The sequence below is a fragment of the Caproicibacterium argilliputei genome, assembly GCF_029211325.2.
Taxonomy (GTDB): Bacteria; Bacillota; Clostridia; order Oscillospirales; family Acutalibacteraceae; genus Caproicibacterium; species Caproicibacterium argilliputei.
The window spans coordinates 57,672-115,342 of the sequence record NZ_CP135996.1 but is presented as its reverse complement, the minus strand read 5'-3'; the positions used below and the strand labels follow the sequence as shown (position 1 = coordinate 115,342).

At 48.9% G+C, this 57,671-nt stretch carries 53 protein-coding genes and 1 tRNA gene (1 of these 54 only partly in view); 44 read left to right on the top strand and 10 right to left on the bottom strand.

What is annotated here, in order from left to right; genetic code table 11:
* The first annotated feature begins 454 nt into the window (after positions 1–454).
* From PXC00_RS00525 to PXC00_RS00370, 32 genes are all read left to right on the top strand, one after another.
* Entirely contained in the window at positions 455–658 is a 204-nt protein-coding gene (locus tag PXC00_RS00525) for a hypothetical protein (protein WP_275844909.1), read from the top strand.
* Positions 659–743: 85 nt separating this feature from the next.
* Entirely contained in the window at positions 744–1,538 is a 795-nt protein-coding gene (locus tag PXC00_RS00520) for a ParA family protein (protein ID WP_275844910.1), read from the top strand.
* Positions 1,535–2,680, top strand: a complete 1,146-nt coding sequence (locus tag PXC00_RS00515) for a ParB/RepB/Spo0J family partition protein (RefSeq protein ID WP_275844911.1) — start codon at positions 1,535–1,537, stop codon at positions 2,678–2,680. The genes PXC00_RS00520 and PXC00_RS00515 overlap by 4 nt, the downstream gene beginning before the upstream one ends.
* 153 nt (positions 2,681–2,833) lie before the next feature.
* Positions 2,834–3,094, top strand: coding sequence for a damage-inducible protein J (locus PXC00_RS00510; RefSeq protein ID WP_275844912.1), 261 nt, complete (start codon positions 2,834–2,836; stop codon positions 3,092–3,094).
* A gap of 1 nt (position 3,095) precedes the next feature.
* Entirely contained in the window at positions 3,096–3,365 is a 270-nt protein-coding gene (locus PXC00_RS00505) for a Txe/YoeB family addiction module toxin (protein ID WP_275844913.1), read from the top strand.
* 648 nt (positions 3,366–4,013) lie between these two features.
* Positions 4,014–4,313, top strand: a complete 300-nt coding sequence (locus tag PXC00_RS00500) for a GntR family transcriptional regulator (protein ID WP_275844914.1) — start codon at positions 4,014–4,016, stop codon at positions 4,311–4,313.
* Positions 4,303–4,677 carry a replication initiator protein A gene (locus PXC00_RS00495; RefSeq protein WP_275844915.1) on the top strand — a complete coding sequence of 125 codons (375 nt, stop codon included), beginning with the start codon at positions 4,303–4,305 and terminating at the stop codon, positions 4,675–4,677. Before PXC00_RS00500 ends, PXC00_RS00495 begins: the two co-directional genes overlap by 11 nt.
* The gene (locus tag PXC00_RS00490) at positions 4,667–5,776 is read left to right on the top strand and encodes a replication initiator protein A (protein WP_275844916.1); all 1,110 of its coding nucleotides are present in this window, start codon (positions 4,667–4,669) and stop codon (positions 5,774–5,776) included. Before PXC00_RS00495 ends, PXC00_RS00490 begins: the two co-directional genes overlap by 11 nt.
* Positions 5,773–6,048 (top strand): hypothetical protein, encoded by a 276-nt coding sequence (locus PXC00_RS00485; protein WP_275844917.1) that lies wholly within the window; start codon positions 5,773–5,775, stop codon positions 6,046–6,048. Before PXC00_RS00490 ends, PXC00_RS00485 begins: the two co-directional genes overlap by 4 nt.
* A gap of 96 nt (positions 6,049–6,144) precedes the next feature.
* Positions 6,145–11,349 (top strand): carboxypeptidase regulatory-like domain-containing protein, encoded by a 5,205-nt coding sequence (locus PXC00_RS00480; protein ID WP_316935029.1) that lies wholly within the window; start codon positions 6,145–6,147, stop codon positions 11,347–11,349.
* A complete protein-coding gene (gene srtB / locus PXC00_RS00475) occupies positions 11,339–12,076 on the top strand; it encodes a class B sortase (protein ID WP_275844920.1) in 738 nt (245 codons plus the stop codon). Before PXC00_RS00480 ends, srtB begins: the two co-directional genes overlap by 11 nt.
* Before the next feature lie 130 nt (positions 12,077–12,206).
* Positions 12,207–12,422, top strand: a complete 216-nt coding sequence (locus PXC00_RS00470; protein ID WP_275844921.1) for a hypothetical protein — start codon at positions 12,207–12,209, stop codon at positions 12,420–12,422.
* Positions 12,415–16,872 carry a 5' nucleotidase, NT5C type gene (locus PXC00_RS00465; RefSeq protein ID WP_275844922.1) on the top strand — a complete coding sequence of 1,486 codons (4,458 nt, stop codon included), beginning with the start codon at positions 12,415–12,417 and terminating at the stop codon, positions 16,870–16,872. Before PXC00_RS00470 ends, PXC00_RS00465 begins: the two co-directional genes overlap by 8 nt.
* 142 nt (positions 16,873–17,014) lie before the next feature.
* On the top strand, positions 17,015–18,292 hold the full coding sequence (locus PXC00_RS00460) for a DUF3991 domain-containing protein (RefSeq protein ID WP_275844923.1): 1,278 nt from the start codon (positions 17,015–17,017) through the stop codon (positions 18,290–18,292).
* Between the two features lie 16 nt (positions 18,293–18,308).
* Positions 18,309–18,704 (top strand): single-stranded DNA-binding protein, encoded by a 396-nt coding sequence (locus PXC00_RS00455; protein ID WP_275844924.1) that lies wholly within the window; start codon positions 18,309–18,311, stop codon positions 18,702–18,704.
* Positions 18,701–18,934 (top strand): hypothetical protein, encoded by a 234-nt coding sequence (locus PXC00_RS00450; protein WP_275844925.1) that lies wholly within the window; start codon positions 18,701–18,703, stop codon positions 18,932–18,934. The genes PXC00_RS00455 and PXC00_RS00450 overlap by 4 nt, the downstream gene beginning before the upstream one ends.
* 3 nt (positions 18,935–18,937) lie before the next feature.
* Complete coding sequence (locus PXC00_RS00445) at positions 18,938–21,571, top strand: YodL domain-containing protein (RefSeq protein ID WP_275844926.1); 2,634 nt, start codon at positions 18,938–18,940, stop codon at positions 21,569–21,571.
* A gap of 21 nt (positions 21,572–21,592) precedes the next feature.
* Positions 21,593–21,859, top strand: a complete 267-nt coding sequence (locus PXC00_RS00440; RefSeq protein ID WP_275844927.1) for a hypothetical protein — start codon at positions 21,593–21,595, stop codon at positions 21,857–21,859.
* A gap of 52 nt (positions 21,860–21,911) precedes the next feature.
* On the top strand, positions 21,912–22,298 hold the full coding sequence (locus tag PXC00_RS00435; RefSeq protein WP_275844928.1) for a TrbC/VirB2 family protein: 387 nt from the start codon (positions 21,912–21,914) through the stop codon (positions 22,296–22,298).
* Between the two features lie 126 nt (positions 22,299–22,424).
* Positions 22,425–24,767, top strand: a complete 2,343-nt coding sequence (locus tag PXC00_RS00430) for a VirD4-like conjugal transfer protein, CD1115 family (protein WP_316935028.1) — start codon at positions 22,425–22,427, stop codon at positions 24,765–24,767.
* Positions 24,764–27,439, top strand: coding sequence for a pLS20_p028 family conjugation system transmembrane protein (locus tag PXC00_RS00425; protein WP_316935027.1), 2,676 nt, complete (start codon positions 24,764–24,766; stop codon positions 27,437–27,439). Before PXC00_RS00430 ends, PXC00_RS00425 begins: the two co-directional genes overlap by 4 nt.
* Before the next feature lie 3 nt (positions 27,440–27,442).
* Positions 27,443–27,769, top strand: a complete 327-nt coding sequence (locus PXC00_RS00420; RefSeq protein WP_275844931.1) for a DUF5592 family protein — start codon at positions 27,443–27,445, stop codon at positions 27,767–27,769.
* Entirely contained in the window at positions 27,762–28,430 is a 669-nt protein-coding gene (locus PXC00_RS00415) for a hypothetical protein (protein WP_275844932.1), read from the top strand. The genes PXC00_RS00420 and PXC00_RS00415 overlap by 8 nt, the downstream gene beginning before the upstream one ends.
* Before the next feature lie 12 nt (positions 28,431–28,442).
* The gene (locus PXC00_RS00410; protein WP_275844933.1) at positions 28,443–30,419 is read left to right on the top strand and encodes a VirB4 family type IV secretion system protein; all 1,977 of its coding nucleotides are present in this window, start codon (positions 28,443–28,445) and stop codon (positions 30,417–30,419) included.
* A gap of 2 nt (positions 30,420–30,421) precedes the next feature.
* Positions 30,422–31,564 (top strand): hypothetical protein, encoded by a 1,143-nt coding sequence (locus PXC00_RS00405; protein ID WP_275844934.1) that lies wholly within the window; start codon positions 30,422–30,424, stop codon positions 31,562–31,564.
* Positions 31,565–31,754: 190 nt separating this feature from the next.
* Positions 31,755–32,060 carry a hypothetical protein gene (locus PXC00_RS00400; RefSeq protein WP_275844935.1) on the top strand — a complete coding sequence of 102 codons (306 nt, stop codon included), beginning with the start codon at positions 31,755–31,757 and terminating at the stop codon, positions 32,058–32,060.
* Complete coding sequence (locus tag PXC00_RS00395; protein WP_275844936.1) at positions 32,026–32,403, top strand: hypothetical protein; 378 nt, start codon at positions 32,026–32,028, stop codon at positions 32,401–32,403. Before PXC00_RS00400 ends, PXC00_RS00395 begins: the two co-directional genes overlap by 35 nt.
* Before the next feature lie 3 nt (positions 32,404–32,406).
* A complete protein-coding gene (locus tag PXC00_RS00390; RefSeq protein WP_275844937.1) occupies positions 32,407–33,516 on the top strand; it encodes a toll/interleukin-1 receptor domain-containing protein in 1,110 nt (369 codons plus the stop codon).
* 77 nt (positions 33,517–33,593) lie between these two features.
* Positions 33,594–34,847 (top strand): MobP2 family relaxase, encoded by a 1,254-nt coding sequence (mobP2, locus tag PXC00_RS00385; protein WP_275844938.1) that lies wholly within the window; start codon positions 33,594–33,596, stop codon positions 34,845–34,847.
* Between the two features lie 19 nt (positions 34,848–34,866).
* A complete protein-coding gene (locus PXC00_RS00380) occupies positions 34,867–35,922 on the top strand; it encodes a bifunctional lytic transglycosylase/C40 family peptidase (protein WP_275844939.1) in 1,056 nt (351 codons plus the stop codon).
* A gap of 17 nt (positions 35,923–35,939) precedes the next feature.
* Positions 35,940–36,656 carry a hypothetical protein gene (locus tag PXC00_RS00375; protein ID WP_275844940.1) on the top strand — a complete coding sequence of 239 codons (717 nt, stop codon included), beginning with the start codon at positions 35,940–35,942 and terminating at the stop codon, positions 36,654–36,656.
* Positions 36,657–36,732: 76 nt separating this feature from the next.
* The gene (locus PXC00_RS00370) at positions 36,733–36,978 is read left to right on the top strand and encodes a type II toxin-antitoxin system Phd/YefM family antitoxin (RefSeq protein ID WP_275844941.1); all 246 of its coding nucleotides are present in this window, start codon (positions 36,733–36,735) and stop codon (positions 36,976–36,978) included.
* A 79-nt stretch (positions 36,979–37,057) separates the two neighbouring features.
* Here PXC00_RS00370 and PXC00_RS00365 read toward each other — a convergent pair whose 3' ends face one another.
* Positions 37,058–37,411, bottom strand: a complete 354-nt coding sequence (locus PXC00_RS00365) for a type II toxin-antitoxin system HicB family antitoxin (protein WP_275844942.1) — start codon at positions 37,409–37,411, stop codon at positions 37,058–37,060.
* A complete protein-coding gene (locus PXC00_RS14095) occupies positions 37,408–37,593 on the bottom strand; it encodes a type II toxin-antitoxin system HicA family toxin (protein ID WP_407654341.1) in 186 nt (61 codons plus the stop codon). Before PXC00_RS14095 ends, PXC00_RS00365 begins: the two co-directional genes overlap by 4 nt.
* A 210-nt stretch (positions 37,594–37,803) precedes the next feature.
* On the opposite strand from PXC00_RS14095, the gene PXC00_RS00360 reads away from it, so the two are divergent.
* From PXC00_RS00360 to PXC00_RS00325, 8 genes are all read left to right on the top strand, one after another.
* Positions 37,804–38,010 carry a hypothetical protein gene (locus tag PXC00_RS00360; RefSeq protein WP_275844943.1) on the top strand — a complete coding sequence of 69 codons (207 nt, stop codon included), beginning with the start codon at positions 37,804–37,806 and terminating at the stop codon, positions 38,008–38,010.
* A gap of 105 nt (positions 38,011–38,115) precedes the next feature.
* A complete protein-coding gene (locus tag PXC00_RS00355; RefSeq protein ID WP_275844944.1) occupies positions 38,116–40,260 on the top strand; it encodes a type IA DNA topoisomerase in 2,145 nt (714 codons plus the stop codon).
* A gap of 106 nt (positions 40,261–40,366) precedes the next feature.
* A complete protein-coding gene (locus tag PXC00_RS00350) occupies positions 40,367–41,428 on the top strand; it encodes a GNAT family N-acetyltransferase (RefSeq protein ID WP_275844945.1) in 1,062 nt (353 codons plus the stop codon).
* Positions 41,403–41,771: a hypothetical protein gene (locus PXC00_RS00345; RefSeq protein WP_316935026.1), complete on the top strand. Its 369-nt coding sequence runs from the start codon at positions 41,403–41,405 to the stop codon at positions 41,769–41,771. The genes PXC00_RS00350 and PXC00_RS00345 overlap by 26 nt, the downstream gene beginning before the upstream one ends.
* Before the next feature lie 158 nt (positions 41,772–41,929).
* Entirely contained in the window at positions 41,930–42,490 is a 561-nt protein-coding gene (locus tag PXC00_RS00340; protein ID WP_275844947.1) for a hypothetical protein, read from the top strand.
* A gap of 131 nt (positions 42,491–42,621) precedes the next feature.
* Positions 42,622–42,816 (top strand): hypothetical protein, encoded by a 195-nt coding sequence (locus PXC00_RS00335; RefSeq protein ID WP_275844948.1) that lies wholly within the window; start codon positions 42,622–42,624, stop codon positions 42,814–42,816.
* A 245-nt stretch (positions 42,817–43,061) separates the two neighbouring features.
* Positions 43,062–44,027 carry a tyrosine-type recombinase/integrase gene (locus PXC00_RS00330; protein ID WP_275844949.1) on the top strand — a complete coding sequence of 322 codons (966 nt, stop codon included), beginning with the start codon at positions 43,062–43,064 and terminating at the stop codon, positions 44,025–44,027.
* Positions 44,028–44,127: 100 nt separating this feature from the next.
* A complete protein-coding gene (locus PXC00_RS00325) occupies positions 44,128–44,823 on the top strand; it encodes a DUF2726 domain-containing protein (RefSeq protein ID WP_275844950.1) in 696 nt (231 codons plus the stop codon).
* Positions 44,824–44,880: 57 nt separating this feature from the next.
* On the opposite strand, the gene PXC00_RS00320 is transcribed toward PXC00_RS00325, so the two are convergent.
* The 8 genes from PXC00_RS00320 to PXC00_RS00285 all read right to left on the bottom strand — a co-directional run bounded on the left by PXC00_RS00320 (position 44,881) and on the right by PXC00_RS00285 (position 52,984).
* Complete coding sequence (locus tag PXC00_RS00320) at positions 44,881–45,330, bottom strand: hypothetical protein (RefSeq protein WP_316935025.1); 450 nt, start codon at positions 45,328–45,330, stop codon at positions 44,881–44,883.
* Positions 45,331–45,515: 185 nt separating this feature from the next.
* On the bottom strand, positions 45,516–45,965 hold the full coding sequence (locus PXC00_RS00315) for a hypothetical protein (RefSeq protein ID WP_316935024.1): 450 nt from the start codon (positions 45,963–45,965) through the stop codon (positions 45,516–45,518).
* Between the two features lie 176 nt (positions 45,966–46,141).
* Positions 46,142–46,591 (bottom strand): hypothetical protein, encoded by a 450-nt coding sequence (locus PXC00_RS00310; protein WP_316935023.1) that lies wholly within the window; start codon positions 46,589–46,591, stop codon positions 46,142–46,144.
* 192 nt (positions 46,592–46,783) lie between these two features.
* Complete coding sequence (locus tag PXC00_RS00305; protein WP_275847002.1) at positions 46,784–47,233, bottom strand: hypothetical protein; 450 nt, start codon at positions 47,231–47,233, stop codon at positions 46,784–46,786.
* Between the two features lie 716 nt (positions 47,234–47,949).
* A tRNA-Arg gene (locus PXC00_RS00300) sits at positions 47,950–48,026 on the bottom strand.
* A gap of 69 nt (positions 48,027–48,095) precedes the next feature.
* Positions 48,096–50,099, bottom strand: coding sequence for a glycoside hydrolase family 13 protein (locus tag PXC00_RS00295; RefSeq protein ID WP_275847004.1), 2,004 nt, complete (start codon positions 50,097–50,099; stop codon positions 48,096–48,098).
* A 91-nt stretch (positions 50,100–50,190) separates the two neighbouring features.
* Positions 50,191–52,611 (bottom strand): glycogen/starch/alpha-glucan phosphorylase, encoded by a 2,421-nt coding sequence (locus tag PXC00_RS00290; RefSeq protein ID WP_275847006.1) that lies wholly within the window; start codon positions 52,609–52,611, stop codon positions 50,191–50,193.
* Positions 52,550–52,984, bottom strand: coding sequence for a hypothetical protein (locus PXC00_RS00285; protein WP_275847008.1), 435 nt, complete (start codon positions 52,982–52,984; stop codon positions 52,550–52,552). Before PXC00_RS00285 ends, PXC00_RS00290 begins: the two co-directional genes overlap by 62 nt.
* Here PXC00_RS00285 and zapA point away from each other — a divergent pair.
* The 4 genes from zapA to mreB form a co-directional block, all read left to right on the top strand.
* Positions 52,984–53,493 carry a cell division protein ZapA gene (zapA, locus tag PXC00_RS00280; RefSeq protein ID WP_275847010.1) on the top strand — a complete coding sequence of 170 codons (510 nt, stop codon included), beginning with the start codon at positions 52,984–52,986 and terminating at the stop codon, positions 53,491–53,493. The genes PXC00_RS00285 and zapA overlap by 1 nt on opposite strands.
* Positions 53,486–55,543, top strand: coding sequence for a U32 family peptidase (locus PXC00_RS00275; protein ID WP_275847012.1), 2,058 nt, complete (start codon positions 53,486–53,488; stop codon positions 55,541–55,543). Before zapA ends, PXC00_RS00275 begins: the two co-directional genes overlap by 8 nt.
* Complete coding sequence (dut, locus tag PXC00_RS00270; protein ID WP_275847015.1) at positions 55,540–55,980, top strand: dUTP diphosphatase; 441 nt, start codon at positions 55,540–55,542, stop codon at positions 55,978–55,980. Before PXC00_RS00275 ends, dut begins: the two co-directional genes overlap by 4 nt.
* A 793-nt stretch (positions 55,981–56,773) precedes the next feature.
* On the top strand, positions 56,774–57,671 hold the 5' portion of the coding sequence (mreB, locus tag PXC00_RS00265) for a rod shape-determining protein (RefSeq protein WP_275845854.1). 116 nt of this gene lie beyond the right edge of the window; the window shows 898 of its 1,014 coding nt (coding positions 1–898); its start codon is at positions 56,774–56,776; its stop codon lies off the right edge, out of view.

Sequence of the window (57,671 nt, the reverse complement as noted above, 5' to 3'; positions counted from 1 at the left end):
AAATCTCTTATTTTTCGTAGTCCTGTCCCTCTTTCGGTTCCCTTAATAATCCATTTTAGAAAAATAGAGATAAAAAAAAGTCCACCTTTTCAAGGCGGACTCAAAATTCCTACTTGCATATCCTCTCATAATGTGGTGCCATGGAGTTGTTGTCATAACATTTTGGTGCGCCCGCGGGGATTCGAACCCAGGACCTTTTGATTTGTAGTCAATTTTCCACATAAAATTAGCATTTGTGAGAAATTTTCAACAATTTATAAGATGCTTTTATAACAAAAGTTTACCCACACTTGACGTAACTGTCAAGTGTTTTATTTTACCAATTTATATTTTTATCTGCGACATAATGTTGCACTCATGAAGGAGATGAACCAATGACACTAGATGAAGATTTTGGCGCTCGGTTGACGCAAGAAACGATGGATAAAAAATTGTATGCGGAGGGAAATCTGTAATGATCAAGATTCGCCTAACGGGCTTGCCATCGGAAATTAGGGCCATGCGTGACAAGCTGCGCACCGGCTCCGTAACTATCAGTAAAACAGAAAATGACGCCAATTACCAAGTCAGTAATTGTTCCACCCCGACCCGAAATCGTGGCAGTAAGTACGTCCGTATGTATGCAGACGTGGAAAAGACCGAAAACGGCCGATCTTAATCGACTGGCCGTGCAATGTAAATAAGACAAACAAAATCGTCTGCGGCTGCGCTAAACGCAGCCCCCATTGTAAAGGAGAAAAATCATGAGTAAAATTATCGCAGTAGCAATCGAAAAAGGCGGTGTCGGCAAGACAACAACAGCGTTGAATGTTGGTGCAGGTTTGCGTCTACTCGGCAAGAATGTCCTCCTAGTTGACCTCGATCAGCAGGGACACCTGTCACGTTGGCTCGGCTATCAGCCGGACGGCAAACCCACTGTGTCGGAGCTGATCTACCAGGAGGTATCCGGGATCTGCTCCAATGATGATATGCAGTTTATCCGACACAGCGACCGGGAGCAACTGGACTATATCCCCGCAAATAAGATGCTCGGCGGTATTTACGCTGTTTTGGGCAATGATGGTCAGAGCAACACCGTGCTTGACCGGGTTTTCCATCGTGATTTTTTCGCCCAGTATGACTACATCTTATTTGACTGCCCGACTGCCGTTGATAATCTGTTGGTTTCCAATGCACTGAAATGCAGTGACAAATTGTTGTTGCCGGTTCAAGCTGAAAAATTCGCTTATGACTGCATTCCGCAAATGCTGCAACGATACATGGCAATCAAGCAGACGAAAGATGTTAAACCGTTCCTCGCCGGGATGCTTGTTACCATGTACAGCCGCCAAACAAAAATGAGCAACGAGGTTTTCACAGCTTTAAAAGAAAGCTATGGGAGCCTCGTTTTTGCAGCTCCGGTTCCAATGCTACAAGAAGCGCGCAACAGCACGGATGATGACAACACTTTGTGCGGCAGTCTGGTACACCGTAAAAGTAGCCGCGTTGGGCAGGCTTACCTTGCCGCTGCAAAGAGAATTGCAGGTGATGCGGAATGAAAAAGCAGTCCTTGCCGACACTGGAAGAAGCTTTCACCGGGACACTCTACGGCGTCGCTGTAAACGGCGACCAGATTACCGAAATTGAACCTGCGGAACTGCAAGAAATCACCGACCAACCGTTTCGGGCATACTCACAGGAGCAGTTGCAGCAGCTGGCTGACAGTATCCGGGAAAACGGACAGCAGCAGCCCTGCATTGTTCGCGAGATAGACAATAAGTACATTATCTTGGCAGGTCGTAACCGTAAACGTGCGTGCGAATTGGCCGGGTGCAAGGTGAAATGCATTGTTCGGGAATGCACAGACGCAGAAGCAGACTTAATTCTGACGGAAACTAATCTGTGCCAGCGACATGAGCTGCTTCCGTCAGAGCTGGCGCGCGGTTATGCGATGCAAAAGGCTGCTTATGAAGCGAAAGGTGAACGCAAAAGCACCGCAGCTATCGCGGAGCAAACCGGCGACACCGTAAAAACCATTCAGCGATACATTAAAATATCAACGTTGTGTGATGATTTGCTGGCACTTGTTGATGAAGGACGTGTTCCGGTCACTGCTGCTGTTCTGTTTGCTGATGTACAATTCGCAAATAATCAGCAGCAGTTAGCTGATTACTTGAATAACTATGCCAACACGAAAATTTCTTATAAGCAGGCAGAAGATTTAATGGCGCTGGAAAAGGTGCATAACTGGTACAGCGATATTTTGAACGATTTTTTTGCTGGAAAAATTGATTTGTCAGAATCTGACGAAACACCGGATGAATTGGAAACTCCAGAAGAAGCACCTGCTGCGGAACTGCAGCAGCCTATCGGTAATAGTGAAATTCAGCCCTATGCCGGAACGGAGCAGGACAAGCGTCCTGCTGCCAAACCGCAACCTCCGGTGCATGAATGCAAGCCGGTTGAAAAGCACATCCGTGACAGCAGCGGAAATCTGCCCCTGCCGAATCAGGAAACGGTCTTTACGGAAGAAGATATTGCTGACACTGAACCTGCGGCTTCGGTAAGCTACCAGCGTCTGACGCATGAGCGCGTCAATGGCATTAAGACAGGCTATTGGAGCGATGCCAACAAAGAGGATCTAGTTCAGCGTCTGGCGGAGTTTGAGAATGCCTATCCAGATGGGCCAAAAGGAGTATAATTGTAATGATGAAAAAAGAAGTACAAACCATATCTATTGAATTAGCTATTTAGTTATGATCAGAGTAATTATTGCAAAAGCACATTAAAAGCACACATATTTTCTTGACTTTCTGCATAAAATAACGTATGATATAAAAAACGGAGGTGCTTTATGATGAGCGAGAAAACGAATCTGACGATTAAAATCGACAAGTCCGAACGAGACAGTTTCAGTTCTTTATGTGACGAGTTGGGCATTTCCATGGCATCGGTATTAAATGCTTTCATTAAGCAGACAATCCGGCAGCGGGAAGTCAAGTTTTCTGTAAAGGATGCAAACGGTTTTACGCCAGAGGAATCTGCAGAATTGAAACGCAGGATTGCGGAACTGCACCGAGGAAAAGCCGAAATTCACAGTTTGATTGAGGATTAAAATGCTGCTACTAAAATGGGTTCCCGAAGCGTGGTCTGAATATGTGCTTCTGCAGGATACTGACCGCAAGCTTTTGAAGAAGACCAATAAGCTTATAAATGAACTATTAAGAAATGGTTATCACTGTGAAATCAGCACGTTTGAATTTCTTAAGCATGACTTTTCAGGATACGCCAGTGTCCGCATTGATAGGAAGAATCGGATTGTATTTACTGTTGCGGACAATACTCTGGTGATCATCCAGTGCGGCGGTCATTACCACGATAAATAATGCACACAAACAGAAATTTGAAAAACGGTGAAAATGCTCGAAAATCGAAGAAGACAGAAAAGGAGCCAGAACACAAGATATTGTGGTCTGGCTGTTTTTGTGTCTGCAGATAAAAAACTGCGTAATCTGCGATAACCGCCGAAAATAGAAGTTGACATTTTGAGTGCTGTAGAGCGGTGCCTGATTATACAAAATACTAATTTAGGCTAATTAGATTTGGAGTGATTTTATGACACTGAACGTCATAACAAAAGTTAAAATTAAACGAATTGTAGGTTTGAGTGTTTTGACTTTAGCATGTCTGCTATTTTATTTGTTTGTCTTGAGTAAGAATTGCAAAACCAAAATAGACTGTTTAACATTTCTGGTTGGAGGAGGGATAGCGCTTACTCTGTTCCTAATTTTAAGCATATTCAAAGTTTTATCGGTAAAGTATGGGGTTCAACGAGTAAACTCAGTACGTGTTGATTGCATGATGCTGTATCTCGTATTACTATTTCAAATGATAAACGCACCAATTTTTACAGTAATCATATTCATTGTCACGATGATTACTACAGTGATATGTCAAAAGTAACACTCAGATTATATCGTGTAAGCTCCCCTACTGGGAGCTATTTTTATGCCAATTTTTAAGGAGGTACGGACATGGACTGTATGCGAATTCTCACGAACAGGCAGCTCAACAGCAGCGCAAAACTGGTCTATCTTGCGCTGTGCGAACGTACTCGGCGGGAGGCCAAGCAAGGTGCTGCCGGTGCATTCATTATCTATCCGGAATTGGAGTTGGGACAAGCACTGTCCCTTTCCAGGAATACCGTTGTAAACGCCATGCAGCAGCTGAAAAAGGCCGGGTTTGTGAAACAGGTAAAGGGCTGCGGCACACCTGCCCAGCTGTATTTGAATGATTATATGAATACTTTTGGAGGTTATCAAAATGAGTTTTAATTTTTATTATGGCAACGATGGAGAACAGCACAACTTCCTCTATATCCCCAAAGCACTGTTTGAATACGACACATTCAAACAACTTTCCAGTGAAAGCAAGATCCTCTATAGCCTGATGCTCGACCGCATGCGCTTATCCCGTGAAAATGGTTGGGTTGACGACCAAAACCGCGTGTACGTTGAATACCGTTCAAGCGAAATCCGGAAAGCACTCAACAGCAGCAAAAATACCGTCACAAAGATTTTAAACGAATTAGTCGATTTCGGCTTAATCCAGCGCAGACAGAACGGCTATTATGTGATGAACTTTGCCAGTGGCCTTACAAAATCCGAACTTATGGGGGAAAACGAGAATGAACTTTGAGTTTTATTATGGAAACGATGGAGAACAGTTTCGATTCCTTCGCCTGCCAAAAGCGCTTTTTGAAGATAGTGTCTTCCAGCAACTTACCACGGAGGGCAAAGTTCTCTATAGCCTGATGCTCGACCGCATGAGCCTTTCCCGCAAAAGCGGCTGGATTGACGATCAAAACCGTGTATACATAGAATACCGCGTGGACACAATCATGCTGGCACTCAATAGCAGCAAAAACACTGTCACAAAGGTGCTGAATGAACTAGTTGAATTTGGCTTAATTCAGCGTCAGCGGCGTGGACAGGGCAAGCCGGTCGTTTACTATGTGATGAATTTTGCCAGTGGGTTATCACCGGCTGTATCGGACTCTGGTAACAGCAGACCAAAAGAGAAAAAGAAAAAACCGTCTGCTCTCCCAAAAAAGAAGAACCAAGAAGCACAGAAAACAGACTTCCAAACCAATGCACAAGCCGCTTCCCCGGCAGAATGTGCCAATAAAACGACTGAAACCGGCGTTCCGGAACCTCCGAATGCAGAGAATCCAGAAGCGCAAAATTTGGGAGTCTTGAATCCCAAAGTGAGGGAGTCTAGACTCCCAAAACAGGAGGCTCTAGAGTCCCAAAGTATGGGTGCCATCTCTTCTTATACTATTACCGAGACTGAATATACCGAGACTGAGGGAGTGAGACTGTGCGAAACACCCCCCACACAAACTGCAGAAACTGAATTTTTTGAAGCCATCCGCAATGCCTTTGTAGCAGGCTGTCCTTCCCTGAATGCACCAGTGCCTGTTTGGCAGTGGGGTGTCAACCGCAAGCAGCTAATCTTGGACAAACACCTGTCCGCAGAAACTTTTCAGTCGGTTTGCCGGGATGTGGAAGCCAGCGACTTTTTGACCGGCCGCAAGCCCGGCCGGGACGGTACCCTGTTCCGCGCGTCCTTTGACTGGCTGCTCCAGCATTGGGAACGTGTTGCAGAGGGCAGTTATGCGAATTACCAGAAGCCAGATGTTACGCCTGCTGACTGTCCGTCCTTTGATTTGGAAGCTTATGAGCGTGACAGCCTGTATGATATATTTGTCGATTACGAAAGGAGTGTTCCGGCATGAGCTATCTTGTGAAAAATATTCACATGGACGGTGCAGGACATACCTTACTGCAATTACAAAACCGAAAAACACAGGAGTGTGTTGCTGCCTGCGATACGGAAATCGAAGCCCGTAGAACCGCTGGAAAGATGGAATATATCCTAAAAGCCATCACACTGGAGGATCACCGTGTTTGGCTTTGGCAAACAGACGACTTGTCTGCCGCGTACCGGAGAAAAGACCAACTGGACGCACTCTTGCTTTCCCCTGCCAAATGGATCGATACCAGCTAGGCAGTTTCCTATTCACACAAGCACTGCACTCTGCGGAGCGCAGTTTTTTATTATCAAAAAAGGATTTGAAACAAAATGAAAGGATGAAAAAAACACATGAAGACAGGTTTATTCAGGCGTGCGCTGTCGGGCGCGTTGGCGGCAGCGTTTCTCATAAGCGCTTTTCCGCTTCCCGCTTCGGCAGCTTCCGGCGGTACGACGAACGTCAGCACTTCGGCCGCCAGCTTCACGCCGGGTATCGAAACGGTACCAAGCGACGCAAAGACGATTGTCACATCCGACGCAGAAGTTACCGGCACTGCGGTAAGCAGTTACTGCTCGGTGGACAGCTCAAAAAATATCACAATTATCAAATCAGGGAATTACTTGATTTCCAATTTAGGCACATCAACATACAGCAAAACCATTACGATTTCCAGCAGCATTGCCGCAAAGTTATATTACACTGCGAAAGTGACTATTGGAAATATCGTCGTCAGCGATAATGCAACGCTGGAATTGCACGGTGCCGGAGGAAATTTGACCGCATGCGCCATTCGGACCGGCGGTCAAATTAAAGTAGTTGGCGGCACTGTTGAACTGACTGGGAATATCACTGCTGGCAACGGTGCATCCGGTTCAACTGGTACACGTGGCACTGATGGTGTGAACGGTTCATCCACAGGTGGGCGCGGCGGCAACGGAGAAAGTGGAAGCAGTGGTCAATCCGTTTTTTTGGATGTATCCAACGCAAAATTCACCGCACTGAATATCACCGGCGGTACTGGAGGGAGTGGTGGTACAGGCGGTACAGGCGGTGATGGACGCAATGCGCTTTCTAATGATACCATTCCAAGTGGTGAAGGCGGCCAAGGCGGAAACGGTGGATCTGGCGGATTCGGAGGTCTGATAGTATTGACTTCAAATAACTCCGATTTATCCTTTACTAACATTTCCAGTGGTTCTGGAGGAACAGGTGGCACAGGCGGCCAAGGCGGAAAAGGCGGAAACAGCGGATATTTGAATTCAGGTAATATCGGAGGATATTGTTCTGGCAGTGTCGGTGGCATAGGCGGTCAGGGTGGCACAGGCGGTTCCAGCGGACGTATAGAGATTGATATTACAAATTCAGCCTTGAAAGTACAAAATGTAGGAATCGGAAATAGTGGGAAAGGCGGTCAAGGTGGCCGCGGAGGTACCGGTGGTGGAAACTCAAATATCAGTGTCGATAATCCTGGGACTGGCGGAAAAGGAGGAGTTGGTGGTATAGGTGGCACGTTTGTGGGCTCAATTGTCATAAATGCATCAAAAGCGCAATTGACAATGAACACAATCAGTATGACAGGAGTTTCAGGAAGTTCTGGTTCCGGTGGTTCTGGCGGAGCTGGCGGTTACAATGGTGGTTCAAGTGTCCATGGTTCGACCGGAGATTCGGGCAGCAGCGGAACCAGCGGTGGAAGCACCTCCGGTTCTGTTAGTCTTTCATTTACCGACGACAGCACCGCAACCGTGCAAAGCGATATTGCAGGTTCTTGCAACGGATCGCTGATTGCTGCAAATTCTACGGTCAACATGAAAAACTACACCAGCGCCGGATCAATGTCCGTGACCTGCTCCGGTACAGCAAATGTCGTGACCGGAAGCCTTTCGGGTACATCCAGCCAGAGTAGCATCAACGTAAGCGACTTTGCAAATCTGCGGGCAACTTCTCTATCCAGCACCTGCACATCCTCAAAAATCAACACAGATGGCATTGTGGAGGCTGGCAACTTGCCAAGTAACGTTGTCAAGGCAAAAGGCATTATTTTCATTGGCAGCAGCGGGCAAGTATACGGTTCTCCCACGGTAAATCGTGATCTGGCTTATAGCAAGGATTTGTCGCTGACTGTGCCGAAAGATTCTACGCTAACCGTCAACAAATCCATTAAGGGCCTGAACGGTGCCAAGTTGGTCATTACCAATAACGGTACCATTCAAAACCATGGGCAGATTGATTACAAGACCGGTACAAACAACGGCACTGTAATTTCAGATTATACCCTGCATGATATGGACGATTCCAGCTATGTACTCGACCGTGGCTGGCATTTTACGGCGAACAAAGATACTTACGGCACAATGACAACCAACATTAAAACCATTAACGATCTGACACCCATCCGGATGCGCAAAATGCCGACTGCTTTTTATGTCATGCAGCCGGATGGCAGCACGACCGCATTGGACGAGAAAGCGACGGTTGCAACTTGGAATCCGGTCGAGATTTACGCGGATTGGGCACCAGCAACCGGCATTGTTGTCACCGTTCAGGACCAGGCGCGTCAGCCGGTTGCCGGTGCTACGCTAAATTTCGCGCAGAATGGCAAGACCATTCAGGAAAACGGCAAAGCGAAGGCACGGCAGACGGATGCAAATGGCCAGTATATGCTGCTTTGCAGTGACACAACCGCCAAATATACGGTTTCCGTTGTTGCTGCCGAAGCGGGAATTGATATTACCAAAAACAATGTATCACCCGACCTCACGGTCAAAGACAAGGTACCCACTGACTGCACTGTCACGCTGCAGGCCGACCTTGGCAACTTGCGGATTAAGCGCGTTAGCTACCCGGACAACAAGCCGCTGATTATCAAAGCCTCCGATATTCAATTGAGGCTGAACACTGCCACTGGTGAAACGCGTGCTATTTCTTCTTTTCCAGATTTCACGGAAGAAGCAGACGGCAGTATAATTATCCGCAATCTGCGTACCCATATGGGGACTATTCGCGCAGAGGATTTGATTGCGCCGGATGGCTACCAAAAAGGGACCAGCGGCGACTTCGTATCTTTGAAAAAGGGTACGGAAGTATCTACCACAATTTTTAACTATGGTATGAACGCAACGGTAAGCGGCAGAGCCTTCGCTGGGTCAGATACTACAACTGGATTGAAAGGACTGGCCATTTCCCTGACTTCTGTTTCGAACACAAAATTCAGCCAGGATGCGGAAACCCGCACCGGCGGCAACTATTCTTTCTCGCCAGTTTACGGCGGCACTTACAACTTGGCTGCCTATTTAGACGGGTACTACAAGTACGCTGCGTCCACACCTATCAACATCACAACAGCAAATCAAAAGCTAACCCTGCCGAACGTCAGCATGACGGAGTACAGCAAGGATTTGTATATCGTTAAAAAAGACGTCGTCACCGGCGCGAATTTAACATTAAAGCCGGAAAACGTCAAAGTCACTTACACTTCTGGCGGCGCTACGAAAACGCTTGACTCAAGCCGGATTACAACTGATCCCTCCATCCCGGGCAAATTGATTATTAAAAGTCTGCGCGCCTTGGATGCGGACAACTGCACCTTTACGATCACCGAAGTAGGTGACTCTATTGAGAGCGGTCGCACTCCAGCAAAACTTGTGTATCAGCACATTGACCGCGGAGAAAGCACGACCCCCACAGTGGAACTGTTAGCAGCTCCGCCGTCACGCAATGTTGCGCTGACAGTCACAAATGCCGACACAAAAAAATCCGTAGGAAATGCCAGCATTGTCATTTCTAAAACTTCCGGCGGTGAGATTTATCACGATGCCAAATATGCCGAATATACGACAGACGCTGCCGGGAAAGCAACACTGATGTATGTACCGGAAAATGACAGTGATAGCTACACGGTATCTGTATCCGCAGATGGATATATCAAAGCATCCAGTCCCATCAGCATTACAGCCAAATCGGACACAAATCCCACACTTGATATCGAATTGAAACCAGACACGAAAAAGGTGAATGTACAAGCAATCGGCACCGACGTAAATCAGCCCCTGCCAATCGCCACCAAAAACTATGCGCTGAAATATGCCGCAGGCAGCGACAAAGCAGGCGACATTGTCGGTGCTGCGTCTGCCACAATTTCTGCAGACAAGAAAACCGTCACTTTTGCAAATGTGCGGCCGGATGATGGCCCGTACTATGTCGACGAATTGATTCCGCCGACCGGTTATGCGAAAGCAAAGCCGTATCAAGCGGTACTTTCCGACAGTAAGCTTGAAACCAGCGCCCTTAAAGTGGAATTTTCGCATGATGCGGTACTCGGAAATCTGACGATTACCGCGCAGTATGATGGCAAACCGCTGCCGACCGGTACCGTACTCAACGTAATCCCGACTGACAGCAATTCCTCTACCTCCACAGATACCGGCAGCAGCTCAGCAAGCAGTGCGGTCAGTTCAGAGAGCAGTGTTCCAGCAAGTTCGTCTAGTATTCCTGAAACAGTAACAGGAAAATTGGTGTTGCGAACTGCAGCTGCTCCAACTGGATCTTCCTCCGCATCTTCTTCTGCTTCATCAAAAGGAAGTCAAGGGAAAGTTACCGGTATGCATGAGGCACACTACGCACTTGCTGATACAGATAAAAATGGCCAACATACCTTTCAAAATCTGTATACCGGCAAGTATGTAATCTCTGCAGACGGATATGACGGTTCGACAACTGTCGAGTTGACGAAAGAAGGCACCACAACGCGGTTTACTGCTTTGAAAAAAGCAGCTCCTCCCTCGTCCAGCAGCAGCTCCACGCCGGGCAGTAGTTCTAAGCCGGGCAATAGCTCCACGCCGGGCAATAGTTCTAAACCAGGCAGCAGCTCCACGCCGGACAATAGCTCCACGCCGGGCAGCAGCTCCACGCCGGACAATAGCTCCACGCCGGGCAGTAGTTCTAAGCCGGGCAATAGCTCCACGCCGGGCAGCAGCTCCACGCCGGGCAGTAGTTCTAAGCCGGGCAATAGCTCCACGCCGGGCAGCAGCTCCACGCCGGGCAGCAGCTCCACGCCGGGCAGTAGTTCTAAGCCTGGAGAGAATAAATTGAAAGGTACCGTCACGATTTCTGGCAATTATCTGCTTTTCAAGGACGGTTCCGGCAATCCGATTGCCAATATGAGTGTGACTGTACGCAAAGATGGACCGACAGGCCAGATCGTCCTGCTTGGCAAGACGGACAATCAGGGCCGTTTGTCCGTTGCCAGCCTGCAACCCGGAAAGTATTACTTACAGCTCAATGGTAATACAGAAGGAAATGACATCACGATTCCTGACACAAGCAGCGGTTCCGGCACTGGTACAGGCACCGTGACGCAGAATCTTTCCGGTGGCAGCGGGGATGATGTAACCGGCAGCGTACCGCGCACCGGTGACAATCCGGTTTTGCCGATTATTTTAGCCGTTGTTGGCGCTGGCGCAGCGTCTGCAGTTATTTTCTTGTGTTATCGCCGTATGCGCACCGCTGGATTGCAGGATTTTGAGGACGACGAGCAAAACAAAGACGATGACCAGTAAAGTACAAACCATTTTCATAGTTCTGTGTGCAGGCGTTGTAGTTGCAACGTCTTTATTTTTTGTCAACAAATTTGTGGTGCAGCCTGCGCAGATTGATGCCGATATTCAGCAGGTGCAGGAGCTTTATGCCTCTGCCCCTGCTGAAAAAGCTGCAAAGAAAAGTTCATCAGCACCGGATAAGTTTGCAACACTGAAAAAGATCAACCCGGATATCCGAGGGTGGCTTACCGTCCCCGGCACAAAAATCAACTATCCCGTGCTGCAGTCCGCAAAATCTGACCCGGAGCATTACTTGAAATACGATTTCAAGAATCGAAAGGACGACCACGGTTCAGTGTTTATGCAGGCAGGCTGTCAACCGGCCAGCAGCCGCAACACCGTGTTGTATGGCCACAATATGCTGGACGGTACCATGTTTCGGGACTTGCTTAAATATGACAGCGCGACTTTCTGCAAACAGAATCCGCGCTTTTCTTATGAGGACAGTTCCGGTAAAAAAACGTACCAGATTTTTGCGGTTATTAAGGAGCAGAATGGCTTCACCCGCACAGACTTTCAAAGTGATATTGATTTCGCTATGTTCGTGCAGGAATTGCAGAAAAAATCCATTTACGACACCGGCGTGTCCGCGGATGGCTGGGATCACATCATGCTACTGTGTACCTGCAGCTATGAGACCAAAAACAACCGCACGGTGGTTGCCGGAAAGCTTCTAAGTGCGACATAATGTCGCACTTCTCCAAAATTCAGTCAGAAAGAGGATGGTTCCCATGGACTGATTCAGTCCGAACTCAAAAAAACGAGTGCGACATTATGTCGCACTCAGGAATACAGACAAGTTTGAAAGGAGAATTCTAATGGAGCACGATGATTTACCGTTTGGTCCGCCAACAAAGGTAGCAGAATCAACGCCGAGCCTTGCTTTTGCAGTCGCCTACACGGAAAACGGCGTACAGTTTGAAGATGATACCGGCAATGCGTATTTTTTAGAAGCGGAACAGGATTGCTACCCCATTGGCAGCGCGGAATTGATTGAAAATCTTGAACAGTTAGGGAGTGAAAAGGATGGATAATGAGAAAAGAGCGAAAATTGCAGCGCTGACCGGACAGACAAAAAATCTGCTGTCAGACGCCGCTGCTGTACTGCAGGAGAAACCGGCTGAAATTGCGCAGACATTGGCGTTTGCCTCGCGGTTTCCGACGCAGTCTTTTAACAATGCGGTGCTGCTTCACAGCCAAATGCCCACCGCACAGTACGTTGCCAGCTTTGCGCAGTGGAAACAACTCGGCTATGCCGTAAAACGCGGACAAAAGGGTCTGCACGTTATCCGTCCTCATACGGAACGAGTATTTGTCGTCCAAGAGAACGGCATGGATGTGATTCATTCCGCCGCCGATGCCTCTCCAGAGGAAAAAGCAGCAATGCAGGCTGGCACCCTGCAGACAAAAGTCAGAACCAGCTACGCTGCCGCTACTGTGTTCGATGTGTCACAGACGGTCCGGACCGCAGCTGCTAAGTCCCTGCCTTCCGAAGTGCGTTACAGCCCGGCACAATTGCTTTCTGCCTTTTCCGAATATGCAGAACAACTCGGCTGCTCTATAACGGACATTGCTGAACTTTCGCAGACAGAAAAGCTTGCCACTCTCGCAGATAGGTTGGGAAACGAAATTGCCGGGAATGCACAGTTTCAGTCCGTTTCTGTCCGCGACTTTTCTGCGGATGCTCTTTCTCTTATGTTCCGAACACGGGCAGGACTACCGTTGACAGATACGCGGATGCAGCAGTTTACGCAGTATTACAACGATTGCCAGTCCTCACGCTTTAATCTCAATCATACTTTGCGTGCTGTCAGCGATTTGTATGCCTCTTCCATGGCAGAACTTGCCCTTCTTCTCGAACAAGTGCGGCAATCACCCGAAGCAATTCAGGCGGCAAAACTGGAGGAAGAACGCCGCCGCATCCCGGAGCAGATCAGCGAACAACAGCAGAAAGCAGAAAAAGCAGAAATCAAGCAGGAACGTGCTGCGGCAATTACAGCCACTGCAGAGGCTGCAGCAAGCGAAACCGTCGTCTGCCAGCGCATCTTTGTAAACCTGACCGGTACGCTGTGTCAGTTCCGGCCGAATGCCACCCCACACCAACTGCAGCAACCCGGATTTTTTCGTGGATTATCCCCTTATCCGAATGTAGTAGACGCCGTCCACAAACTTGCGGCAGATCCATCAAAGGAAGTTTTCATTCTTTCCTCCGCGCTGCATCCGGCATCCATTCTGGAAAAGAATCAGTGGCTCAATACCTATCTGCCGCAGATTGATAATACCCACCGTCTTTTCCCCACCCACGGCACCGAACTTTCCACCGCTGTTCCCGGTGGTGTGCAAAACTCGGATGTTCTGTTGGACGATTATACGCGCAACCTCCAGCAGTGGCCTGGCCAGGCGATTAAACTAATCAGCGACATCAATCAGCAGCATGGCAGTTGGACATCCTCCGCAAAGGAATCAGAGGGCGCAGCCGTCCGCTATGACCGCCCCGCAGATGGTCTTGTTCAAGACATTGATTCCTTGATTCAGCAGCGGGAACACCTTCCGGATATGACTTTGGCAGAGCGACAAACTTACTTACACACGGTGAGGGAATCCGTCAAAGAAACAGTTTCTGTCAATTCAAACAGCAGTCCGGCTGCGCGGAAAGCCATGGATACTCTGCTTCGCGGCCGTAACCAGTTCCCCTGCAATCTTACTGATGGTACACTTTCCTATTTCCCATTTGCAAACCAGGAACAGTACGAAACCTTACTAACGCCGACGGAACGCAGCCGTTTTGACGCTCTGATTTACGATTCCGAAGCGCCGCAGCCGCCGGAAAAACAAATTGTGCACTCTCAGGAAGAATTGAACGCCGTTCAACCTGATACGCCTAATCAACTGGTCCTCGGTTTTGGGAACGCTGCCACGCCTGCCGAAATCCGGCAGGCGTTTTTGAACCCAGTCCTGGTTCCGGGCAGTTACAGCGCGAATGTCTATGAGAATGCGCAGGTGGAGGCACACGGTGCGGCGCGGATTCACGCGTTCGGCAACAGCGTTGTTCATGCGTTCGATTCTACATCCGTCGAAGCGAACGAACAAAGTACCGTTATAGCGCGCCAAACATCCAATGTCCGTGCCGGGCAGGAAAGTACCGTTCATGCCCTTGACCGTGCATCGGTACAAGCTTTTGATCACGCAAACGCGATTTTACATGACACCAGCACGGCAGAGCTGCGTGGAGAATCCCACGGCGCGGCCTATGACCGCAGTTCGCTCCGCGCACTGGAACACAGTCACGCAGTCCGTGCGGGAAACAGCCGGGTTGCGATTCAGGATACAGCGACCGTGGAACGGATAGTATCCAATCAGCAGGCGGTGTCCGGGACGCAGTGGATTGTGCGCAGTCAAGCGGAGCTTGATCAGGTGCCGCCGGAGTATCCCGGTGCCGTCCTTGTGAACTTCGGGACACCGGAAACCCCTGCGCAGATTTCGCAGTCTTACATTATGCCGGTTTCTGTAATCGGCAGCCATGTCGCGGAAGCGTTCCACGAAGCGAAAATTGTTGCACGGGATACCGCACAAATTACCGCGCGGGATGCCAGCACCATTTACGCTATGGATCTAAGCCAGGTCAACGCCCTGGACAACAGTCATGTATTTGCAAAAGACGGCAGCAGCGTTTTCCTGCATGATGCCAGTACCGCAGAGCAGGCCGACAGCAGCATTGTGCTGAATCAGCATGGGCACGCGGAAACTGGCAATGAAGTCCGAAAAGTCACCACGCAGGAAGAGCTGAATGCCGTACCGGAGGATTACAATGGTCGTATTGTTGTAAACTTCGGTACGGAGGACGCACCGGCGCAAATTGCACAGAACTACGCACAGCCGGTACTGGTGCCGGATAAATACGTTGCCGCGGCAAGAAATGACAGTCATGTACATGCCGCAGATAACGCCAGCGTGTATGCGTTTGAAAATTCCCGTATTGTTGGGTATGGCAGTAGCTATCTGGAACTCAACGAAAACAGCGTGGCGGAGCTGTACGAACAGGCAGTCGGCAACCTGTACGGCACTGCAACAGCGATTGTGCATGATACCGCATCCCTTGCCGCATATGAAGAATCTACCGTCGAGGCACACGGCAGCAGCACGGTTGATGCCCGTGATCATGCAACGGTAGATGCCTATGAGTTTGCACAAGTCAGCGCGAACAACGCCGCGACCGTACGCACGCACGGTGACGACGTTGTCACAAAGATGCACGGCGGCAGCGTTCTCACCCCGGCAGAATCCGCGTCCACGGTGGTTGCCCATGCAGAGCCAGAAAAAGTCGTGTCTCCGGCAGCATCAATGGCGGTGGAAAAAGAACCGGAAAAGCTGGTGCAGCAGCAAGCCCCGCATGAAACTCCACAACCGCAGAAAAAGACTTATCAAGAGCGCCGGGCTGAATGGGACCGCCAGAAGGCCGAAGAAACCGATTTTATTAAGCACCGCGTGAATATTCTGGACGTTGCGGAGGATCTCGGTTATACCGTGACCCGTCAGGGATTGCACGATTCCCTGCAGGAGCACGATTCCGTTGTGTTTTATCCATCCAACACTTTTTCTCGTTTCTCTCGCACCGGTCCGGACGGCCAGGTAATGGGCGGCAGTACAGTCGATTTCGTGATGCATTTCGATCAGGAGGATGGGCTGGGTCTTGGCATTCACAATGCAGGCGATGCAATTAAGTATTTAAAAGAACGGTACATGGGAATTTCTGCAGAACAAACTTATCATCCACGACAGCAGAAGCCCCGGCAACCAGAGAAAAAGCCGTTCCGTCTGCCAGAAAAAAGCGCAGATATGCGCAAGGCTGTGCAGTACCTGCACCACGACCGCGGCATCAGCAGCAGCGTAATCGAACAATGCACCCAGCGAGGCTTGCTCTATCAGAACAAAGGCATGGCTATTTTTGTCGGCATGAACGCGCAGGGAAAGGCTGTATATGCAGCTCGGCAGGGTACAGAAAAACCGCAGCCTGGCAAGCGGTCGTATAAGTGCGACGTTGCTGGCAGTGATCAGCACGTGGGCTGGTATGTGGATAATCATGCCGACAAGCTGTACGTGACCGAAGCGCCGATTGATGCCATGTCCCTGATGACCTTGCGGGAGCAGGGCGGGCATGATGCAATGAACAGTAATTATCTGGCACTTAACGGCACCAGCAAAGCGTACATCCTTTACGAACGCCTAAAGGCTGATCCATCCATTAAGTCAGTGGTTCTTGCATTGGACAATGACAAGGCCGGGCTAGATGCAGACCAGAAAATACAGGATTATATGCATAAGAATCTGCCCAATGTATCTGTTTCTGCTTGGAAAGTGCCGGAAGGCAAAGATGTAAACGAATATTTGCTTTGTAAGAAAGAGAAAGCCCGGTCTGCCCAGCAGGATCAGCCGACCAGAACAATGCCCCAACCGGCGGCCCCGCAGATGGCGGCAAATATGTAAAAGGAGTGATCCGTTATGGATGAACAGGACAAGCTGGAACAATTGATGCAGCGGTTGGCAGCGGCCCATAAAGCAGCCGGAATCCAGTCGGAAGAAGCAGACCATAAACCCGCAGCCGGAGCAGCCAGAACCGGAACAAGAGGTGCCGAAACCCTCCATCCGCGAACGTCTGGGAAATCTTTGGCAATCGGTGCGTACCCGTGTCCGAAATTTCTTTACCGGCAATCGTCAGACAGCACAGGAGCAGGTTTACCAACCGCCGCTGCAGGCCGTACAAGAAGCTGTTTCTACTGCTGAACCGGAAACTTTAGAGGAACGGCAGCAGGCTGAAACGGTACAGCAAACAGAACGGTCTGCTGAAACGGTTGCGGAAAAAAATTCGGAAGGTCATCAAGAAAAACTCCGGCAGTTGATTCAGGCGGAAGCCGCCGCTTTTCGGGATGCCGGAATTTCCTATGAAGCAAGCCGTCAGATTGTCGAGGATTCTGCAAAGCTTTATATAGAAACCTACGCCATTGCCGATACATTGGCGGACAACCTTCTGAAAGACTCCAAGACTCTCTATCAAGAAGAGATGCAAGGCAAAGAGAACAACGCCGTTTCGGAAGCACAACAGGTCGAGCAGGAAAAAGCTGCCGCAACGCCATTCGCTGCAATCGACCAGCCAGAAGAACAGCCAAAAGAACAACCGGTACAGACAGTCACAGAGAAAGCGATTGATTCCCCTACGCCCTCAAATGACAAAATGGAATCCATGCCCGCCAAGCTAGAACTGCCGCAAAAAACTGCTGAACTGCAGAAACACGTTTTCGCATTTCTGAATATCGAAAATCACATCGACAAAGAGATTATTAAAGATGTGGAAAAACGTGGGCTGCTGTATCAGGACAATGACCGCAACGCTGTTTTTGTCAGCCAGAGTAAGGACGGGAAACCGGTTGCTGCTGTACAGCATACTACCCTGCCGAAGAGCCAGTTTACAGCTGAGGTGTCCGGGAGTAATCCTACTGCAGGATGGCTTGTAAATAACCATGCAAATAAACTTTTCGTCACAGAAACGCCAGTAGACGCTATGGCGCTCATGACACTGCGCAAGGCACGCGGTGAAAATCTCACAGACGCGAATTACCTGGCCGTTGGCAAGGAAGCAGCGGCCTCCATTACCCACTGTCTGAAAGAAAATCCGCAAATTGAAGATGTGGTGCTGGCTTCCGGTAAAACGGAAATTCAGGACCTTACTGCAGAAATCAAAACTGCCGGTCAGGATCTATCCGTCCAGGCGCAGGAACAGACCGGTGGCGCGGTCGGCGTCTTAAAGCGCAAGGTTGCGCAGGCACAGAACCGTTCCGCATCACCGCAAACGCAGCAGAAGACCGTTTCAAAAGCGCACCAGCAAGAACCGGTTGCGCCCAGCCTATAAAAAGGAGAGATGCAAGATGTTACATATTTACGGGACCGGTCGCTTGGTGGCGGCTCCGGAGATGAAACAGATCCCGTCGAAAAAAACAGGAGAAGCGCGGGAATTGTGTTCCGTCCGGATTGCCAGTGATAATGATTATCCATCTGAAAAATCCTCATTCATTCGCCTGAACGCCTGGGGCGCGAAAGCTCGATATCTGTACAAGGCCGGTCACAAAGGCAGTTATGTGGAGTTTGACGGCGAACTGACAATCCCGGAATATGATAAATCCGTGGAAAAGCAGTATGAGCCGGAACTGCAGATAAGTGCGAAAGGGCATCTGCGCGTCCTGGTTCTGCAGAAGCGCACTGCGGCATCAGACGATTATCCGGAAGAATCCACTCCCTATTACGGAGAGGAGGAACCAATGTGATTACGGAGGATCTTCGACCGTTCATTGATGGTCAGGTCGTTAAGCACCCGGCAACGGTCGTCGGTGCCGTTTCCACCGGCGTTGTCGCCCAGGACGATTCGGATACATTTTTCCTTCTTCCGACAGAGGACCCGGAATTGCTTGAAGTCGGAACTATCCTGGACGCCGACACGCTTCTTCCGATTGTTGGTCTGCAAAAGGAACTCGCTCGCCTGATGAAAGGAGTGTAGCGGATGGCGAAAAAGAAAGAATATTCTCCGAAAGAACGCGCCGCATATGAACGGCAGCAGTTCCAGCAGGCGAAAGAACAGATTGACAACGCTCTGGCACAGTACAAAGAACATCCGGAACAAATTGCAGAGCTGCTTGCTTTTAAAAGCCGATTCTACCGGTATTCCATGAACAATTCACTGCTGATTGCTGCGCAAAATCCCTATGCCACGTTTGTTGGCAGCTTTCAGAAGTGGAAGGATCTCGGCTATTCTGTCAAGCGCGGTCAGCACGGACTCAAAGTGCTGGTTCCGGTCGAAATTACGACATTCCAAGTAATTGACAAAAACGGGCAGAAGCAGATTCGCCAGCTGCGCGACGCTTCTCCGGAAGAAAAGGCTGCCATCAAGGCCGGTAAGATAGAGACACACAAGCGGCGCGGCTACCGCATTGGCAATGTTTTTGACATTGCGCAGACGACCTGCCCGCCAGAGGATTACCCGAAGTTCTACCGGCAGGGCTATACTTCTCAGTTTCACGCCGCACTTTATGACGCCATCAAAGAATTTTCGGAAAGTCAGAAGATTCCTGTTTCAGAGGGAGATGTGCATTCCATTTCTCTGCGTGGCTATTTCGACCCTGTCACAAATTCCATTACCATCAGCGACAAGTTGCCCGATACAGAAAAGCTGTCAACGCTGACGCATGAATTAGGTCACGCCCTGATGTACAAAAGAAATGCAAAGGAAGAAAAATTGCCATCGGAAGTCCGGGAACTGGAAGCGGATGCTTTCAGCGTCATGCTGCAATCGCAATTTGGACTGCAGCTGACGCAGGCGCGCATTGACCATTTGAAAACCGAATATGAAGCTTGTGCAAAGATTGCACACTTTTCTTTCGAGGATCTTCTAAAAGAGGTAAACAGCGCTTATTTGGAAGCAAGAACTGCGCTGGAGCCGTTTTTGCAAAAAATTCCTCCGGAACAGGAAATTTCAGAAGCAAAAGAACAGCCGCAGCCGGTTCCCGAAAAAACCGCTGCGGCTGCTTCTATTGTTTCTGATCAGGCTCTTTCCGCGTCCTACACGATTTATCAGCTAAAGGCCGGACCCGAATACCGGGACTACCGATGGCGATCCCTGGACGAGCTGCGTAAGGCCGGGCTGGGCGTTCGTCAAAAAAACTATGATGCTGTTTATTCCGCACCAGCTGGACTGGACGAAACCTTAGACGGCCTTTACGCCAAATTCAACCTGAATCCGCCTGCGGACTTTCACGGTCATTCGCTTTCCATGTCGGATGTAGTGGTTTTGGAGCAAAACGGGCAGCAGACAGCTCACTATATTGACCGCTTCGGCTTTTCGGAAACTCCGGAATTTCTTGCGCAGATCCCACAGAAAAGCTTTGCGGAACAGGTGGACGCTGTATTGCAGGGGGAAACCAAACCCAACACAGACCTGTATGTGTGCGATACCCCAAAATTGTTAACCATGCTTGGGTTAAAACAGCTTCCTATGTTTATGACGCAAAAGCACTTAAAAGATGTTGTCCATCAAAAAGATGGTCAGAACCGCCATTGGCACGGTATCCGTGCGGAGCAGGCAAAAGCACTCCCGCACTTGCTTTCCGAACCGGCCATGGTACTGAAATCACTGACAAAGGCAAATGACATTGTGGTTGTAACAACAGAACATGATTCCAACCGTCTTCCAATCATCGTTCCAGTTCATCCGGATGGAAAAGGACATTATGAAATCAACCGAGTGGATAGCAATTTCATTACGTCCATGTATGGGAAAGAGAAATTCATTGAAACAGACAGTCACGGAAACCTTACTCCCACTTGTCTTTTGGGCAGGGTAGCCCATGCAAATGGGATTCTGTTTTTAGACAAAGAAAAAAGCCAACAACTCGCAGGGGAGGCTGGGCTAAAATTGCCCAGGACCTTTACAAGTGTTGACTTTTCGAGTCAATCATCAGCAGGGGAGGCTGGGCTCGAATTGCCCAGTAGCTTTACTGATGACGACTCAATCGTTACATCTATTATATCCAAAAGCGGTGAAAATGTCAATGAAAATGCGCCAGATTCGGCAGATGCAAAAACTTTTTTACCGCCGCCGTTTGATGGCAGTCCAGATGCCGTAAAAAAATTTCTGCGAACACAATCTGTGAGTTCCGCAGTCATCAGTGCCTGCATCGGCCGCGGCCTGCTTTACCAAGATGGAAAGCAAGCAGCGGTTTTTTCAAGCAGTGATGGCAACAGTGCGATTCAGCAGTCCACCGTTTCCGGTGTCACCGGTATGCGAGATCTCTCGCCTGATCAGAAACCGCACGGCTGGTACATAGATAATCACGCCGAGCGGCTTTATGTGGCACAAACACCTCTTGAAATCCTGTCCGTTATGACGCAAATGGACCGAGCTGACCAGGAAATAACGGACAGCAATTACCTCGCAACCGGAAACGCAGGGACGGCTGCACTTTTAGAAGTAATTCAGCAGCGCCCTGACATTAAGGAGGTGATGCTGAATTCGGATGTTATCGGACAGGATTTGGAAGCCACCTGCCCGAACATCCGCATCCGACGATTGCAGTCGAAAACTCCGTCTACAAATATCGCAGCACCGGCCCAGGCGGAATCCTGCGCCCCTGCTATCTAAAAAAGAAAGAAGAAATGATTTATGGGTAAACGAAGCACGGCACTCATTCCTGCATTCGACCCGCCGCAAGAGCAGCGGGACTTGGTAGATGCCTACTTGAAAAGTCAGGGGTCCTCCCTGGCAGAATGGTGTCAGGAACAGGAAGACCAGCGTAGTGCCGCATTCAACGCATTCTTTGCGGCGATTGTCACGGCAAACGCTTCCTTCCTGATGCAACAGTACAAGAAGCCGAACAATGTCTATAACAGTTCCTCTTCCACAACTTCCACGGAAGAGGAGCTGCTTTAACCGGCCATGCAAAATGCAGGCCTGAATTTTATGTATAAGGAGATATCGTAACATGAAAAAAGAGAACTGCAGGAAACCAGAAGTACGTCTTGACTCGCGGCAGGAGCACCGCCGCAAACGGTCGGCACAGATTCTGTTAATGCTGCTGCTGGCTGCATTGACAGTGTCCGTTGCCGCATTTCCCTGCTTCGCAGCGGACGCAACTTCTCAGGTAACAAAAACCGGCTCAAATTTGGTACTGATTATGCAAGTTATTGGCGGGATCATAGCTGTCATTGAAGGCATCCTTTGCGGAATTAAATTTGCTCACGGCGGCCGTGATGCGCTGATGGAAGGAAAACTTAAAATAGTCGGTCTGGTGGTGGGCATCATTATGATCTTTGGATCATCGGCAATCGTGGATCTGATTAAGCAGCAAAACGCCTTTGGCGGCATCTAACCGTTTCCGCTCTGGATTTAGTCCGGGGGCACAGTTCGAAGTGCGACATTATGTCGCACTTAACAGAGGCTGTGCCTCTCATTAAGTCCAGAGCAGGGTTTACTTATCAACAAGGAGGTCAAAATTGTGTTTAAGCCTGATAATCCGTTAGTTAGGAAAGAAAAAGCGCGGTATAAAATCCAGCGATTCCTTTCCGACAAACGCGTGGTTATTCCTATTTGCGTTCTCTGGTGGGCTTCCTGGTTTTTCGTGTCAAACTTTGGGGCGCAATTTGCGTTTCAAGGAGTTCTGAAACTTCTGAAAGGCCAAACGGGAATTTCTGCGTTATCTCTGCAATCTCCATTTCATCTTATGACGGGCGGCTACTGGCCACTTTATTACCTGGTAATCGGCATCTTTTACCTCATTTCGGCCGTCCGCCTGGGATTCCGGATTATTACATCCTACGAACCCCTTGCAGATGAAGCAACCAAAGGCGACCGCCGCTGGGCGCTGCCTGCAGAACTCAAAAAGCAGTACCCGCGTGTCCCGGCTGTGGAGCCGAATGCACAAAGTACCGGTGATATCGACGGCGTGGGCGGCTTTCCTATTTCCAGAATTACAGAACACGGGAAAGACTATTTTTTGATTGACCGTGACCCAGTCAATAATTTGTGCATTGGAACCACACGATCCGGCAAGGGCGAGCTGTATGTAAAGCCGCTGATCGACCTCTACAGCCGCGCAAAGGCGCTTAGGGACAAAGCCAGCATGATTGTGGCAGACCCAAAAGGCGAGCTTGCGGCAGCAACGCGGGATACCTTAATTCGCCGTGGCTATGATGTCCATATTTTTAATCTGAAGCCGCCGTATGACGGCTTGTCTTACAATCCGCTCGAAGTCGTTAAATATGCGTATATCTCTTTTTTGCATTTGCAAAAAGAAGCGAAAGCGGAAAAGAATCCAGAGACAAAGAATGAGCTAATCGGCAGCGCAGAAGCAGAATCCGCAAAGGCGGAGAGCTATGCAAAATCTTTGGCATATGTCATTAACTTCGATCCGAACGCCAAGGAAAAAGTCTGGCAGGAATGGGGCACCGCGATTACGACCTCTGCAATCCTGGCTGTCGTCTGTGACTGCTGCGAAAAGGCACAGGAGTGCTTGGACGCAGGCAGCCAAAAAGAAGCGGAAGTTTGGTATGACCGGATTACGATGTATTCCGTTGCCCGCTTCATCGTTGACTACTGCCAGCCGGACCCGGAAAATGGTGATATTCCGCCACTGGATTCCTATGTCATGTCGAAAAACTGGGCAGCACGATACCAGTACGCACCCGTAAACGCTGCAGATGGCCGCACCAAAGGCAATATCACATCTGACGCTATGGCGAAGCTTTCCCAGCTCATGCTGACACCGATTGCCAAAATGACCGCAAGAAACGATTTGGACTTGGAATCCATCGGCTTCGGAGATAAACCGGTTGCGTTATTCATCGTGACGCCGGATTACGACCAGTCCAATGATTTTTTGCTGACCATATTTCTCACGCAGATCTATCAGGCACTGGCTTACCGCGCCGATCTGGAGGGCAAAAAGTGCAAACGGCAAGTTATTTATCTTTTAGACGAATTCGGCAATATTCCCCCTATCCCGAACATGGCACATTTTATTACCGTGTGCCTGGGGCGCAATATCCGCTTTAATCTGTTTATTCAAGCATATGCACAGTTGGATGAACTGTACGGCAAGGCGGCCTCTACCATTAAGGGAAACTGCGGCAACCATATCTATGTCCTTTCCAACGATACCGAAACCAACAAAGCGTTTTCAGAGGAAATCGGGTACGAAACAATCACCGTGAATTCCAGATATGGCAATACGTTTCAGCTGGATAAAAGCCTGACCGAGCAGACAGATCGTCACCCTCTGCTGGATGCTAACCAGCTGCCGGACTTGGCAATGGGCGAAACCATTGTTGTTCGTGCTTTACATCGACAGGACGAAAAGCATCGGGATATCCGTAAAAAATACCCAATTTTGAACACCGACGAACTGCAGATGAAGCCCTGCTATGAATATCTGCATTCATTTTCTGATCAGACGTTTACGGAACTCAAACTATCAAAGACCTGTACGCATTTGTCTGTGAATTTGGACGACATTGTTTTTGACCCCATCAGTCAGCAGGGTTGGGAACCGCCAAAACAGGACACAGAACAGAATACGGAGGAAGAAGACGAGTTGGCGGAAAGCACCGGGCCGTCCGGTGAAACATTGCTTTCTGCTTTTGTTACGGAAGAAAAGCTGCAGACAATCAGTAACCGTATACACATGGTTGACGATACCCTGCAGGGGAGTAAACCGCTCGGAGATTTCACCTGGCAGGAATTTGCGCAAATGCTGTTGGCCGACAGCATCCCGGATGCGCTGTACAATGACCTAATTGCACAGGTCGAACAAATTTGGAAGGAGGGCGAAAATGCCGCATGAAGCAGTTTAAACGTATAAAGCCACCACAATACAGCTTGAAAGCACGCCAGGCAACGCAGAAACGCCGCTTTTTTTGCCATCAAGCTGGCAAATTCTGCCTTGCACTGCTCCTGGTCTGCCTTTTGTCCGGTATGTTGGCGGTGGGTGTCCACGCAGGGAATGCGCCCAATATTGACACAAATCAGTATAAAGGGATTTCGGCAGTAACAGATAAGGCGAATGAGGTTATGAACGGTCCTGGAGGCTCTTGGACAAAAGGTGACATGGCTAATTCTGTTATTGCCCTACACCAGCAGTTAGATAGCAGCCTGCCGCAGAACAATATCCTTTCCTATCCCTTTCGCCTGCTGGGCTGGTTGCTTGCCTGCGGCATGGGGATGATTGACGATGCGCTGTCCTTTGTCGTCCTGAGTGTATTTAAGTTTCTAAGCGGAAAATTGACGGGAAGCAGTCAACTGGACAAACAGCTTTCTGACGGACTGTTCCAAGGCAGCGGCTTTTATGCTCAGGGACAGAAGGGCGGCGACCTGCTTCAACGATTTTCTGGAATCGGTATGGCCTTAATGGCTGCTGCCCTCGTTCTCCTGGGCATTCAGGTAGTCGCCAAACCGCAGCATATTAAGGATGCCGCCCGCCATATTTTTGAGGGCGTTTTAATCAGCGTGTCCATTCCGGCGCTTGTTGCGGCCGGACTTGCTGTTACCGTGTCCTTGGTCAGCGTTGCAGGTATTGACCAAAATACGACAATGGGCAGCGCCATTGTCGCGCAAAACATAACCGATGTGTTTTACTATGAACGCGCGGGCATGGCAACCGATAAAAGCAGCGGTGCGCTTATCACAACTAAAAACGGTTCTCAGACAAAGAATCGCAATGATTACCTTGATTCCAACAATACAAAATCTCCGGATAATCAAAACAATCCGAATCTCATGCAGATTTATGGCATCCATCCGACAGAGTTTGTAGACTCCAAAACCGTCTGTGAAGACACCGATCCCAAAACCCTGACACAGCACGTTGTATTTTGGGAAACAAAACTATCATCCCAGCGCAAGGGAAATGCGGTTGTACAATATCTGGACAACCGCTGGGACGGTGCAGTTGCGGGCAACAAAATATCCATTTTATCCGAAGAATATTATCGTTACAAAGTGGATTGGCTCAATATGTATGTTGCCCTCCTGGTAACCGGCTTTGTGCTCCTGATGGCCGGAATCAAGTGGGTGCGCATCATGTTTGAACTCGGCATCAAACAGGGGCTTACCCAACTGCTTGCCGTGACAGATCTGCGTACCATGCAGCGCACGAAGCAGGCGTTGCAGAGCATTCTCGGCAGTCTGGCTGCACTCTTTGGTACAACGTTCATGTTAACCTTTTACATGGCGGCAAACACCTGGATTTCCAATATCACAATTCCGCTGCCCAATGGGTTGCCCGGCATACTAAGCAGCATTTTCGGTATCCTGGCAAAAATCATACTGGAAATTGGGCTTGCGTGGATTACGATCGACGGCCCGGATATCTTTGAAAAGATATTCGGTATTGACGTTGGCGTGAAAGATTCCATGCGCACCCTGTACGGTCTGCAGTCTGTCGGTCGTGCTACGCGCGGTGTCCATAATGGCATTTTCGGCTCCCGTGTGCCGAACGGACAAGGCGGCATGGTTCGTGTTGGGGGGTTGTTTGGGCAGCATGGAGCTGCCAGTCATCTTGCGCAAGCCGGTCGAGGTGCTGTATCTTTTGGTGGAAATGTTGTGTCCGGTGCTGCGTCTGCTGCTTCCGCACTCGGCGGCTGGGGTGCTGGAAAAAGAGCAGCCAGGCAGGCTCTCAGACAAACGAGCGGGAACAAAGCGGCAGGCGGACAAGCCGCCGCCTCGCCAAACCTGCAAGCCAATCATTTGACTGCAGGGCAGTTAAATGTAACCGGCACCGGCAATGCACAGGGCGTATCCCCGAAAAACGCAGACGGACGGCAAAGCGCCGGTCAGAGTCAAACCCAACAGCGGTCCAGTCTGCAGAATGCAGCCGTCAGCCCGCAGCGTGCTTTCGGCGGACACGGCGCACGGACAGCGGCAACCGGACAAACCGCTTCATCCGTCGCATCTATCCTTTCCGGCTCGCCTTCCGGTGGCAATTTTTCTTCCGCTGCATCTCGTTTTGCAAATGTGGCAGCAACTCCAGTAATGAATCCAATCGTTAATGCACCGCTGCCAACGACCAAACCGGCCGGTGCAAACCAATCGAAACCCGCTGCGGCCACCAGAAGATCGTCGTCACCATCTACAGTGACCCGAAACACCGGTCCACTGCAGACCACATCGGCAGGCCGTCCTGCGACTCCGGCCATGCCTGTTAACCGAAACGCAAGGCCGGTACAGCCGCGGATGTCTGCACCCTATGCCAGTACAACTGCAGCTGCAGGTGGAAACAATTCCGGCAGCGGCAGTCTCCCTCCGCTTCGTGGAAACGGACAAACTCTGTCTCAGCATCTGGGTGGACAAGTACAACAAGCAGGCGGCTTTATTCGCCAGCGTACGGCAAGCTTAGTAAAGGATAACCAAGGCAACCTCAAAAAGAACGCCGCCACGCGCCCCTATCGTGCCGCAAAATCAGCGTATGATTACGCCTATAATGGTGCAATCACACGCGCACAAAAGAAAGGAAAATAATTCATGGACGATCTGTATCAGACAATTCCGAAGTCTTTATATGAGGAAATCAAGCTTTTTCAATTTGGCGACTTTGTGTTTTACCTCAAGGACCTGGCTGCAGCTGCTGTTGTAACCGGGCTTTTTATTTGCTTTTCCGCTGCTGTTAACGGCTGGCTTCTGATTCCATATATTTTGTTTGGTGTTCTGACCTTCCTTTATTTAATCGGGAATATTGATGCATCAAACCCAGGCAGGCGGAACTGGCAGGGTCTGCAGTATTATTTGTTCCGCAACCGCGAAACGGTGTACTCCCTCAATGGGAAGCAGGAGGATGGCTATAATGAGTAAATTTCAGCAGATCGCTACAAAGATTTTTATTCCAACAAAAAAGGTACCAAAAGCGAGGAAAAACCAGAAGGCTGCCCCGCAAAAAGAAAAGGCAAAAGCAAAATCACCGGACAAGGAACGGCACAAGGAAGCCGTCCGGCGCGGTAAACAAATTACGCGGACTGTACTGGACATTTATCCTGTGCGGGATTATCTGCGGACTAAAACCGGCGGGTACTTCCTGCTGCAGGATAATACCTGCATGGACATTCTTTGGATTCGTGGTAAGTCCTATTTTAACCGTTCGGAGGATGAAGTCCGCGGCCTAGTTGCAAGCGGTACCCAGTTTGAAAGGAAGTATAAAGAACCTTACAAAATATTATCGCTTAATATGCCCACCAACACAAAGCAGCACCGGGACTATCTTACCTACATGAGCGAGCGCCAAACCTCAAAAAAGCACCGGCAAATGCTGCAGGAACTTGTTTGGCAGTACCAACGGCTTGACGAAACCACCACGGAGCGTCAGTCGTTTTTCTTCGTTTTTGCAGCCAGTGAGGATCAGTTAAGGACTTTAAAAGGACTGCTGTATGAATCGCCAATTTTTATTGAAGAAATCAGCTATGAGATAAAAGCAGATATTTTGTGGCGGCTAAACAACATGAGCAAGTCTATCAAATAGGAGGAATCAAAAATGGCCGAGAAGATAAAAAAGAAAAAAGCCGCAAAAAAGGCGGAGCCGACAAGGCTGCAGCTGATGCCGCAGTTTGTTGATAACGATCCAGTTTTCGCAAAAAAACATGGGTATAATCCGTTCTTGATTTCTAGGACGCAGCCTGGCGGAAACCTTAGCTTTAAGAGCGACAGATACATCGAAACCGGCGACGGATATGTCTGCTGCATACATCTGTACGGCCTGCCAAAAACCGTTCGCACTTTCTGGCTGCAGCAAATTATGGGTATGGAAGGCGTTTTTACAACGCTTGACGTTGCACCCGCTGATTTAAAAGAAATTAAAAAACGTCTTACGCGCAGCATTACCGAAGTTGAATCGCGCGACAACAAAAATGACGAAGAACAGATTGAATCACAGAATCGCTATGAACTGCTGCGCAATATGTTGGAGGGCATCATTACTGAATCGGAAGTTGTAAAAATGGTGCATCTGCGTATCTATGCGTCCAATCGAAATAAAAATGAGCTGGACAAAACCTGCCGCACGATTATTGAAAAGCTGGAATCGGAGGAATATCAGGCCGCGATTTTTCTCGACGAAACAGAACCGGAATATAGGGCACTGTTCCAACCGTATACCACGCAGATAAAGGAAATCAACCACCGCAAGGGCCTCGGCTGCCCGGCCAGCGCGGTCGCGCTCGGGTATCCTTTTAACGTGGAGCGGCTGGATGATCCTTGGGGCATGTACCTCGGATTTACTCGCACGGACGGCAATGTGTTTCTGGATACGTTTCGCAAAACCTCGCAGCGATTGTCGTATGACGGCGTGGTGGCCGGGAAGAAAGGTTCCGGAAAATCCACTTTACTCAAAATGCTGATGAAGATGAATGCAATCATCGGCAACTACATCCGCGTGCTGGACTTAACCGGTGAATTTACAAAACTTGGCGTAACACTCGGCGGAACCGTGGTCTATATGGATGGCTCGCAATATTGTTTGAATCCTTTGGAGATTTTCAAGTCTGCGGAAGACGACTCCGTAAACTTTTCGCGTCACCTCTCCAAACTGAATATGTTGTACAGCTTTTTAGCGCCGGATTCGACGAATGATATTCGCAATGAGTTCGAAGAATACTGCCGCCTGCTGTACGAAAGCACCGGCATCTGGAGTCCGGAAAGCCACGCAGAGGGCAGCCAAATGACTGGCCTGCCGCCGGAAGCGTACCCCACCTTCGGGGATTTACTGCAGCTAATTAGATCTGATTTGTATGAGGATTTCGCATCCAAGCAGGAAAATACAAAGCTTTCCGAGTCTAAAAGGCAGCGCTTAGAGTCCATCGAATTGACCGTGCAAAGCCTGGTTAACGCTTACCCGCAGATGTTTAACAGACACACCTCCATTCCGAATTTGACTAATGAACAGATCGTTGTCTTCAATGTGCAGAACCTGGCCAACATGAAAGAGGGCATTTTTTACGCACAGTTGTTTAACATTCTGTCACTGATGCTGGACGATATGGTGACGATCGGCGGCAACAGCAAAGCTGAATTTGAAGCGCAAGGTTCCGACAAATCGTGCATTAAAGATCTTACCAAGCTGATGCTGATACTTGACGAATCGCATGAGTACATCAATACCAAGAACCCGTTGGTTCTGGATTATATGATTGAAATCCTCCGGCAGGACCGTAAATATTTCACCGGCCTGTGGTTTGCCAGCCAGTCCATCCGTGACTTTGCACCGGAAGAAGCTGGCATTGATAAGCTGAAAACACTGTTTGAATTGGCACAGTATAAATTCATTATGCAGCATGACTCGAATGCATTGCCACTGATAGCAAAGGTGTTTGCCAACGAAATCACGCCGTCACAGGTTGAGCGCATCCCCCAATTTATTCGAGGAGAAGCCATCCTGCTCTACGGTGAAGATTCCCTGAATATGATTACCGATCCGTCTAATGAGGACTTGAAGCTCTTTGAAGGAGGTGCTTGAACATGGCGGAACAAGCAGCGGTCGCAGCGCCTGCCCATGACATTCAGACCAAGAAAAAAATTAAAGAGAAGAAAAAGCTTCGCAACAAAGCAAAGTCCTATAAGCGTTTCTGTATCATTTTTGTTTCCCTGATGCTGTTCTTCTGCTCCAGTAAATTGTGGATGCCTGACACCTCAAAAACATACAGCAGTGCTTACGGTATGCAGCAGGAATGCTCCGATAACATTGTTTTAACGCTCAATAAGTGGGAATACAATCCCAATACCCATTACCTGGAGGCGGTGTTTGGCATCAAACCGGAAGACGAAAACTTTGTCTATGACCAGGACTTACGGTTTACGCCAAAGCTCTATCAGTTCGATGCAAAAGGCGCCGTCATGAACCAACTGACGTGCAAAACCGCTTACGCAGACGACTCTACGCTGGTTATCCAAATGCCGAGTGTCCCGGACGATTGGAACGTTCTCGGCTTGTCCATTTCGGACAATTCGGCTGCACTGCTCTCAATTCAAAACGCCGAAGACCCTGCGGAACAAAAATCAAAATCCTTGTTTGGTATTCTGGATTCCTCTGATACACACGCTGTTTTCTATTGTGATTCCCGCACGGTTAACCTCAACACCACGCTCAAAGCCGGTACCTCAAAGGATTACGCAGTAGACGCAATTGAATCTGAAATTACTGCCATACAGGATAAAATCACTGTCTGCAATACGCAGATTAAACGAAACAACGAAGCGGTCACCTCCTTGCAGCGCGCCATAGATACGCTGAAAAAAAAGCAACCTTACCTGACGGATTCCGACCTGGAGGATGTGCAGTCCCAGATGGATGCAAAGACTTCCCAAATCAAATCCATGCAAGATAACAACACCTCTATAACGAAGCAGATCGACGCTTATCAGGCAAAGCTTTCGAAGCTGAATGTAAAACTTGGCGACGCTTACAACGGTGTAACGCGTACTTATGAGGACACAAAACCAACATCTTCTGACAGCAGTTCGTCCTCTCAAAACGTTCCATCCTCTTCACAAACAGACTCGTCTGCGCCTTCTTCCGGAACATCATCAGTTCCAACCAGCTCCACTTCCGGCACTTCTTCCGGTCCTATCATTTACTTTGATGTACCGAAAAGCGGTACTTAAAGGCTCAAAAACATCATGCAAACCTGCATGAAACGGCACTTTTCGCGAATCACGAAATCGCTAGGCTTTGCCTAGCATTCAGAGAATCTGAATCAGATTTCCCTTATGCTCTTTCTTCCCATTCCCTAGAATTTTTTCTTCCCATTCCATGTTCCATTTTCCGAGTTCAAAACGCAAAAGGAGGTTCCTTATGGACATTTCAATTCACGGATTATCACCGCACACGGTAATGACCATTGACCAAATGAGAAAGGCGAAAAGCCTTTCACGCAGTCAGTTCCTTGTAAACCTCATTGACCAACAAGTTGACAAATTGCAGTTCACTTCCGGAACGTCGTCAGACGAATCCCGGTACACAGAACTGCTCACAAAAGTTTGTCAGATAATCGAAAACAATACGGCAGCGTTGACCCGGCAGGATACCGCATTGGAAAAGCTGCTGTACGAATTGGAGGCGGAAAATGAAAAAGTACTCCCAACAAATCCGGCTGAGTGAAGAAGACCATGCTTACCTGGACGCATATAAAACAGAGCACCAGTTATCCTCTTTCTCCGAGGCAGTTGCGCACATACTGTTGGAGCGTCGTGTACAGGAATCGTTAATCTCTCTGCAACTGAAAGAAATTCTGAATATCCAATCCATAACCAGAGCCGCGGCCAAAAGCGCAGCGGATAGTGCTTGGTTGTGTCTGGCGTTGCTGAATGATCAGATGGCGACTGCAACTGATCCGACGCATTACAAAAATGATTCTCTACAGCTCCGTGCTGCTCGTCAGCAGTTGATGACAGTGCTGAAAGAAAAGCAAGTTCGGTATTACGACAAGCGAAAGGAGGAATAAAGAGTGCGCTATTATTCCGAAAACAATTCCCCTTGGCCTTGTGGGTTTGATGAAAAATTTCCTCGCTCTTGTAGTTCTTATCTTCGCGCGAAGAAACTTGTGGACGAAAATTTCTGTGCAGAACATCCCACATGGTTTCATGTCCCTGTAAACGATGCACGCCTGATGGACTTTACTTTGTCTTTCATTGAACTGTATTGCGCAGACTCCTTCGGTCATGAATTTGTTACGATTCCATGTTATAATAGGAAAAAAGTTTTCGCTTTTGACACGGAGGAATTTATGAAACACGCTATTATTTTTGAAATACCTTATGGACACCGAAGTAAATATTTTGAGATGTTAAATAAAATTAACGCACGACTTCCCATACAGGATTGCATGACATTGTTTGTAAATAACGTTCCATATGATTTGCATTTTTTAGTTTCGATTGAAACTACAGATGAGTCTGTGAGAGATTTCGTTTGTCAACAAATTTCCTCTTTAAAACTTTTCCAAATTCACAGTAAAGGTATGGATGAATTGTTTAGGGAAACAGCTGCTCGGAAATGGAACATTCGGCAGCCTTGGCCGGGACAAGCAGACATTGAATTTCAAGTGGCGGGCTTTTTTAGTTTTCCGGAAGTGGATGAACTCAAACAAAAGGGATATGATCTTTATTTTCAGGCAGACAGGCCACGTCTTTTTATTTCCTATTGCCATACTGACAAAGCGCTTGTGTATGATTTTACAGAGAGAATGGAAAGCTGCGGAATTGACTTTTGGATTGACAAGAAGGATCTTGAAAGCGGGAAGCCTTTGCTACGTTCTATTTTACAAGGAATTTCGGAGTGTGATATTGCAATCAGCTTTGTATCAAAGGCTATGGTTCATTCTAACTTTGCACAGGCAGAATTGGAACATATCTTAGATGCTTTAATAAAGAAAGAAAAGATGTGGTGCTTTGTGCGAGTGGATGATGTGGATGTCAATTCCGTCATGCCTTGTCTTTCTACTTATACCTATATTGATTATGCGGCAGAGCATGATCTTGATGCTGTCGTTAAGGACGTTCTCACAAAACACAAACGAGCACATGAAGCGAAACTTGGCTATTCCGTAGAGTTATAATAATTATCCAATTGTAAAAGGAGTGCTTCCAAAGGGAGGCACTCCTTTTCTGTTACGCTAAACAGGAGGGATTAAAAATGACACATAATCATAGTCCGGGGCCTGTCCCCGGCGTTGTTATGCACACAAAATTCGTCATGTCCGGAGACAAGCGCTTTCGGACTTATGTGGATTATATGGACCGAGACAATGCAATTCGGAATGACAAATATCAACAGTTTTCTGCCTACATGACGGACTACATGGACAACCCCGCAAAACAATCTGACTTCAACCCGGATTCCGAACGCACCAGTGCCTTGTTCACCTCTACAGCCGATGCGCTTTCTGATCAGCAAAAGAGGTTTTACAAAAGTCAATTCACAAAGGCACAGCGAAACGGCAGTCCCATGTGGCAGACCGTCGTTTCTTTTCGCAACGACTGGCTGCAGGAACATGGTCTGTACGACGCTCGCACCGGTCTGCTGGATGAGGCACACCTGCGCACGGCAACGCGCTCAGCTATGACCGCACTGCTCAAAAATGAGGGAATGCAGGATAGCGCTGTGTGGACAGCCGCTATGCATTACAACACGGACAACATTCATATCCACATTGCAGTTGTAGAACCACAGCCCTCCCGAAAAACGGTTTTGGTGAACGGCGAAGAACAGTTTCGTGGCAAGTGGAAACAGTCTTCTTTGGACAAAGTAAAGTCCCAGGTTGCAAACCGATTGGTTGATCGCACGGAAGATCTGCAGCATATTAACAGCTTAATCCGAAACAACATCATTGCCGCCAAATCAAAAAATCTGTTTCAAGAGGACCACCAGTTACGCCAGCAGTTCCTTGCAATTTACCATGCACTGCCTCACGACCGGCGCACTTGGAAATACAATATGGGTGCCATGCAGTCCCTGCGACCACAGATTGACCGGCTGACAAAAGCGTACATTGACCGGTATCACCCGGCGGATTTTGCGCAGTTGACGCAGGCACTAAAAAAAGAAGAACGCTTCCAGCAATCTGTTTACGGAACCAGCAAGCGCGATTTGCACACGCAGTATGGAACAACGAAGCTGCGGGATCTGTATACCCGGATGGGTAACTCCATCCTCACAGAGATGCGGGAGTATGACCGCCTGGCGCGGCAGCGAATAACCGGAGGCCCCCGGCAGGATACGCGTCCTTTGGTACGCCGTGCAGCTGTCAACCACGATCTTGACCGTGCTCTCGGCGCATTGAAAAAAGCACTGCGCAGTGACAACAGTTATCGGAACCAGCGAGATTATGAGACCATGCTGCGCGCATCGGAGTCAGAAACAGAAACGGAATCCCGCGGCGGATTTTAATATAGGAGGGGATGATGAATTGCCAGCACTTGTTATAAAAAAGAAACTTGGTCTTGCAGTCAGCGGCAGCTTTTTGGTTGTCGCTCTTCTTTTTATCCTTTTGGCGGGTGCGCTTGTGAGCGTACTTGGAGGTATTCTTGGCAACACAAATTCCGGGGAAGGCTCCGCGGGCGGCACCGGAAAATACAAAAATCTGTGCCCTGCCGTTTTGGCCTACGAGTCAGAGGTTACCGAAGTAGCGGCACAATACGGAATGTCACAGTATGTTCCGCTGCTGCTTGCACAGATGCAGCAGGAAAGCAGCGGTCAGGGTGGTGACCCCATGCAGGCCAGTGAAGGACCCTACAATAAAAATTATCCGCATGGACCAAATGGAATTACCGACCCGCATTACAGTATAGAGTGTGGCGTTCAGGAGCTGCGGGACTGCCTAAAAGCTGCGGGGGCAACCGGCCCAGCAGATATGCAGGGCATTAAATTGGCACTGCAAGGGTACAACTTCGGAAATGGCTACATAGATTGGGTGAAACAGCGCGGCGGATATTCTGCGGAAAACGCGGTGGAATTTTCAAACATGATGGCGCAGAAATCAGGATGGGCCAGTTACGGTGATATTCATTATGTCGATCACGTTTTACAATATTATTCCGCAGACGGAACGGCCAGCGGCGGTGCAACAGATGCAAACGTGCAGTCCCTCATCAGCGTAACGGATGGTATCAAAGCAACGACTCACTACGTCCTTGGCGGCAATACGCCGGGACAAGCTTTGGATTGCAGCAGTTACGTCTGCTGGGCATTCACACAGGCCGGGATTAAAAATATGCCGCGCGTGACGGCACAGGGCATTTACGACGATTACTGCACACCGATTTCACCCACGCAGGCAAAAGCCGGGGACATTATCTTTTTTCAGGGGACCTATTTCTGTGGCGAAACCATTACACACGTCGGCATTTATCTTGGTAACGGACAGATGATGCACTGCTCCAGCTCTGCGGATGCCATCGTTGTTGGGGATTGCACCTCGTCTTATTGGAAATCTCATTTCTACGCTTACGGACGTGTCAAATAATTTTGGAGGATGTAAATATGAATAAAACACGTATCATCATTGTTGCACTGGCCACAGTTTCCGCCATCTTGGCCGGAACACTGGCCATCACAAAGCAAAATAATCAAACGCTTGCCCAGCAAAACCGGGCGGCAGCGGATACGAACAGCAGCCTGCAATCGGACAACGCCGCACTGCGTACCCGGCTGCAGCGCGCTGCACAGCAGGACGCGGCACAGACTTCTGAAACAGGCAGCTCGGAATCTGGTGTGGATTCCAACACTTCCTCTGCTGCTTCGGAGCCGGTACAGGTCACCGGCCAGGACGCGGAGCAAGTAGCGGCTACCATGGTGGAAAAGTATAATACATACTCCACAAACACCTCGGCGCAGAATCAGATGCAGGCGGTACAGGATCTGATTACCGACAAAGAGAAGAAAGCACTGACCGTGGACACTGACGGTGCACCGTCGAAAAGCGTGTCTTCCGCGACTACAAAAAACCCCACTATGACCTATCAGTCCCAGTGCCAGGCGGTGTATACGTCCTCCCACTATGTAGATACGCAGACGGAATATGTGTACGTCGTTGCGCAGCAGACGTTGAACCACAGTACCGGCAGTGGCAGCACCGACACAGCCAGTACCATGCTAGTATCCGCAAAGGTTGTGCTGCAGAATGGGAAATGGCTGGTGGATGATACCAAAACCACACTGCTGCAGAACGTCAAAGCTGCGGATTTAAAGCTGAACTAAATAAAACCAAGAATCATAAAATAGGTTGAATTTATCCTATGATGTGTGGTATAATAATCACAGGGAGATGATACCTATGAAAATTGACACGAACAATCTCGTTTCCATTACCGATGCAAATCAGAACTTCTCAAGGATTGCCAGAATGGTTGACCAGAACGGCGCAGCTGTCATTCTGAAAAATAATAGACCACGTTACCTGCTGATTGAATTTCAGCAGGCAGAAGGGGAACAATACGCCAGTGATGAAGATATTGCGGCAATTTCCAACCGCTTGATTCAAAAAAACCGCAAAGCGTATGAGGAACTTGCAAAATGTTAATATATTGGAAGAAGCGCGTAGCTAAAAAGCCACGCGCTTCTTTTTTATGATTGGGGATTTGAGTTGAATCTTTCACATTTTACCGTGTTGCAGAATTTTGCTGTTTGGCATAACTTGTAAGTGCCTCTGTTACAACGGAATTCAGCGTCTGGTGACTGGTTTGTGCAATCAGATCCAACTTGCGGTGTAAGTCCGGAGAGACGCGAACATTGAAGGACCCTTTATACGCTTTTTGCGGTTCCTTGTTCAGCTGTTTGCACAAAGCGAGATAATCATCGACTGCATTTTCAAAATCCTGCTTCAAACTTGCCACATCCTGTCCCTCATAGCTGATCAAATCCGCAATCCCGACAATTTGACCGAACAGGCAGTCATCCTCAGCGGAATATTCGACAGTACCATGGTAGTCTTTGTAGACTAAATAGTTTTTCATTGGATCTGACCGTCCTTTCTCAAAATGTCAATTACAACATCCAGCACATACCGTTTTAATGTGGGTTGAGGATGTGGCTTGTGAAACGTAATGACCGACTGATTTTTGGAAACAAATCGTATACGGGAACCATTTGGTGATGTGTCTTCCTTATAGCCGAAGTATCGAAGCAATTTGACCATTTCCACGTATTCAAAATCATTTGGACGCTGCAAAAGTCTTTGCAGTAGTTTTTCCTTTTGACTCATTTTTTATCACCAGTAATAGTATACTACAACGCACTCGAAAATGCAACTAATATTTAGTTGCAAATGAAAAGGTTTGAATACACATCTAGTAAGTGCGACATTATGTCGCACTTAGAAATCCACTTGAACGGGAGTACATAAAAGATGACATTATCCGAAAGTCAAAAATGGGTTTTAGACCATCAAGAAGATATTGCAAAAGCATTCCGTCAAACAATCGAGCCGGATAGACTGTTTTTCGCTGCCTATGACACGTTGGAAGAAATGCGGGAAGATTTCTGTGAATTTGCAGACGCAACGCAACCGTATATTAAAAAAGTGATTGAAAAATGGGTTATCCAATTTGCTTAGGCTCGGTATTCAGATCTGCCCCAACATAGAGCAGGACCATCTATACTGTGTTAAACTGATCATTACAAAATAAAGGAACCTATTTGTTTGGAGGAAAACTAAATTATGAAACTGATTATCGCAGAAAAGCCAGAACTCGGCCGTGCCATCGGCACAGCCCTTAATCTTACCCCAGCAGCAAGTGGAACCATGACCGGCAGCGGATATACCGTGGTCTGGGCCTTTGGTCATCTGATGGAGCTGGAGGAACCGGAAAAGCTGGACTCGAAATATGCAAAGTGGAACCTCGCAGATCTGCCGATGTTTTTTAACCCTTGGCCGTCAGTCGCCATTGACGGTAAAGCGGAACGGCTTGCGCAGATTGGCAAACTCATGCAGCAAGCTGACAGCATTGTTAACGCTGGTGACCCGGACGATGAAGGGCAGTACCTCATTGACGAAATACTTGACCACTTTCACAATACGAAACCGGTAGAACGTGTTTTGATTAACGATAATACCCCCTCTGAAATCCAGAAAGCCTTCCAACAGCTGCAGCCGAACGACAAGTTCCGGTCGATTGGCGAAGCTGCCCATGCCCGCGCACTGTGTGACAAAACTTTCGGCTACAATTATAGCCGCTTTTTTGCATTAAAACTCAATGTCAAAGGAATGTCAGTCGGGCGGGTACAAACGCCCACTCTTGGATTGGTAGTCAATCGCGACAAAGCTATTGAAGGCCATGTGAAGCAGAAATATTTTGAGCTATCTGCGGCTACCATCCTACATAATATCTCAATTGGCCTTGATTTCAAGCCGCTGAAAGAATCGCTGGAAGATGGACACTGCCTTGACTGCGCCTTATTGGAAGATGTGGGTGCCAACCTGCCGCACCCGGCACAGTTTGAAATCACGAAAGTGCAGAAAACAGAGGAACCGCCGCTGCCATTTAATCTGGTGAAACTGCAGGCGCACATGAATGAAAAATACAACATTCCGGTGTCCCGGACGCTTGAAATTACGCAGGAGCTGCGCGACAAGTACAAGGCGATTACATACAACCGTTCCGACTGCCAATATCTGAACGCGGAGCAGCACGAATCCGCTCCGCAGATCCTCCCTGCAGTCATGCAGCGACTGGGCGTGGAAATGCCGCTTAATTACAGCATCACGTCCAAATGCTTTAACGGCGAGAACGTAACTGCGCACCACGCGATCATTCCAACCGGCTCTCATTTTGACTTGAATGCTCTGACGGATGAACAGAAAAACGTGTACACGGAAATCGCACTGCGCTATCTGGTGCAGTTTCTGCCCGGACGCACGACGGAAGTTACCACGGCCGAGGCAGGCATTGACGGGAAAGGCAGCTTTAAGGCAAGTACCAGCCGTGTTTTGAGTGCAGGATTCGCCGATTACTACCCGGCAAAAGCGGTCAACACAACGGCGCTGAGTGATGTTCCTGCCGGACAGTATTCGGCAGAAATCACCGACTGCGAAATTTCCGAGAAATTCACTGCACCGCCGAAACGATACACACAGGCATCCCTGATTACTGACATGACGCAGATTGCAAAGTACGTCACCGATCCGCAGGCGAAAGCTGCCTTGAAAGCAAAGGACAAAGACAAAAAAGGTGAAAACGGCAGCATCGGCACCCCGGCCACGCGTGACAAAATCATTGAAACACTGATCAAGCGCGGTTATCTCCAGGATGACGGCAAACATCTGATATCAACCCCATATGGACGTCAGTTTTACGACTTGCTGCCGGATGACATTAAAAAGCCGGACTTGACGGCTCTCTGGTGGACAATCCAGGAGGATATCAAATCCGGTAATGCAAATATTTCCGATATGACGGATTCCGTACTTGCTTCTATTCGCAGTCACCTGCAGGACGATTATTCCGGAGTCCACGTCAGCCGGGAAACCAACCGGGAAGAAATCGGCAAGTGCCCGCTCTGCGGCAAGCCCGTATACGAAGGAAAACTGTCTTTCCGCTGCTCCGGCTACAGGGACGGCTGTACGTTCGCGCTCTGGAAGGAGAACAACTACTTCAAACACTTTGGTAAGTCGCTTACCAAAGCCGCTGCGAAATCGCTGCTAGGTCCGCACCACCGCTGCCTGACGAAGAATCTGACCAGCGCGAAAACCGGAAAGAAGTATGACGCTTACTTTAAAATGGCGATGCAGGACGGCAGGCCGCAGTTCTCTTTGGAATTTCCAGACAAGAAAGCACCTAAAAAGACAACTGCACGAAGAAAATAATCTCCCTATCCAATTGCTAAGTGCGACATTATGTCGCACTTAGCAAGAAAAAGGTTTAATTTACCTCCCATATATGGTATAATTAAAATATTGGGAGAGTGGTATTATGGCGGGAAAATTTATTTGGAGTGATTTTTCTCAAATTAATTTAAATGATCCATTTTTTTCGTCACTAAAGTCAGATTATTCTGATTTTAGTAGCTGGTTTAATCGAAAAGCAAATGAACATCGGCCGGCATTGGTGTTTTACGATGAAAATGGTATTGGTGCTTTTATAAGTTTGAAACCAGAGACGCAAGAAATTCTTACCACTCAAGGGAAAATACCTTCCAAACCGCGATTGAAAATTTCTACGATTCGTATTGCTGAACGATTCAGAGGTCAGCGATTAGGAGAAGGGGCGTTAGGCGTTTGCCTATGGAAATGGCAGGAATCACAGCTTCCGGAAATTTATGTAACAGTTTTTGAAAAACACAGACTGTTAATTGACTTATTTCAAAAGTTTGGATTTTCTATGGCGGGAAAAAGTCCTATTGGAGAAAATATCTATATAAAGTGTAGATACAGTCTTGACTGCTCTAACCCATACGCTTGTTTCCCCTTTATAAAACCATTTCAAAAAGCAGGGATTATTCCTATCAATGATATTTATCATGATAAACTATTTCCTTACTCGGAACTAAAAGGGAATAACGGACAAATCGAAGAAGAAACTGCTGGGAATGGAGTAACCAAAATTTTTATCGCTGCTCCCTTTGAACCTACGGTTTATACGATTGATGAACCAATTTTTATCTACAGAAAGTTTTCTGGTGAACATAAGCAATACAAATCCGTTGTAACTTCCTTTTGTACAATTACGAAAATTGATATTATCAAATCGTCCAGTAAAACGGTTTCTCTATTTGATTTTTTAGATTTGGCCGGAAATAAGACTGTCTTCTCACATGAGGAACTTACCGCGCTGTACTACAAAAAACAGACGCTTCTCGCCATACAAATGGTCTATAATGGATTCTTCGGAAATGGGCACAATGTAATTCAAAAGAACTTGCATGAACAAGGTCTGTTCAATTGCCATCCTTATCAAATATCCTATTCTCCTCAACAATTTAATCAAATTTTAAGAATGGGTGATGTACATGCAGAAAATGTTATTATCAATTAACCCTGAACATGTCGTGAATATTCTTAACGGCAGCAAAAAGTATGAATTTCGAAAAAGGAAATGTAAACAACCAGTTCGCAAAATCGTTATGTATGAAACTGCACCCACTATGCTAGTAATAGGAGAGGTCGACATTCTAGAAATTATTGAGGATTCACCAGAGAAAGTGTGGAGTGAGACTTCATCATTTTCCGGTGTAAATAAATCCTTTTTCGATCATTATTATCAAGGACATGATATAGCAGTGGCATATAAGCTAGGAAAAATAAAAAAATTTAAACGGCCGCGGAGTTTATCCGATTATGGGCTTCACCAAGCACCGCAATCATTTGCTTACGTTTAATATTCCATTAAAAATCTTTTGTAAGTGCGACATAATGTCGCACTTATATTTTTACGAGGAGGGTTGCCCTCCTCTTTTTTGTACCCGAATTTTATAACATCCAAGAAAGGGATAAAAAAATGACGCATTATAGCGAAATTTTCAAGAACGAAATTCAGTTGGCTAAAGATGAATGCTGTATAGTTTTCGACTTGGGCTGCTATTTCCCGTACAGAAACTCTGATGTATTGACTTTTAATTTTACGTTGGGAATGGAAGAGTTTGACGACTATAAGATAAATCATCGTTATCCTAATAAAAGCTATCAAACCATTTCAAGGAAGTATGGGCGTAAAGTTAGTAAAATGGGTTATCCATATATTATGAAACTAAACGAACAATTGCCCATGCTGCTATGCATAAAAGTAGGCATTAACGATAAATATGTGGCCTTGGTTTTTCCAGTTCAAACAAGCATGACAGCAAGCAAGCCAATTTGTGCCTTGTCGTTGCGCTATATGTTTGATAAAAACGAGTTTTATTTTAAGTCACACGAAAAGGCAGAAGGCGGCGGTTACTATCAACATATTTGGAAGAATTATGAGCTGGAAAAAGAAGTTAATAATGATAATGAGATATTGTTGAACAATCCCTGCAAGATTGATAACAGTAGCAATACGCTTATCTACGACGATATTATAAAACCGTGTTCGTCGTTATTGCAAGACATTCTATTGTAAGTGAGTTGTCTATCACGAAGTCAATTGCTAAGTGCGACAGAATGTCGTACTTACACTTTTAGAGGAGGGTTGCCCTCCTCTTTTTTATGCCTTAATTCAACCAAAAACAAATAATAAAAGAGGGAATTAACATGAACGAAAATGAATTCGGTATGCCTAAAATCCAGATCACAGCAGAAGTAACCGGTGTCGTCCGTCAAATCGACGGCTTCGGCCGGATGTCTATCCCGGTTCAGCTCCGGGAAATTTATCATCTGACTGACTGTGCAGAGCTGATCTGCACCAATCAGGGCATCCTGATGCGTCCAGCCACGCAAAAGGAGTAAGCCTATGCATTATCCTATCCGCCCTCCGTAAGTGCGACATTATGTCGCACTTATTTTTTATAAACAGCAAGAAGACGGGGGCTACCACCTCCGCCTTCTTTTTTGTGCGCATAACGGAATCCTTTTGAGAAATTATACTCCACCTTCATACGCCTTCATTATTATATCGTTTTTCAAAAAAATTGACAGGATATTTCTATATTTTTACTCTTGTGAAGAACAAATATATTCTGGAGGCTTACGAAATGGAAAAAACAACTGTTATGGACTGGTTAAAAAAATGGAACGAAACTTATTCTAAGCCAAACCTCGCTGAAAAAACATACGCTTGCTACAAATGCGCAATAGGCATTCTTAATCGCTATCATCCAGAGCTGCAGGATATGCCGCTGGATGAGCTTACCTCTTTGTATATACAGAGAATTTTGAATGATCTCGCTGGCAAATACGCAAAATCAACCCTCAACTCTATTCGCGTTGTCTTTCACAAAGCATACGAAGCTGCTAGTGAGATTCCGGCATTCGGTGTTTCACAGATAGGCAAGCTTTACATTCCCAAAAGAGCTGCACAGAAAATTGTGCGTGCGCTCACACGCGAAGAGCAGGCAAAAGTTGAAGCAGTGGCGCAGGAGACGCTGCTCGGCTATGTGACTATTTTCTTTTTGCGTACAGGTCTGCGAGCCGAAGAATTGTGCAATCTCAAATGGAGCGACTATGACAAAAAGCAGCAAGTTATCTACATACGCAAGAGCAAAACAAAAGCCGGTGTACGCCCTGTGCCTCTTAACAGGGAAGCTCAACAAATTCTATTATCCCAACCTAAATGCCGTTTTGACAACGCTATTTTCCACTCGTCAAATGGCAATCCAGTGACAATATCATCCCTGCAGAAGCTCTATCTGCGCCTTCGCAGGGAAACCGGTATTCCTTTCATTACCACCCATGTATATCGGCACACATTTGCTACGCGTGCTCTGGAGGACGGTATGAATATTAAGGCACTGTCTCAGATACTTGGGCATACAGACGTTGCCTTTACTATCAAGCAGTACTGTTCTCCGGATTTGGATTTTTTGCGGGAACAGACAGACATGATAGATATGCGTCAGGAAACCACACAGGCAAACACTTCGATTTCTATTTTGGTAACCCAGCAAGCAAAAACGATTTCCGATTTACAGAAGATGATTGAACAACTTCAACACGCATAAAGGCAAGCAAGTGCGACATAATGTCGCACTTGTTATTGCTCCCTTTCTTAAAATGTGATAATATTAGGATATGGCAAAATCTGCCGAAAAGAGAGGGAACATGATGTTCGGACGCAAAAAGCAGCAAAATATTACTCCTGTCAATGTGCAAGCTATCTTTGATAAACAAAACAAACTGATTGAAGATCTGAAAAATAGCCTCAATCAATTGCAAACTGAAAACAGACAGCTTCGCAGTCAGGCAGTTGAAGACAACCCAGATAAAAATTTCTGGCTCAGTGATTCCATAATGACGCCAAATGAAAGCTTTTTTTATTATCACATTGGTGAAGCATTGAAGGGTGAAAAGCTTAAGAACATGAAGCTCTATCTTTTCGCACAAGTTAGCTTGCACTCTTTTGTGAAACTTGAAAAAGGCGTAACAGCGGATCTTGCAAAAACAAAGATACTGTCAAAGAGCGTTGACTTCCTTATCTGCAAGGATGACCCTAACCATACCCATCAGCGCAAGGATGGCCGCATTGTGACATTTCACCGTTATCGACCAGTGCTGGCAATTGAGATTGACGGTTCCTCACATTTACAAGCATATTACTCAGGTGATACAACAAAGGAACAGGCCGACAAAGCCTTTCAGCGTCAGCTGGCAAATGACCGCTTTAAGAATAAACTTTTTGCAGCAATCGGGCTGCCATTGCTGCGCTACCAACTCCCTGCAACTGACACTGTATGCAAAACTGACAGTGATAAGCTACAGCAATTGATTGAAAATACGCTATTAGGAAGTGCGACATAATGTCGCACTTAAAAAGGCGAGGGGAGAAAACTCCCTTCGCCTTTTGTATAGATATTTCTATTTTGAACTTGAAGAAACCTTTCCGGTTCCCTTGGCAATGGAATCTTCGGCTGCACTTTGACTTGTGTATAGAGAATAAGTGCCCTCTTCACCAGCAAATACTGTTCTTCCATCCTTCTCAGATTGCATAAAAACTTGTTTTGTTGGATTAAGCAATAATGTAAGTGTTTTATCCTTGAGCGTGTATGTACCGCTTGCAGTATATGCTGATGCATTAGTGCCGTTTACAACTCTAGCTGTTACAGTAAATTGCTTATTTGTATTAAACGTGTACACATGCTTTTGACTATCATCATCCCACAGTGTACCTTCAATTGTTGTATCCGTAATTTTTACGCTGCCGTCATTCTTTGCGGCGCTGGTGCTGTTCCCGCATCCGCTGAAACTGATTCCGGCAAAAATGATTGCTACCGACATCACCAAAGCTGCAAATCTCTTGTTTTTCATAATCCTATCCCTCTTTTAATTCCCTTAATCATCCATTTAAAGCATAGCACATTTTTCCGTTTTTGAAAAGAGGGGGGAGAGATAAAGCCCGCAAAAACATCTTTAACAAGTGCGACATTATGTCGCACTTGAAAAGTTAAAAAGGCGAGGGGAGAAAACTCCCTTCGCCTTTTGTATAGATATTTCTATTTTGAACTTGAAGAAACCTTTCCGGTTCCCTTGGCAATGGAATCTTCGGCCGCACTTTGATTTGAGTACAGAGAATAAGGGGAGTCGTCCATAGTAAAAACCTTTTTGTCATCTCCACTTGTTTGATGAAAAACTTGTTTCGTTGGATTAAGCAATAATGTAAGTGTTTTATCCTTGAGCGTGTATGTACCGCTTGCAGTATATGCTGACGCATTAGTGCCATTTACAACGCCAGCTGTTACAGTAAACTGCCCATTCGCATTAAACAAATACGCGTACTTTTGGCTATCATCCGCCCACAGCGTACCTTCAATTGTTGTATCCGTAATTTTTACGCTGCCGTCATTCTTTGCGGCGCTGGTGCTGTTCCCGCATCCGCTGAAACTGATTCCGGCAAAAATGATTGCTACCGACATCACCAAAGCGGCAAATCTCTTGTTTTTCATAATCCTATCCCTCTTTTAATTCCCTTAATCATCCATTTAAAGCATAGCACATTTTTCCGTTTTTGAAAAGAGGGGGAGAGATAAAGCCCGCAAAAGCATCTTTAGCAAGTGCGACATAATGTCGCACTTAAAAAGGCGAGGGGAGAAAACTCCCTTCGCCTTTTGTATAGATATTTCTATTTTGAACTTGAAGAAACCTTTCCGGTTCCCTTGGCAATGGAATCTTCGGCCGCACTTTGATTTGAGTACAGAGAATAAGGGGAGTCGTCCATAGTAAAAACCTTTTGGTCATCTCCACTTGTTTGATGAAACACTTGTTTCGTTGGATTAAGCAATAATGTAAGTGTTTTATCCTTGAGCGTGTATGTACCGCTTGCAGTATATGCTGATGCATTAGTGCCGTTTACCACTCCAGCTGTTACAGTAAACTGCCCATTCGCATTAAACAAATATGAATATTTTTGACAATAGTCCATCCATAGCGTACCCTCAATCGTCGTATCCGTAATTTTTACGCTGCCGTCATTCTTTGCGGCGCTGGTGCTGTTCCCGCATCCGCTGAAACTGATTCCGGCAAAAATGATTGCTACTGACATCACCAAAGCTGCAAATCTCTTGTTTTTCATAATCCTATCCCTCTTTTAATTCCCTTAATCATCCATTTAAAGCATAGCACATTTTTCCGTTTTTGAAAAGAGGGGGGGAGAGATAAAGCCCGCAAAAACATCTTTAACAAGTGCGACATTATGTCGCACTTAAAAAATTAAAAAGGCGAGGGGAGAAAACTCCCTTCGCCTTTTGTATGGATATGCAATTTACTACTTTGAACTTGAAGAAACCTTTCCGGTTCCCTTGGCAATGGAATCTTCGGCCGCGCTTTGACTTGTGTATAGCGAATAAGGGCCATCTCCACCAGTAAACATTGTTCTCCCGCCCTTTTCCGATTGCGTAAAAACTTCTTTCATTGGATCAAGCAATAATGTAAGCTTTTTATCATTCAGCGTGTATGTACCGTTTGCAGTATACGCTGACGCATTAGTACCATTTACAACTCCAGCCGTTACAGTAAATTTCCCATTTGCATAAAAAGTGTAGGTATAATGTTCTGATGAATCATTCCACAGTTGCCCGTCAATTGTCGATTCTGTAATTTTTGCGCTGCCGTCATCCTTTGCGGCGCTGGCACTATTTCCGCATCCGCTGAAACTGATTCCGGCAAAAATGATTGCTACCGACATCACCAAAGCGGCAAATCTCTTATTTTTCATAATCCTATCCCTCTTTTAATTCCCTTAATCATCCATTTAAAGCATAGCACATTTTTCCGTTTTTGAAAAGAGGGGAAGACAAAAAAGAAAAAGGCCACCTTTTTTCAAGGTGACCTCAAAATTTCCACTTGCATATCCTGCCATAATGTGGTACAATGGCAAAGTAAGCAATAGAAAATTGAATGCGCATTACAGGCGTTAAATGTTAACCAGACATTCAACAGCCTTGCGCCATAAGGGTTTCAACCAACCATTATGACTTGTAATGTAGTTATACGCTTCATTATAGCGTTTAACTTATACATTTGTCAAGCGGTCTGCAAACTCTAGGTGTGAGGTGCAGGTCGCTTCATTTTTTACTTACTCACAATATCGACTGAACTTTTTGCACACTGAACTGAACTGAACCTTGAAAATTTGCTGTTTACGGAAGAATGCCCAGGGAACGATACCTGCAGGCAAATCAGATGTGCATTTGCAATCCTCTGCTTGCAGAACAACGTGTGGACAAGCGGTACGCCCAAACAGTGGCCGTCCCACAGGAAAGAGCCTTGGAAGTAAACAGTTTTATCAAGTTTGTGATAATCTCTCCGTGGTGCCTCAATCGCCATGGAGTTGTTATCATAAACGAATATGCTTAATTTTTGCACTAAACACATTCGTTTATGATAACAGGGCAAGACAACAACTTGTCTCGCCCTATCATCACAACAATTTGGTGCGCCCGCGGGGATTCGAACCCAGGACCTTTTGATTCGTAGTCAAACACTCTATCCAACTGAGCTACGAGCGCATATCTGCTGTCCTAATCAGGACAGCTTCTTTATTATAGGGATTTCCCCGAAAAAAGTCAAGCCCTTTTTTAGATATTTTTCAAAAAATCTAAAAGTTCGTTCTTAATTTTCGGATTCCGTTCTATATTTTCGATGATTTTATCCTTAATGGACTCCACTGCTTCTTCCGGTGTTTCTGGTTTTCCCAGTGGAAAGGGGCCAGACGGAGAGGGATGCTTCTGCAGCACCAGCGCCGCGCCGCTGCAGGGCGGCAGGGTCAGCCCGCAGTTGCGGTCCGGTGCCTCCCCAAAAACCGGCTGCGCCGTGCGCCATTCGTCCGGCAGATACAACGTGCGCGGGTTTTCTCCAGCATTGAGCGCAACCAGAACAGCATCCACCGAATCCTCCCGCACATACGCGATGGTGTGGTCGTCTGCGTTCAGCGGTGTAAACCTGCCCTCTTTCAGACAGGAAAGCACAGCCCGCAGCTTTCCCAGCTGGCGATACCAGGCGAGCAGCTCAGCATTTTCGCGGCCCCACGGGTACGTACCACGGTTAAAGGGATCTTTATAGCCCTCCATGCCCGCCTCATCCCCATAGTAAATACAGGGAATCCCCGGCAGGGTAAATTGCATCAGCGACGCCAGCTTCAAGCGCTGCACACCAAGCCGGCGCTGCTCCTCGGTCAGCGTTGCTTCCGCCTGCCACGGGCGGTCGTGCTCTTCTGCCGGCTCACCTGCCAGCACCGTCAGCGCCCGCTCGGTGTCATGTGTCCCGATGTGGTTCATCAACAGGCGAATCACCTGCGGCGGATAGTTTTCCAAAAGGTTCAGGATCATCTCCATCATCTGCGCCGGGTCTTCGCCGCGCACAAAACCGAGCACCGCCTCGCGGAACGGATAATTCATCACGCTGTCCAGCTGACCGCCCAGCAAGTATCGGCGCCGCTTTCCGTAAGCGCTTTTTGTGCTAGCGTCCTCCCAGACTTCCCCCAATACCAAGGCATCCGGCTTTTCGGTTTTTACCGCTGTGCGCAGCGCATCCAGAAAGGCATCCGGCAGTTCATCCGCAACATCCAGCCGCCAACCGGACGCACCGGCCTCCAGCCACCGGCGCACAATGCCGCCCTTGCCGTTGATGTATGCATTGTACGCCGGATTGGTTTCGGTCACCTCCGGCAAAGTCTGAAAATTCCACCAGCAGGCATAGTCGTCCGGCCATCTGCGGAACGCATACCACGGATAATACGGTGATTCCTGACTGTTGTATGCACCGGCAGTGTCATAACGACCTTCCCGATTAAAGTAAATGCTGTCGCTGCCGGTATGGCTGAACACCCCGTCCAGCAGCAAGCGAATCCCGCGCTTTTCCGCTTCGCTGCACAACGTGCGAAAGTCTTCTTCCGTACCGAGCAGTGGGTCGATTTTTTCATAATTCGCCGTGTTGTACCGGTGATTGGCGTGTGCCTCAAAAATCGGATTCAGATACAGGCAGGTAACGCCCAGACTCTGCAGGTAGTCCAGCTTTTCCGCAATGCCCGGCAGGTCACCGCCAAAGTAATCGGAATTGGTAACCTCACCTTTTTTATTCGGCTTCCATTCCGGCTGTTCCGTCCAATCCGCGTGCAGGCGGCGGTCCTCCAGCACCTCCTTTTTGGGGCTGCCGGAAGCAAAAAAGCGGTCTGGAAAAATCTGATACATCACGCCGCCGACCGGCCACTCCGGTGTGTGAAAGGAACGGTCATACACGGTCAGCTGCCACTCCTGTGTGTCGCTGCCCATGACAGTGCCCTCGCCGCCAAAGCCCTTGTGCAGGTTCAGCACACCTCGCCAGGTAGTCACCTCAAAGTGGTAGAAGTACAGGTCGGGCGTCTGCGCGGCAAAGTGGCACTCCCACCACTCATGGTTATCGCCGTTCATACCGCACCAGAACATCTCCAGTGTCTGCACCTCGCCGGTACTGTCGCTGCGCACCAAAAGCCGCGCCGCGCTGCAGTGCAGATCTCGCGGCATATCGATTTTAAAGTGAACCGGCAGGCAGTCGGCCACCGCACCCGTGGGATAGCGGCACGCCGGATTTCTCGAATTAAACATACCGATTTTTTCTCCTTTACCGAAAAACCAGCGTTCCGCACCGCGCCCGTTTGCCACCTCTGCGGGCAGGCGCGCAGCGCGAAGCGCACTTTCAGTTTTCCGTTTTTTCCGTCAGCGGCGCGCAGTGCCAGATACGCTCGGCATACTCGCGAATGGCGCGGTCCGCCGCGAAGCGTCCGGCATTGGCGATATTGCATAAACACATCCGCTGCCATGTTTCCGGATTTGCGTAAAGCTGCATGGCCTTCGCCTGTGCACGCTGATAGCTTTCAAAATCCGCCAGCACCATATACGGGTCGTTTCCGGTCAGGGAATTGGCAATGTCGCTGAAATCGACACCGTTAATTCCGCCGCGCAGAAAGTCAATTGCGCCGTGCACCGCCGGATTGTTGTAGTAAATCTGGTCGGGATGGTAGCCGGCGGCACGCAGCGCCTCCACCTCCGGCGTAGTCATGCCGAACAGCAGCATATTGTCGTCCCCGACGGAGTCGTGAATTTCCACATTCGCGCCGTCGAGCGTGCCCAGTGTCACCGCGCCATTAATCATAAACTTCATGTTGCTGGTACCTGAAGCCTCTGTTCCCGCAAGGGAAATCTGCTCGCTGATGTCTGCGGCGGGAATCATCAGTTCCGCAAGTGTGACACGGTAATCTTCGACATACACCACTTTCATGCGGCTGCTGACCGCGGGGTCATGATTGATGACTTCGCCTAATTCGTAAATAAACCGGATCATCTGCTTCGCAAAGTAGTAGCCCGGCGCCGCCTTGGCGCCGAAAATATAGGTGTGCGGCGTAAAGTCCGCGTTCGGATGACTTTTAAGCCAAAGATAAGTAGCAAGAATGTTCAGCGCATTCAGGTGCTGCCGTTTGTACTCGTGCATCCGCTTGACCTGCACGTCAAAAATCGAATTCGGATCCAGCGTCAGGTGGTTCTCACGGGCAATATATGCCGCCAGCCGTTCTTTGTTGCGGCGCTTGATTTTTGCCAGCTCCTGCAGAACGGTCTTATCCTCTTTGTAAGCTTCCAATTTTTTGAGCTGGGAAGCGTCATAAATATATTCCTTGCCGATTTTTTCCGTCAGCAGCGCCGCCAGTTCCGGATTGGACTGGTTGAGCCAGCGCCGGTGCGCAATACCGTTGGTGACATTTGTAAATTTGTCCGGCATTTCGGTGTAAAAATCGTGGAACACGGTTTCCTTGAGGATTTCGCTGTGCAGGGTAGACACACCGTTGACACAGTGACTGCCCACCACCGCCAGGTTCGCCATTTTGACATAGCCGTCATTGAGCGGCGCCATGCGGCCGACTTTGTAGCCGTCCACACCGAGGTCGTGCATTTGCTGACAGAAGCGGCGGTTAATTTCCTCTACGATCTGATAGATGCGCGGCAGCTGCATCCGGAACAAATCCTGATCCCAGCATTCCAGCGCTTCTTTCATCACCGTGTGGTTGGTGTACGCAAGGGTGCGGGTGGTCAGGTCCCACGCGCGGTCCCAGTCGTAACCGCACTCATCCAGCATAATACGCATCAACTCCGGAATAGCAAGCACCGGATGCGTGTCGTTCATATGGATGGCAACCTTTTCGGGCAGATTGTCCAGCGTGGAATACTGGAACAAATGCGTGCGGATAATATCCTGAATGGACGCAGACACCAGAAAATACTGTTGCGTCAAGCGCAGGCTTTTGCCCTCGGAGTGGTTATCGTCCGGATAAAGTACCTTGGTAATGGTTTCTGCCATGGCGTTTTCCTCCATGGCGCGCATATAATTACCGGAATTAAACAGCCCCATATCGAAAGCCTGTCCCTTGCTTTTCCAAAGCCGCAGGCGGGAAATGCCTTTGCCGCCCATGCCGGCGATGAACAGGTCGCAGGGAATTGCCAGAATGGTTGTGTAATCCTTGTGGATGGTTTCATGATAGCTGCTGTCCCAGTGCTCCTCCACATGACCGCGGAAGTGCACCTCGACCGCCTTTTCGGGAATCTCATGCAGCCAGATGCGCCCGCCCGGCAGCCAGAAATCCGGCAGTTCTGTCTGCCAGCCGTCCACCAGTTTCTGCCGAAAAATGCCGTACTCATAGCAAAGACTGTAGCCGGTGGAGGGGTACTGCCCGGTTGCAAGAGCATCCATGAAGCACGCGGCAAGCCTGCCCAGGCCGCCGTTTCCCAGGCCGGCATCCGGCTCGCAGTCATACAGTGTCTCCAGCTTCACGTCCATCTGCTGCAGCGCTTCACGAAAAGCTTCTTCGATACCCAGATTAAACAGCGTATTTTTCAGGCTGCGCCCCAGCAGAAACTCCATGCACAGGTAGTACACCTGCTTTGCCTGTTTCTTTTCCGCCTCTGCCATAAATTCACTGCGGCCCTGCTCCATCATCTCGCGGGCGAGCAGCGCAACGGATTTGTACAGCTGGTCGTTCGTGGCGTTTTCTAAGCCAACGCCAAAGTTATGCTCCAGCTTCGCAAGAATTTTTTTCTTGATCTGCTGTGCCGAATGCCGATACTCCATGATACTTTTCCTCCGTTTCTGGACGGTCTGCAATTTGCTCTGTCCGGGTTTTCCCAAAACAGCCTTTTATATTATATGCCAAAATACACCGCTTTTCAATGACCGTGTGCAAATTTGACCAAATGCACATAAATTCGCGGAATCGCCCTGATTCATGCGGTTTACCGCGATTTTCGCGTGCTTTTCTTCTTCCTGCTGTTAAGCATAATTTTTGCACTTTATTTGTACATTTTGCACAAAACCTATTTTCGGACGGTTTGTCGCGCTCCAGGGAAAAGACGCGAATGTGAAATTTGCCGAAAACGCTTCCTTCCGGCTCTGAAATAGGGTATAATAAAAAAGGAACCCTTTTTAAGAAAGGAGCTTTTGGCAATGAGCAAAAACAGTATCCGGCTGACTATCTGCGGAACCGAGTGTGCGGTCGGTACGGATGACAACGAAGCCTATGTGCGCAGCATCGCAAGCGAAGTGCAAGACTGTATGCAGAACCTCTCCCGCCAGAACGAAACCGCTTCCGGTGCGGTGATTGCCATCGTAGCAGCACTTTCTTTCTGCGATGATTATCATAAAGCCAACCAAACCGCCGAAACGCTGCGGGAACAGATTAAAGGCTACCTGGAGGACAGCTCCCAGGCACGTCTGGAAGCAGAAACCGCCCAAAAAGAAGTGGCGCGGCTCAAACAGGAAGTCGCCTCCCTGCGGGCGCGCCTCGGCGAAGCCGATGCTGATGCATCCGACTCTGTCGCAGACGCACCGGTGCAGCGTACCAGCGGCAGCTTCTCTCGCCCTAAGCGGGAAGACGGCGAGCCGGAGGGCGCATTCCTGCAGCATTTTGAAGAAAAAGAGGAACCGTTGGAAGCTGAGGAAGCCCAGAATGACTAACGGTGAAGTGCTTTCTCCGGCAGGCAGCCCCGAAAGCCTGACTGCCGCGGTACGTGCCGGCGCAGATGCTGTGTATCTGGGTGCCGGTTCTTTTTCCGCCAGGGCAAGTGCCCGCAACTTTACCAAGGAAGAATTGGCGCAGGCAGTTCGCTTTTGCCACGCGCGCGGCGTGCGGGTGCATTTGGCAGTCAACACCCTGCTGCGTGACGAAGAACTGCCCGCCGCGCTGGACCTGATTCAGTACGCGTGCGCGCTGCCGGTTGATGCGGTTCTTGTGCAGGACGTCGGTCTGCTGTACCTGCTGCGCCGGTGCTGCCCGCAGCTTCCCCTGCACGCAAGCACCCAGATGAGTATTCACGCGCCTGCCGGCGTACGCGCCTGCCGGCAGGCGGGTTTTTCCCGCGTGGTGCTTTCGCGCGAGATGAGCCTAAAAGAAATTTCCGCCGTACACGCCGCCTGTCCGGACGTGGAGCTGGAATCTTTCGTACACGGTGCTTTGTGCATGAGCGTTTCTGGGCAGTGCTGGTTCAGCGCGATGCTGGGCGGGCGCAGCGGCAACCGCGGTCAATGCGCACAGACCTGCCGCCTGCCGTTTTCTGTCAAGGGCGGCACCGGCCACGACCTTTCCCTGAAAGACCTGTCGATGATTGACCGTATCGGGGAACTGAAAGAGGCTGGCGTATATTCCTATAAAATTGAAGGTCGCATGAAACGTCCGGAGTACGTTGCCGCAGCAACCCATGCCTGCCGCCTGCGTGCGGACGGCAAACCGGTGCCGCCGGAACTGCTGCGGGATTTGCACGATGTTTTTTCGCGTTCCGGCTTTACCACGGGCTATCCAGACGGCAAGCTGGGGCGGGAAATGTTCGGTGTCCGCAGCAAGGAGGATGTGACGGCATCCGCCGCCGCGTGCCGCAGGCTGAAGGCACTTTACCGCCGCGAGCTTTCGCGTGTGCCGGTTGATTTTACTCTGTCCGTACAAGCTGACAAACCGATACGCCTGACCGCTGCGGACGCACGGGGACACGCTGCCGATGTGCAAAGCGAAACCGCGCCCCAACCGGCACTGAACCGCCCACTGACTGCAGAAGAATGTACCGAGCATTTATCCAAAACCGGCGGCACGCCCTTTGCCCCAAACCACATTCACTACAACATTGGGGAAAACTTGGCTGTTCCCGCCGCGGTGCTAAACCACCTGCGCCGTGACGCACTGGCACATCTGGAGCAGCTGCGCGAGCAGCGACCGCCGGTTCCCTTTACGGCAGTGCCCGCAACGATTTCTGCACACCATCCGGCGGCGTTTGCCTTGCGGGCACGCTTTCCGGATGGAAACGTTCCGGACGAGGCCGCCCGCCTTGCCAGCATCCGTGTGCCATGCAGCCTGCCGGTTTCCGCGCTGAAAAAGCTGCGGGAGCGCGGCATGAACGTCTTTCTGGAAATGCCGCGCGGTATGTTCGGTACGGAAGAAGCGGTGCGTACCCTGCTGCTGCAGGCCGCAGAAGCAGGCTTTCGGGACGTTTGGGCAGGCACACTCAACAGTGCCGGCCTTGCGCGCGAGCTGGGGCTTACACTGCACGGCGGCTTTTCTTTGAATGTGACAAACTCTGCCGCGCTGGATTGGTATACTGAATTTGGTCTTACCGACACAGAGCTGAGTTTCGAGCTGACGCTGCAGCAGGCGAACGCGCTGGGCGGCGCGCTGCCGCGCGGTCTGTTGATTTACGGCCGCCTGCCGCTCATGCTGACGCGCAACTGCCCGATTGCAAACGGTGGCGGCTGTCATGCCTGCGAAACCGCGCAGGATTTAACCGACCGCAAGGGGATTTCCTTTCCGGTGCAGTGTTTCGGCGGGTGCAGCGAGGTACTCAACAGCGTGCCGCTTTCCTTGTTAGGGCGAATGCATGAACTGCACGGGCAGGACTTCGGCACGCTGTTCTTTACCACAGAAACTTACGAGGAGCGCGCCAAGATTCTGCGGCTGGCCTTTGCGGACAAGCCGTTTACCGGAGAGCTGACGCGCGGTCTTTCTTATCGAGGTGTTTTATGAATTTACCTGTAAAAAAGCTGCGGGAAAACGCGGTTTTGCCCACCCGTGCAACCGTCGGTTCTGCCGGATTGGATTTATATGCCTGCCTGGAGCAACCGCTTACCTTGCTGCCGGGGCAGCTGTATCAAGTACCGACCGGCATTGCCGTAGCGCTGCCGGAAGGAACTGTCGGTCTTTTATGCGGGCGCAGCGGACTTGGTGTGAAGCACGGCATTACGCTGAGCAACAGTGTAGGTGTGATTGACAGCGACTATCGTGGCGAACTGGCCGCAGGGTTGTGCAACGTCGGCGACAAAGCATACATTCTGCAGCCCGGCGAACGATTTGCACAGCTTCTGGTCGTTCCGATTCTGTTGCCGGAGCCGGTCGCCGCGAAAGAGCTGCCGCAAACGCAGCGCGGTGAGGGTGGTTTCGGCTCCACCGGGCAGGCAGGCTGAGCCTGCACGCACTTGCTGAAGCTCACGGGGCGCGCTCCCGCTTCTTTTACAGTCTGCGTCAAAATGGACTCAGCGCTTCGAAGCCCTTTCAGCAAAAGTTCCGCCCGCCCTTTCAAGGGCGGTAGGGTTTGGGGCAAAGCCCCAAGGTCTTAGAATGCAAAGCAGGTTCGGGCTGCAAGCCCGAGTGAAAGACTTGCTGCCGTCTGCCTTTCAAATGCTCCGGTGGAGCATTTGAAACAAAGCAGCAGGCTGAGCCTGCACGCGCTTGCTGAAGCTCACGCGGCGCACTCTCGCTTCTTTTACAGTCTGCGTCAAAATGGACTCAGCGCTTCGAAGCCCTTTCAGCAAAAGTTCCGCCCGCCCTTTCAAGGGCGGTAGGGTTTGGGGCAAAGCCCCAAGGTCTTAGAATGCAAAGCAGGTTCGGGCTGCAAGCCCGAGTGAAAGACTTGCTGCCGTCTGCCTTTCAAATGCTCCGGTGGAGCATTTGAAACAAAGCAGCAGGCTGAGCCTGCACGCACTTGCTGAAGCTCACGCGGCGCGCTCCCGCTTCTTTTACAGTCTGCGTCAACATAAACGCAGCACTCCGAGCAGGCTGAGCCTGCACGCACTTGCTGAAGCTCACGGGGTGCGCTCCCGCTTCTTTTACAGTCTGCGTCAACATAAACGCAGCACTTCGAGCAATTACGGCAAAGGGCAGAGCTGCACCCGCCTGTCTTGTACTGTTATTGTATTCGTTGTATAATAAATAGAATCCATCACGCGCCCTGCGCGCCGAAAGGGGTAAAATACAACTATGGCGAAAGAAATCGGCATTGACCTCGGCACTGCCAACACACTGGCTTACATGAAAGGCCGGGGCATTATTATGCGGGAGCCGTCCGTTGTGGCTGTGGATGTGCGCACCGATGCCGTTGTGGAAGTCGGCAGCAAAGCCAAAGACATGATTGGCCGAACCCCCGGCTCGATTGTAGCGGTCAGCCCGCTGAAAGACGGTGTCATCGCCGACTTTGAAATCACCGCTACCATGCTCAAGCATTTTATTCATATGGCCGCGAAGACCGGCCGTTTTTCCAAAGCAAATATTGTGGTCTGCATTCCCTCTGGCGTCACCGAAGTGGAGCGGCAGGCCGTTGACGACGCCATCGACAAAGCCGGCGCCCATGTACTGGAATTCATTCCCGAACCAAAGGCCGCCGCCATGGGCGCGAACCTGCCGGTGGACGAGCCGGTCGGCTCTATGGTACTGGACATCGGCGGCGGCACCAGCGAGGTCGCTGTCATTTCTCTGGGCGACATTGTCGCGTACGAAAGCGTCCGCGTGGCAGGCAATAAGTTTGACGAGGCTATTATTCATTATATAAAGAAGAAGTATGACCTGCTCATCGGCCAGCAGACCGCCGAAGAAATCAAAAACCAGATTGGTTCGGCGTACCCCACCGAAGAAACCGCTAACGCCGCCCTGCAGATTAAAGGCCGCAGTTTGGTTGACGGTCTTGCCAAAAACATCACGATCACCGCCGAGGAAATCCGCGAGGCACTTTCTGACCCGCTGCAGGTAGTCGTGGAAGCTGTTCACACGACTTTGGAAAAGACGCCGCCGGAACTGTGCGCCGATATCATTGACCACGGCATCACCATTACCGGCGGCGGCGCGCTGCTGCACGGCATTGCGCCGTTGCTGCACCAGGAAA

Coding starts and splice junctions, on each gene's coding strand:
- PXC00_RS00525 (WP_275844909.1), top strand. CDS start 455: ATGATCAAGATTCGCCTAACGGGCTTGCCATCGGAAATTAGGGCCATG.
- PXC00_RS00520 (WP_275844910.1), top strand. CDS start 744: ATGAGTAAAATTATCGCAGTAGCAATCGAAAAAGGCGGTGTCGGCAAG.
- PXC00_RS00515 (WP_275844911.1), top strand. CDS start 1,535: ATGAAAAAGCAGTCCTTGCCGACACTGGAAGAAGCTTTCACCGGGACA.
- PXC00_RS00510 (WP_275844912.1), top strand. CDS start 2,834: ATGATGAGCGAGAAAACGAATCTGACGATTAAAATCGACAAGTCCGAA.
- PXC00_RS00505 (WP_275844913.1), top strand. CDS start 3,096: ATGCTGCTACTAAAATGGGTTCCCGAAGCGTGGTCTGAATATGTGCTT.
- PXC00_RS00500 (WP_275844914.1), top strand. CDS start 4,014: ATGGACTGTATGCGAATTCTCACGAACAGGCAGCTCAACAGCAGCGCA.
- PXC00_RS00495 (WP_275844915.1), top strand. CDS start 4,303: ATGAGTTTTAATTTTTATTATGGCAACGATGGAGAACAGCACAACTTC.
- PXC00_RS00490 (WP_275844916.1), top strand. CDS start 4,667: ATGAACTTTGAGTTTTATTATGGAAACGATGGAGAACAGTTTCGATTC.
- PXC00_RS00485 (WP_275844917.1), top strand. CDS start 5,773: ATGAGCTATCTTGTGAAAAATATTCACATGGACGGTGCAGGACATACC.
- PXC00_RS00480 (WP_316935029.1), top strand. CDS start 6,145: ATGAAGACAGGTTTATTCAGGCGTGCGCTGTCGGGCGCGTTGGCGGCA.
- srtB (WP_275844920.1), top strand. CDS start 11,339: ATGACCAGTAAAGTACAAACCATTTTCATAGTTCTGTGTGCAGGCGTT.
- PXC00_RS00470 (WP_275844921.1), top strand. CDS start 12,207: ATGGAGCACGATGATTTACCGTTTGGTCCGCCAACAAAGGTAGCAGAA.
- PXC00_RS00465 (WP_275844922.1), top strand. CDS start 12,415: ATGGATAATGAGAAAAGAGCGAAAATTGCAGCGCTGACCGGACAGACA.
- PXC00_RS00455 (WP_275844924.1), top strand. CDS start 18,309: ATGTTACATATTTACGGGACCGGTCGCTTGGTGGCGGCTCCGGAGATG.
- PXC00_RS00445 (WP_275844926.1), top strand. CDS start 18,938: ATGGCGAAAAAGAAAGAATATTCTCCGAAAGAACGCGCCGCATATGAA.
- PXC00_RS00440 (WP_275844927.1), top strand. CDS start 21,593: ATGGGTAAACGAAGCACGGCACTCATTCCTGCATTCGACCCGCCGCAA.
- PXC00_RS00435 (WP_275844928.1), top strand. CDS start 21,912: ATGAAAAAAGAGAACTGCAGGAAACCAGAAGTACGTCTTGACTCGCGG.
- PXC00_RS00425 (WP_316935027.1), top strand. CDS start 24,764: ATGAAGCAGTTTAAACGTATAAAGCCACCACAATACAGCTTGAAAGCA.
- PXC00_RS00420 (WP_275844931.1), top strand. CDS start 27,443: ATGGACGATCTGTATCAGACAATTCCGAAGTCTTTATATGAGGAAATC.
- PXC00_RS00415 (WP_275844932.1), top strand. CDS start 27,762: ATGAGTAAATTTCAGCAGATCGCTACAAAGATTTTTATTCCAACAAAA.
- PXC00_RS00410 (WP_275844933.1), top strand. CDS start 28,443: ATGGCCGAGAAGATAAAAAAGAAAAAAGCCGCAAAAAAGGCGGAGCCG.
- PXC00_RS00405 (WP_275844934.1), top strand. CDS start 30,422: ATGGCGGAACAAGCAGCGGTCGCAGCGCCTGCCCATGACATTCAGACC.
- PXC00_RS00400 (WP_275844935.1), top strand. CDS start 31,755: ATGGACATTTCAATTCACGGATTATCACCGCACACGGTAATGACCATT.
- PXC00_RS00395 (WP_275844936.1), top strand. CDS start 32,026: ATGAAAAAGTACTCCCAACAAATCCGGCTGAGTGAAGAAGACCATGCT.
- mobP2 (WP_275844938.1), top strand. CDS start 33,594: ATGACACATAATCATAGTCCGGGGCCTGTCCCCGGCGTTGTTATGCAC.
- PXC00_RS00375 (WP_275844940.1), top strand. CDS start 35,940: ATGAATAAAACACGTATCATCATTGTTGCACTGGCCACAGTTTCCGCC.
- PXC00_RS00370 (WP_275844941.1), top strand. CDS start 36,733: ATGAAAATTGACACGAACAATCTCGTTTCCATTACCGATGCAAATCAG.
- PXC00_RS00365 (WP_275844942.1), bottom strand. CDS start 37,411: ATGAAAAACTATTTAGTCTACAAAGACTACCATGGTACTGTCGAATAT.
- PXC00_RS14095 (WP_407654341.1), bottom strand. CDS start 37,593: ATGGTCAAATTGCTTCGATACTTCGGCTATAAGGAAGACACATCACCA.
- PXC00_RS00360 (WP_275844943.1), top strand. CDS start 37,804: ATGACATTATCCGAAAGTCAAAAATGGGTTTTAGACCATCAAGAAGAT.
- PXC00_RS00355 (WP_275844944.1), top strand. CDS start 38,116: ATGAAACTGATTATCGCAGAAAAGCCAGAACTCGGCCGTGCCATCGGC.
- PXC00_RS00350 (WP_275844945.1), top strand. CDS start 40,367: ATGGCGGGAAAATTTATTTGGAGTGATTTTTCTCAAATTAATTTAAAT.
- PXC00_RS00345 (WP_316935026.1), top strand. CDS start 41,403: ATGCAGAAAATGTTATTATCAATTAACCCTGAACATGTCGTGAATATT.
- PXC00_RS00335 (WP_275844948.1), top strand. CDS start 42,622: ATGAACGAAAATGAATTCGGTATGCCTAAAATCCAGATCACAGCAGAA.
- PXC00_RS00330 (WP_275844949.1), top strand. CDS start 43,062: ATGGAAAAAACAACTGTTATGGACTGGTTAAAAAAATGGAACGAAACT.
- PXC00_RS00325 (WP_275844950.1), top strand. CDS start 44,128: ATGATGTTCGGACGCAAAAAGCAGCAAAATATTACTCCTGTCAATGTG.
- PXC00_RS00320 (WP_316935025.1), bottom strand. CDS start 45,330: ATGAAAAACAAGAGATTTGCAGCTTTGGTGATGTCGGTAGCAATCATT.
- PXC00_RS00315 (WP_316935024.1), bottom strand. CDS start 45,965: ATGAAAAACAAGAGATTTGCCGCTTTGGTGATGTCGGTAGCAATCATT.
- PXC00_RS00310 (WP_316935023.1), bottom strand. CDS start 46,591: ATGAAAAACAAGAGATTTGCAGCTTTGGTGATGTCAGTAGCAATCATT.
- PXC00_RS00305 (WP_275847002.1), bottom strand. CDS start 47,233: ATGAAAAATAAGAGATTTGCCGCTTTGGTGATGTCGGTAGCAATCATT.
- PXC00_RS00295 (WP_275847004.1), bottom strand. CDS start 50,099: ATGTTTAATTCGAGAAATCCGGCGTGCCGCTATCCCACGGGTGCGGTG.
- PXC00_RS00290 (WP_275847006.1), bottom strand. CDS start 52,611: ATGGAGTATCGGCATTCGGCACAGCAGATCAAGAAAAAAATTCTTGCG.
- zapA (WP_275847010.1), top strand. CDS start 52,984: ATGAGCAAAAACAGTATCCGGCTGACTATCTGCGGAACCGAGTGTGCG.
- PXC00_RS00275 (WP_275847012.1), top strand. CDS start 53,486: ATGACTAACGGTGAAGTGCTTTCTCCGGCAGGCAGCCCCGAAAGCCTG.
- dut (WP_275847015.1), top strand. CDS start 55,540: ATGAATTTACCTGTAAAAAAGCTGCGGGAAAACGCGGTTTTGCCCACC.